This is a genomic window from Intrasporangium mesophilum (assembly GCF_054783095.1).
Genome location: NZ_BAAGRF010000029.1, coordinates 518,053 through 575,723, shown reverse-complemented (window position 1 = coordinate 575,723; position 57,671 = coordinate 518,053). Strand labels below are relative to the sequence as shown.

Annotated in this window: 46 protein-coding genes and 1 riboswitch (1 of these 47 running past the window's edge); of the genes, 28 read left to right on the top strand and 18 right to left on the bottom strand. The window is 70.1% G+C overall.

The window, feature by feature from the left end:
* Window positions 1-117: 117 nt before the first annotated feature.
* The 4 genes from ACYVLP_RS22455 to ACYVLP_RS22440 all read left to right on the top strand — a co-directional run bounded on the left by ACYVLP_RS22455 (window position 118) and on the right by ACYVLP_RS22440 (window position 5,224).
* On the top strand, window positions 118-1,128 hold the full coding sequence (locus ACYVLP_RS22455) for an SDR family NAD(P)-dependent oxidoreductase (RefSeq protein ID WP_460629520.1): 1,011 nt from the start codon (window positions 118-120) through the stop codon (window positions 1,126-1,128).
* Window positions 1,125-2,297, top strand: a complete 1,173-nt coding sequence (locus tag ACYVLP_RS22450; RefSeq protein WP_460629519.1) for an aminotransferase class I/II-fold pyridoxal phosphate-dependent enzyme — start codon at window positions 1,125-1,127, stop codon at window positions 2,295-2,297. The genes ACYVLP_RS22455 and ACYVLP_RS22450 overlap by 4 nt, the downstream gene beginning before the upstream one ends.
* 87 nt (window positions 2,298-2,384) lie before the next feature.
* Complete coding sequence (locus ACYVLP_RS22445; protein WP_460629518.1) at window positions 2,385-4,283, top strand: Na+/H+ antiporter; 1,899 nt, start codon at window positions 2,385-2,387, stop codon at window positions 4,281-4,283.
* A 59-nt stretch (window positions 4,284-4,342) separates the two neighbouring features.
* Window positions 4,343-5,224 (top strand): hypothetical protein, encoded by an 882-nt coding sequence (locus ACYVLP_RS22440; protein WP_460629517.1) that lies wholly within the window; start codon window positions 4,343-4,345, stop codon window positions 5,222-5,224.
* Window positions 5,225-5,299: 75 nt separating this feature from the next.
* On the opposite strand, the gene ACYVLP_RS22435 is transcribed toward ACYVLP_RS22440, so the two are convergent.
* Window positions 5,300-6,619, bottom strand: coding sequence for a bifunctional o-acetylhomoserine/o-acetylserine sulfhydrylase (locus tag ACYVLP_RS22435; RefSeq protein WP_460629516.1), 1,320 nt, complete (start codon window positions 6,617-6,619; stop codon window positions 5,300-5,302).
* Between the two features lie 90 nt (window positions 6,620-6,709).
* Window positions 6,710-6,823, bottom strand: a riboswitch (SAM riboswitch).
* Window positions 6,824-6,948: 125 nt separating this feature from the next.
* Here ACYVLP_RS22435 and ACYVLP_RS22430 point away from each other — a divergent pair.
* The gene (locus tag ACYVLP_RS22430) at window positions 6,949-8,112 is read left to right on the top strand and encodes an acyl-CoA dehydrogenase family protein (protein ID WP_460629515.1); all 1,164 of its coding nucleotides are present in this window, start codon (window positions 6,949-6,951) and stop codon (window positions 8,110-8,112) included.
* A gap of 22 nt (window positions 8,113-8,134) precedes the next feature.
* Here ACYVLP_RS22430 and ACYVLP_RS22425 read toward each other — a convergent pair whose 3' ends face one another.
* Entirely contained in the window at window positions 8,135-10,111 is a 1,977-nt protein-coding gene (locus tag ACYVLP_RS22425; protein WP_460629514.1) for a DUF6541 family protein, read from the bottom strand.
* Between the two features lie 262 nt (window positions 10,112-10,373).
* Between ACYVLP_RS22425 and ACYVLP_RS22420 the strand changes: the two genes are divergently transcribed.
* The 8 genes from ACYVLP_RS22420 (at window position 10,374) to ACYVLP_RS22385 (ending at window position 18,599) form a co-directional block, all read left to right on the top strand.
* Window positions 10,374-11,354 (top strand): glycosyltransferase family 2 protein, encoded by a 981-nt coding sequence (locus ACYVLP_RS22420; protein ID WP_460629513.1) that lies wholly within the window; start codon window positions 10,374-10,376, stop codon window positions 11,352-11,354.
* 28 nt (window positions 11,355-11,382) lie between these two features.
* Window positions 11,383-12,657 (top strand): CDP-glycerol glycerophosphotransferase family protein, encoded by a 1,275-nt coding sequence (locus ACYVLP_RS22415; RefSeq protein WP_460629512.1) that lies wholly within the window; start codon window positions 11,383-11,385, stop codon window positions 12,655-12,657.
* 132 nt (window positions 12,658-12,789) lie between these two features.
* Window positions 12,790-13,590, top strand: coding sequence for an ABC transporter permease (locus tag ACYVLP_RS22410; RefSeq protein WP_452269730.1), 801 nt, complete (start codon window positions 12,790-12,792; stop codon window positions 13,588-13,590).
* Complete coding sequence (locus tag ACYVLP_RS22405) at window positions 13,590-14,339, top strand: ABC transporter ATP-binding protein (RefSeq protein ID WP_460629511.1); 750 nt, start codon at window positions 13,590-13,592, stop codon at window positions 14,337-14,339. The genes ACYVLP_RS22410 and ACYVLP_RS22405 overlap by 1 nt, the downstream gene beginning before the upstream one ends.
* A complete protein-coding gene (locus tag ACYVLP_RS22400; protein WP_460629510.1) occupies window positions 14,336-16,291 on the top strand; it encodes a DUF5941 domain-containing protein in 1,956 nt (651 codons plus the stop codon). The genes ACYVLP_RS22405 and ACYVLP_RS22400 overlap by 4 nt, the downstream gene beginning before the upstream one ends.
* Window positions 16,288-17,106 (top strand): CDP-alcohol phosphatidyltransferase family protein, encoded by an 819-nt coding sequence (locus ACYVLP_RS22395; RefSeq protein WP_460629509.1) that lies wholly within the window; start codon window positions 16,288-16,290, stop codon window positions 17,104-17,106. The genes ACYVLP_RS22400 and ACYVLP_RS22395 overlap by 4 nt, the downstream gene beginning before the upstream one ends.
* Window positions 17,106-18,110 (top strand): glycosyltransferase, encoded by a 1,005-nt coding sequence (locus ACYVLP_RS22390; RefSeq protein ID WP_460629508.1) that lies wholly within the window; start codon window positions 17,106-17,108, stop codon window positions 18,108-18,110. The genes ACYVLP_RS22395 and ACYVLP_RS22390 overlap by 1 nt, the downstream gene beginning before the upstream one ends.
* An 87-nt stretch (window positions 18,111-18,197) precedes the next feature.
* Window positions 18,198-18,599: an adenylyltransferase/cytidyltransferase family protein gene (locus ACYVLP_RS22385; protein WP_452269725.1), complete on the top strand. Its 402-nt coding sequence runs from the start codon at window positions 18,198-18,200 to the stop codon at window positions 18,597-18,599.
* A 25-nt stretch (window positions 18,600-18,624) separates the two neighbouring features.
* Here ACYVLP_RS22385 and ACYVLP_RS22380 read toward each other — a convergent pair whose 3' ends face one another.
* The 3 genes from ACYVLP_RS22380 to ACYVLP_RS22370 all read right to left on the bottom strand — a co-directional run bounded on the left by ACYVLP_RS22380 (window position 18,625) and on the right by ACYVLP_RS22370 (window position 23,372).
* The gene (locus tag ACYVLP_RS22380; protein ID WP_460629507.1) at window positions 18,625-21,702 is read right to left on the bottom strand and encodes a SpoIID/LytB domain-containing protein; all 3,078 of its coding nucleotides are present in this window, start codon (window positions 21,700-21,702) and stop codon (window positions 18,625-18,627) included.
* A 223-nt stretch (window positions 21,703-21,925) separates the two neighbouring features.
* Window positions 21,926-22,582: a 3-oxoacid CoA-transferase subunit B gene (locus ACYVLP_RS22375; protein WP_452269723.1), complete on the bottom strand. Its 657-nt coding sequence runs from the start codon at window positions 22,580-22,582 to the stop codon at window positions 21,926-21,928.
* A 1-nt stretch (window position 22,583) separates the two neighbouring features.
* Window positions 22,584-23,372 carry a CoA transferase subunit A gene (locus tag ACYVLP_RS22370; protein ID WP_460629506.1) on the bottom strand — a complete coding sequence of 263 codons (789 nt, stop codon included), beginning with the start codon at window positions 23,370-23,372 and terminating at the stop codon, window positions 22,584-22,586.
* Between the two features lie 468 nt (window positions 23,373-23,840).
* On the opposite strand from ACYVLP_RS22370, the gene ACYVLP_RS22365 reads away from it, so the two are divergent.
* Window positions 23,841-25,838 (top strand): peptidoglycan-binding domain-containing protein, encoded by a 1,998-nt coding sequence (locus ACYVLP_RS22365; protein WP_460629505.1) that lies wholly within the window; start codon window positions 23,841-23,843, stop codon window positions 25,836-25,838.
* A 3-nt stretch (window positions 25,839-25,841) separates the two neighbouring features.
* Here ACYVLP_RS22365 and ACYVLP_RS22360 read toward each other — a convergent pair whose 3' ends face one another.
* The 4 genes from ACYVLP_RS22360 to ACYVLP_RS22345 are packed head-to-tail and all read right to left on the bottom strand — an operon-like array spanning window position 25,842 to window position 29,200.
* Entirely contained in the window at window positions 25,842-26,567 is a 726-nt protein-coding gene (locus tag ACYVLP_RS22360) for a TIGR03089 family protein (RefSeq protein ID WP_460629504.1), read from the bottom strand.
* Window positions 26,567-27,862 carry an LCP family protein gene (locus ACYVLP_RS22355; protein ID WP_460629503.1) on the bottom strand — a complete coding sequence of 432 codons (1,296 nt, stop codon included), beginning with the start codon at window positions 27,860-27,862 and terminating at the stop codon, window positions 26,567-26,569. Before ACYVLP_RS22355 ends, ACYVLP_RS22360 begins: the two co-directional genes overlap by 1 nt.
* Window positions 27,852-28,517, bottom strand: a complete 666-nt coding sequence (locus tag ACYVLP_RS22350) for a DUF2304 family protein (RefSeq protein ID WP_460629502.1) — start codon at window positions 28,515-28,517, stop codon at window positions 27,852-27,854. Before ACYVLP_RS22350 ends, ACYVLP_RS22355 begins: the two co-directional genes overlap by 11 nt.
* A complete protein-coding gene (locus ACYVLP_RS22345) occupies window positions 28,514-29,200 on the bottom strand; it encodes a glycosyltransferase family 2 protein (RefSeq protein WP_460629501.1) in 687 nt (228 codons plus the stop codon). Before ACYVLP_RS22345 ends, ACYVLP_RS22350 begins: the two co-directional genes overlap by 4 nt.
* A 152-nt stretch (window positions 29,201-29,352) precedes the next feature.
* On the opposite strand from ACYVLP_RS22345, the gene ACYVLP_RS22340 reads away from it, so the two are divergent.
* A complete protein-coding gene (locus ACYVLP_RS22340; RefSeq protein ID WP_460629587.1) occupies window positions 29,353-31,467 on the top strand; it encodes a glycosyltransferase in 2,115 nt (704 codons plus the stop codon).
* 33 nt (window positions 31,468-31,500) lie between these two features.
* A complete protein-coding gene (locus ACYVLP_RS22335) occupies window positions 31,501-32,475 on the top strand; it encodes a lysylphosphatidylglycerol synthase domain-containing protein (protein WP_460629500.1) in 975 nt (324 codons plus the stop codon).
* Between the two features lie 214 nt (window positions 32,476-32,689).
* On the opposite strand, the gene ACYVLP_RS22330 is transcribed toward ACYVLP_RS22335, so the two are convergent.
* A complete protein-coding gene (locus ACYVLP_RS22330) occupies window positions 32,690-33,157 on the bottom strand; it encodes a nitroreductase family deazaflavin-dependent oxidoreductase (protein ID WP_460629499.1) in 468 nt (155 codons plus the stop codon).
* Window positions 33,124-33,867, bottom strand: coding sequence for a DUF3105 domain-containing protein (locus tag ACYVLP_RS22325; RefSeq protein WP_460629498.1), 744 nt, complete (start codon window positions 33,865-33,867; stop codon window positions 33,124-33,126). The genes ACYVLP_RS22330 and ACYVLP_RS22325 overlap by 34 nt, the downstream gene beginning before the upstream one ends.
* A 126-nt stretch (window positions 33,868-33,993) precedes the next feature.
* Here ACYVLP_RS22325 and ACYVLP_RS22320 point away from each other — a divergent pair, with 126 nt between their 5' ends.
* The 4 genes from ACYVLP_RS22320 (at window position 33,994) to ACYVLP_RS22305 (ending at window position 41,461) form a co-directional block, all read left to right on the top strand.
* Window positions 33,994-34,938: a DNA-3-methyladenine glycosylase family protein gene (locus tag ACYVLP_RS22320; protein ID WP_460629497.1), complete on the top strand. Its 945-nt coding sequence runs from the start codon at window positions 33,994-33,996 to the stop codon at window positions 34,936-34,938.
* A 314-nt stretch (window positions 34,939-35,252) separates the two neighbouring features.
* On the top strand, window positions 35,253-37,424 hold the full coding sequence (locus tag ACYVLP_RS22315) for an FG-GAP-like repeat-containing protein (protein WP_460629496.1): 2,172 nt from the start codon (window positions 35,253-35,255) through the stop codon (window positions 37,422-37,424).
* Between the two features lie 178 nt (window positions 37,425-37,602).
* Complete coding sequence (locus ACYVLP_RS22310; protein WP_460629495.1) at window positions 37,603-39,789, top strand: FG-GAP-like repeat-containing protein; 2,187 nt, start codon at window positions 37,603-37,605, stop codon at window positions 39,787-39,789.
* A 460-nt stretch (window positions 39,790-40,249) separates the two neighbouring features.
* Entirely contained in the window at window positions 40,250-41,461 is a 1,212-nt protein-coding gene (locus ACYVLP_RS22305) for a glycosyltransferase (protein WP_460629494.1), read from the top strand.
* A gap of 221 nt (window positions 41,462-41,682) precedes the next feature.
* Here ACYVLP_RS22305 and ACYVLP_RS22300 read toward each other — a convergent pair whose 3' ends face one another.
* The 3 genes from ACYVLP_RS22300 to ACYVLP_RS22290 form a co-directional block, all read right to left on the bottom strand.
* On the bottom strand, window positions 41,683-42,162 hold the full coding sequence (locus tag ACYVLP_RS22300; protein WP_460629493.1) for a hypothetical protein: 480 nt from the start codon (window positions 42,160-42,162) through the stop codon (window positions 41,683-41,685).
* A gap of 123 nt (window positions 42,163-42,285) precedes the next feature.
* Window positions 42,286-43,236 (bottom strand): acyl-CoA thioesterase, encoded by a 951-nt coding sequence (locus ACYVLP_RS22295; RefSeq protein WP_460629492.1) that lies wholly within the window; start codon window positions 43,234-43,236, stop codon window positions 42,286-42,288.
* 165 nt (window positions 43,237-43,401) lie between these two features.
* Window positions 43,402-46,188: an FtsK/SpoIIIE domain-containing protein gene (locus tag ACYVLP_RS22290; protein WP_460629491.1), complete on the bottom strand. Its 2,787-nt coding sequence runs from the start codon at window positions 46,186-46,188 to the stop codon at window positions 43,402-43,404.
* Window positions 46,189-46,420: 232 nt separating this feature from the next.
* Here ACYVLP_RS22290 and ACYVLP_RS22285 point away from each other — a divergent pair, with 232 nt between their 5' ends.
* Window positions 46,421-46,615 carry a hypothetical protein gene (locus ACYVLP_RS22285; RefSeq protein ID WP_460629490.1) on the top strand — a complete coding sequence of 65 codons (195 nt, stop codon included), beginning with the start codon at window positions 46,421-46,423 and terminating at the stop codon, window positions 46,613-46,615.
* Between the two features lie 80 nt (window positions 46,616-46,695).
* On the opposite strand, the gene ACYVLP_RS22280 is transcribed toward ACYVLP_RS22285, so the two are convergent.
* The 4 genes from ACYVLP_RS22280 to ACYVLP_RS22265 form a co-directional block, all read right to left on the bottom strand.
* Window positions 46,696-48,414 carry an AAA family ATPase gene (locus ACYVLP_RS22280; RefSeq protein WP_460629489.1) on the bottom strand — a complete coding sequence of 573 codons (1,719 nt, stop codon included), beginning with the start codon at window positions 48,412-48,414 and terminating at the stop codon, window positions 46,696-46,698.
* Window positions 48,415-48,903: 489 nt separating this feature from the next.
* A complete protein-coding gene (locus ACYVLP_RS22275) occupies window positions 48,904-49,131 on the bottom strand; it encodes a hypothetical protein (RefSeq protein WP_460629488.1) in 228 nt (75 codons plus the stop codon).
* A 10-nt stretch (window positions 49,132-49,141) separates the two neighbouring features.
* Window positions 49,142-49,735, bottom strand: a complete 594-nt coding sequence (locus ACYVLP_RS22270) for a hypothetical protein (protein ID WP_460629487.1) — start codon at window positions 49,733-49,735, stop codon at window positions 49,142-49,144.
* 1,180 nt (window positions 49,736-50,915) lie between these two features.
* On the bottom strand, window positions 50,916-52,526 hold the full coding sequence (locus ACYVLP_RS22265) for an SIR2 family protein (RefSeq protein ID WP_460629486.1): 1,611 nt from the start codon (window positions 52,524-52,526) through the stop codon (window positions 50,916-50,918).
* Window positions 52,527-52,657: 131 nt separating this feature from the next.
* Between ACYVLP_RS22265 and ACYVLP_RS22260 the strand changes: the two genes are divergently transcribed.
* The 7 genes from ACYVLP_RS22260 to ACYVLP_RS22230 form a co-directional block, all read left to right on the top strand.
* Window positions 52,658-52,786 carry a hypothetical protein gene (locus ACYVLP_RS22260; RefSeq protein ID WP_460629485.1) on the top strand — a complete coding sequence of 43 codons (129 nt, stop codon included), beginning with the start codon at window positions 52,658-52,660 and terminating at the stop codon, window positions 52,784-52,786.
* Between the two features lie 68 nt (window positions 52,787-52,854).
* The gene (locus tag ACYVLP_RS22255) at window positions 52,855-53,067 is read left to right on the top strand and encodes a hypothetical protein (RefSeq protein ID WP_460629484.1); all 213 of its coding nucleotides are present in this window, start codon (window positions 52,855-52,857) and stop codon (window positions 53,065-53,067) included.
* A 56-nt stretch (window positions 53,068-53,123) separates the two neighbouring features.
* Window positions 53,124-53,576 carry a TadE family protein gene (locus tag ACYVLP_RS22250; protein ID WP_460629586.1) on the top strand — a complete coding sequence of 151 codons (453 nt, stop codon included), beginning with the start codon at window positions 53,124-53,126 and terminating at the stop codon, window positions 53,574-53,576.
* Window positions 53,577-53,694: 118 nt separating this feature from the next.
* Window positions 53,695-54,051 carry a pilus assembly protein gene (locus tag ACYVLP_RS22245; RefSeq protein WP_460629483.1) on the top strand — a complete coding sequence of 119 codons (357 nt, stop codon included), beginning with the start codon at window positions 53,695-53,697 and terminating at the stop codon, window positions 54,049-54,051.
* On the top strand, window positions 54,048-54,575 hold the full coding sequence (locus tag ACYVLP_RS22240; protein ID WP_460629482.1) for a pilus assembly protein TadG-related protein: 528 nt from the start codon (window positions 54,048-54,050) through the stop codon (window positions 54,573-54,575). The genes ACYVLP_RS22245 and ACYVLP_RS22240 overlap by 4 nt, the downstream gene beginning before the upstream one ends.
* Window positions 54,576-54,768: 193 nt before the next feature.
* Window positions 54,769-57,450 (top strand): response regulator, encoded by a 2,682-nt coding sequence (locus tag ACYVLP_RS22235; protein ID WP_460629481.1) that lies wholly within the window; start codon window positions 54,769-54,771, stop codon window positions 57,448-57,450.
* Window positions 57,447-57,671, top strand: partial view of a response regulator gene (locus tag ACYVLP_RS22230; RefSeq protein WP_460629480.1) — the 5' portion only. 165 nt of this gene lie beyond the right edge of the window; 225 of the gene's 390 nt are visible here — the first part of the coding sequence; its start codon is at window positions 57,447-57,449; its stop codon lies off the right edge, out of view. The genes ACYVLP_RS22235 and ACYVLP_RS22230 overlap by 4 nt, the downstream gene beginning before the upstream one ends.

Here is a 57,671-nt window from a genome sequence, read left to right as displayed (position 1 = left end):
GACCCCGGCGGGCGGCATACCCGCGGGGTCACTTGAGACGACCGAGACCGCATCTATGCACACGACGAAAAGGCAACAGTGACAAACCAATCCGCTTCCGAGCCCACCGCGCGACCGATGACCGGGTCGATCGCGGGCAAGACCGTCCTCGTCACCGGGTCCGACGGGTTCATCGGGTCCCACGTCGTCGAGCGACTCGTCGCGGACGGCGCGAGGGTGCGGGCGTTCTGCCTGTACAACAGCAACGGGTCGACCGGATGGCTCGACGAGTCGGACACGTTCAAGCAGGCGGTCCGCGACGGGCAGGCGGAGGTCGTCCTCGGCGACATCCGCGACCCGGAGCACGTCCTCGCCAGCGCCGAGGGGGCCGACGTCGTGCTGCACCTCGCCGCCCTCATCGCCATCCCGTTCTCGTACGTCGCCCCGCGCTCCTATGTCGAGACGAACGTCATCGGCACCCTCAACGTGCTCGAGGCCGTGCGGCGTCACGGCATCCCACGGATGGTCAACACGTCGACGTCCGAGGTCTACGGCACGCCCGAGTCGGTGCCGATCACGGAGACGCACCCGCTTCGCGGCCAGTCGCCGTACTCGGCAACGAAGATCTCCGCCGACAAGATGTGCGAGTCCTATGCGCTGTCGTTCGAGACGCCCGTGACGACACTCCGGCCGTTCAACACGTTCGGCCCCCGGCAGTCCACCCGCGCGGTCATCCCGACCGTGCTCTCGCAGCTGCTGGCCGGAGCGTCGGAGCTCAGGCTCGGCGACCTGACGCCGAAGCGAGACTTCACGTTCGTCACCGACACGGCCGACGGGTTCGTTCGGGCAGCCCTCGCCGACGTCGCGCCCGGCACGACGATCCAGCTCGGCACCGGGCGGACCGTCTCGGTCGCCGACGTCGTCGACCTGTGCAAGAAGGTCACCGGGAGCGACGCACACGTCGTCACCGAGAGCTCTCGCATCCGGCCCGAGGCCTCCGAGGTGCAGATCCTGCTGTCCGACCCGTCCAAGGCCAACGACGTGCTCGGCTGGGCGCCGACGGTCTCCCTCGAGGAGGGCCTCGCGGCCACCGCGGAGTGGCTCCGCCCGCGCGTCGACGCCGAGACCGCCGGGCGGTACCACCGGTGAGCGAGACTCACGCGCCCGGAGCGCGCGGGCCGGAGGGCACGATCCCGCTCGCCGTGCCGAACATCGGCGAGCTCGAGCGGCGCTACGTGCTGGAAGCCGTCGAGTCGGGGTTTGTCTCGTCCGTCGGACCCTTCGTCTCGGAGTTCGAGCGGCGCTTCGCCGAGCGGGTGGGGGCGAAGCATGCCGTCGCCTGCGCCACCGGCACCGCGGCGATCCACATCGGCCTCGTGCTGCTCGGCGTCCAGCCGGACGACGAGGTGTTCTGCTCCGACTTCACCTTCGTCGGGTCGGTCAACCCGATCGCGTACGTCGGCGCCCGTCCGGTCTTCGTCGACTCCGAGACCCGCACCTGGAACATGGACCCTGAGCTGCTCGCCCGCGAGCTCGACCGTCGGGCCGAGGCAGGCCTGCGCCTGCCCGCGGTCGTCGAGGTCGTCCACGTGCTCGGCCAGCCGGCCGAGATGGAACCGCTCATGGACGCCTGCGCCCGGCACGGCATACCCGTGCTCGAGGACGCTGCCGAGTCGCTGGGCGCCGGTTGGACGGGCGGACGGTATGCCGGGCGCCACACCGGCACGGTCGGCACCGTCGGCTGCTTCTCCTTCAACGGCAACAAGATCGCGACGACCGGCGGCGGCGGCATGATCGTCACCGACGACGACGCCCTCGCGGCGCGGGCCCGGCACCTCACCACACAGGCCAAGGTCCCTGACGTCGGGTACCTGCACGACGAGGTGGGCTACAACTACCGGCTGACCAACCTCGCCGCCGGTCTCGGGCTCGCCCAGCTGGAGCGGCTGGACGAGTTCGTCGGGGCGAAGCACCGCATCGCGGCACGCTACGACGAGGCGCTCGCCGACCTGCCTCTGGTGCTGCCACCGCGCGTCGAGGGGCTCGACGCGACCTACTGGCTCTACTCGGTCCTCGTCCCCGAGGCCGACGGGCGTGGGCGCGACGAGTTCCTGGCTCACCTCAACGGCCTCGGGGTCGGCGCGCGCGCCCTGTGGCGGCCGCTGCACGCGCAGCCACCGTTCGCCTCCATGCCGGTGATCGGGGGCGGCGTCGGTGACGGGCTCTTCGCGCGCGGCCTCTCGCTGCCCTGCGCGACCGAGCTGACGGACGCGGACCAGGACCGCGTCATCGCGGCGGTGCGGTCCTTCTTCACCTGACCCCCGGGTGCCGGGCGACCGCGGCAGTCGTGGTCGCCTGGTGGATGCGGTCGTTACGTGCTTGACACGCCTTGACAGGATGGCGACGTGGAGATCGCGATCGCGCTGCTCGCCATTGCCGCGACGGTGCTCGGGGGCGCCTGGCTGGCCGAGCGCTTCGGCCTGCCCGCGCCGCTCGTGCTCATCGTCATCGGCATCGTCGGCTCGTACCTGCCGTTCGTGCCGGAGGTGGTGCTGAGCCCGGAGGTCGTGCTGCTCGGCATCCTGCCGCCGCTGCTGTATGCCGCCGCCATCCAGACCTCGCTCGTCGACTTCCGCAACAACAAGGGCGTCATCCTCAGCCTGTCGGTGGGCCTGGTCGTCTTCACGGCGCTCGGCGTTGCGGTCTTCCTCATGTGGGCGCTCGGACCCGCCTCCGGCATGACCTTCGGGGTCGCCTTCGCGCTGGGTGCCATCGTGGCGCCGCCCGACGCCGTCGCGGCCACTGCGGTGGGCCGCCGGATCGGGCTGCCCAGGCGGCTCGTCACGATCCTCGAGGGGGAGTCTCTCGTCAACGACGCGACGGCCCTCGTGTCGCTGCGGACCGCGCTTGCCGCGACCGGGCTGGCCGCCACGGGCCTGAGCGCCGAGGTGACCTTCGGGACCGTCGTGCTGGACTTCGCGTGGGCCTCGATCGGGGGCGTGGCCATCGGCATCCTCGTGGCCGCGATCGTCGAGGCCCTGCGGCGCAAGTTCACGACCGAGCCCGCCTTCGACACGGTGCTCTCGTTCATGGTGCCGTTCGCCGCGTACGTGCCGGCCGAGGAGCTGCACTCGTCCGGAGTCATCGCCGTGGTCACGGCCGGGCTGGTCCTGGGCCACCGGTCACCGCGGTCGCAGTCGGGCGCCTCGCGGCTCAGCGAGCGGATCAACTGGCGCAGCATCCAGTTCCTCCTGGAGAACGCCGTCTTCCTGCTCATCGGACTGCAGGTCTACTACGTCATCGACGACGTGAGCTCCTCGCCGCTCGATGGCACTCAGATCGCGTTCGCCGCGCTCGGGACGCTCCTCGCTGTGCTGGTGCTGCGGCCGATGTGGATCGTGCCGTTCAGGTGGTTCAGCACGTCGGTGCTGCACCGCGAGCCCCCGGCGCCGTGGTCGCACAGCGTCGTCCTGTCGTGGGCCGGCATGCGCGGCGTGGTGACGCTCGCCGCCGCCTTGCTGCTCCCACAGAACACGCCGAACCGGGCCGTGCTCATCCTCATCGCCGTCGTCGTCACGGTCGGGACGCTGCTGATCCAGGGCACGACCCTGCCCAAGCTCGCTCATCGGCTCGGCGTCCGCGGGCCCGACCCCCGGGAGGACGCCCTCCAGGCGGCGACCGTCCTGCAGGCCGCGACCCGCGTCGGGCTGGAGCGGCTCGACGCCACCCCGGACGTCGACCCCGAGACCCGTGACGTGCTCCGCGAGCGCTCCGACGACCGGCTCAACCAGATGTGGGAGCGACTCGGCCCTCGTGGAGCCGACGCCGCCGAGACGCCGAGCGACCGGTACGTCCGTGCCAGGCTGGGAATGCTCCAGGCCGAGCGCGACGAGGTGCTTCGGCTGCGCGACGAGGGACGCGCCGACCACGTGGTGCTGCGCGTCGTGCTCGGCGCGCTCGACCTCGAGGAGACGATGCTCGACCGCATCGACAAGCAGACCGCACGTCTGGCAGAGAGTGAGATGTTGCCCGTGGAGACCATCCAAGCCCCGTGCGAGCACCTGGAGGACGGCGAGGCCTGCCTCGAGCCTCGGACACCCGAAGGCTGCGAGGAGTGCCTGCGTCAGGGGACGACGTGGGTGCACCTGCGCCTGTGCCTCGAGTGCGGGCATGTCGGGTGCTGCGACTCGTCCGAGTTCAAGCACGCGACCGCGCACTTCCATGAGACCGGACACCCGGTCATGCGCTCGATCGAGCCGGGGGAGTCGTGGCGGTGGTGCTACGTCGACCAGGTCGTCGGCTGAGCGGTTCCGCCCCCGTCACGGGCTGGCCGTGAGCGGCGGCGCCCTGCGACGATCTGGCGATGGCACAGAGCGCGGCCGGGCCGTATACCGACGAGTGCGTCGCCGCGGTCCGTGACGATCCGGGTGGCCGGCTGGACCTGCTGCGCCGCCTCTACGAGGTCCCGCGCCCCTACGACCGCGGCTACCTGCCGTACCTGCGCGCCGCGACGGCGTTCATGCGCTGGCAGCACCGGCGCGGGCTGCTCAACCCGGAGTCGGGTCCGTCGCCAGGGAGCCCCTGGTGGCGCGCCCTCAACGAGGCGCTCCTGCGCGACACGTGCGAGGCCCGGGCCCTGGCCTTCGGCCGGAGCGGCGAGCCCCGCACCCCGGGTGTCGCGGCGATGCTCGAGTTCATCCGAGCGCCCACGGCGACGTCGTGGTACCGCGCGCACAACGTGACGATCGCGACGGCATACCTGGCCAACGAGGCCACGGCCGCCCGCGAGCGCCAGGTCGAGCGCTTCTTCATCAACCTCGTCCTCGTGCGGGTCCTCTACGCGCACGCGCTCGTCGCCAACCCGCGCCTCGCGCTCGCCTGGCTAGCGCCCTGTGGGCGGCTCGTCGGCGACCCGCGGCTCAGCATGACCGGCATCTTCCTGTCGCTGTCGCGCGTGCTGCCGGACCGCTATCCGCTCGAGGGCGACCTCGAGGCGTACGTCGACGCGGAGCACAGCATCGGGCATCTGCTCGACGTCGGCATCATCGTGCCGCGGCTCGGCCCGCTGTTCGAGTGGTCGGCTCTCGCGCTCGGCCTCCCGGGTCTCGACGGGGTGCTCGCGCGCCCGGGAACCGTCCCGGCATACGCCTGGGACCCGCTGGAAGCCTCTGTCTGGCAGACCGAGCCGTCACGCCTGGCCCGGCTGGCCCGCCGTGCGGTGCCTCCGACGCGCCGTCGGACATAGCAACCCGGGGTCGCACGGCTGCGTCGAGCGCGTACGACCCCGGGTGACGTGACGTGGTGTGTCGGACGGTCCCGGCTACGCCTTGGCGGCAGTGAACCCCTGCTCCAGGTCGGCGAGGATGTCGTCGATGTGCTCGATCCCGACCGACAGGCGCACCAGGCCGGGCGTGACGCCGGCTGCGAGGCGGTCCTCGTCGGGGCCCTGCGAGTGGGTCGTCGACGCGGGGTGGATCACGAGCGACCGGACGTCGCCGATGTTCGCGACATGGCTGTGCAGCGTCAACGCCTCGACGAACCTCTTGCCCGCGTCGAGCCCGCCGACGATCTCGAACGACAGCACGGCGCCGGCGCCGCGCGGCGTGTATTTCTCCGCAAGCGTGTGGAACGGGCTGTCCGGCAAGGACGCCCAGACGACCCGCTCCACCTGCTCGTGCTCCGTGAGGTATGCCGCGACCTTGTGGGCGTTCTCGACATGACGCTCGATCCGCAGCGACAGAGTCTCGAGCCCCTGCGCGATGAGGAAGGCGTTGAACGGCGAGGCGGCCGGGCCGAGGTCCCGCAGCAGCTGCACGCGAGCCTTGAGGATGAAGGCGAGGTTGGCGCCGAGGGCGCTGCCGACGCCGAGGTCACGCGCGAAGACGAGTCCGTGGTAGCTCTCCTCGGGCGTGTTGTAGTTCGGGAACTTCTCGGGGTCGGCGCCGAAGTCGAAGCGGCCCGCGTCGACGATGACGCCCGCGATCGACGTGCCGTGCCCGCCGAGGTACTTCGTCGCCGAGTGGACCACCACGTCCGCGCCCCACTCGATCGGCCGGATGAGGTACGGCGTCGCGACCGTGTTGTCGACGACGAGCGGCACGCCGTGCTCGTGGGCGAGGGCGGCGACGGCCTCGATGTCGAGGATCTCTGACTTCGGGTTGGCGATCGTCTCGCCGAACAGCAGCTTGGTGTTGGGCCGGATCGCCGCCCGCCACGAGTCGATCGAGGTCGGGTCCTCCACGAAGCCGACCTCGATGCCGAACTTCGGCAGGGTGTGCTTGAAGAGGTTGAACGTGCCGCCGTAGAGCGACGGCGACACGACGACGTGGTCGCCGGCCTCGGCGATGTTGAGCACTGCGAGCGTCTCGGCGGCCTGGCCCGAGGCGACGAGCAGCGCTCCGACTCCACCTTCGAGGGCGGCGATCCGCTGCTCCACGACGTCGGTCGTCGGGTTCATGAGGCGGGTGTAGATGTTGCCGAACTCCTTGAGCCCGAACAGGTTTGCGGCGTGGTCTGTGTCGTTGAAGACGTAGCTGGTCGTCTGGTAGATCGGCAGGGCCCGCGCTCCCGTCGCGCTGTCGGCGGACTGTCCGGCATGGATCTGCTTGGTCTCGAAGGACCAGCTGGGGCTCGTCGTCATCGGTGTTTCCTCCATCGTTCGACAGGTCTGGTCGCCGATGACCGGGCGCACCCATGCCCCAGGCACCGACGGATCGGTGCGGAAGAGAACTCTCCGCGCTTGCCCACGGCGGATGCCGCGGACCAGGTCCTCACCCGGGGCACCCCACCGCGGTTGGAGGGTTGCCGGCCAGCGAGCCGGGGCTTGGCGCTGGCACTCATGACCTACTGCGGAGTGTAGGCACGCTTCGCGGTGGCCACGCAGGGGGCGTCCTCATGCTGGACGGCGGTCGCGTGGCGTCGATCACTAGGACGTCCTACTAAATCGAACTCGCGAGTAGGATCGCGCCCGTGAGCACGAACGCCGACTTCGACCTGTTCCGTACCAGCGAGGACCACGAGGCACTGCGGGAGGCGGTCCGCGCCGTCGCCGAGGACAAGATCGCCCCGTATGCCGCCTCCGTCGACGAGGAGGCGCGCTACCCCCAGGAGGCGCACGACGCCCTCGTCGCGTCCGATTTCTTCGCGCCCCACGTTCCGGAGGAGTACGACGGGGTCGGGGCCGATGCGCTGGCGACCTGCATCGTCATCGAGGAGGTGGCGAGGGTCTGTGCGTCCTCCTCACTCATCCCCGCCGTCAACAAGCTCGGCTCGCTGCCGCTCATCCTCGCCGGCAGCGACGAGATCAAGCGGACGTACCTCCCGCCCCTCGCGCAGGGCCGGACCACGTTCTCTTATGGCCTGTCCGAGCGGGAGGCCGGCTCCGACACCGCGGCCATGAAGTGCCGGGCCCGCGCCGACGGTGACGACTGGGTCATCAACGGCCAGAAGTCGTGGATCACCAACGCCGGTGTCTCGGAGTACTACACGGTCCTGGCCGTCACCGACCCCGACGGTCCCCGGGGCAGCAACGTCACGGCGTTCGTCCTCGAGAAGTCAGACCAGGGGTTCACGTTCGGCGAGAAGGAGCGCAAGCTCGGCATCAAGGGCAGCCCGACGCGTGAGCTGCACTTCGACAACGTCCGTATCCCCGGCGACCGCGTGGTCGGCGTCGTGGGCGACGGGCTCAAGCTGGCGCTGCGCACCCTCGACCACACCCGGGTCACCATCGGCGCGCAGGCCGTCGGCATCGCCCAAGGCGCCATCGACCAGGCCATCGCCTACGTCAAGGACCGCAAGCAGTTCGGCAAGCGGATCGCCGACTTCCAGGGCATCCAGTTCATGCTTGCCGACATGGCGATGGAGCTCGAGGCAGCCCGCCAGATGGTCTACGTCGCAGCGGCCAAGTCCGAGCGCGGCGACAAGGACCTTCCCTTCTTCGGCGCGGCCGCGAAGTGCTACGCCTCTGACGTCGCGATGAAGGTGACGACGGACGCGGTGCAGCTGCTCGGAGGCGCCGGCTACACCCGGGACTTCCCGCTCGAGCGGATGATGCGCGACGCGAAGATCACGCAGATCTACGAGGGCACGAACCAGGTCCAGCGCATCGTCATGGCCCGCCAGCTGCTCGGGTGACTGCTCCGGTGACGGCTGCTGCTCACTCGGCGCAGGAGATCCGCCGGTAGAGGGTGTAGGGCCCCGCTGAGCGGACCTTCTGCCAGGCGGGTGACCTGTCCACCGCGTCGACCCCCCGGTACTCGTCCAGCGTCACCTTGAGCACCGGGTGCGCCGCCTCGCCGCCGGTGACGGCCCAGTCCACCTGGTGCCGCTGCGCGGCCGCGCAGACCTCCGGGTCGGCGCCGACGGCGTCGAGACGCAAGGACAAAAGGGAGATGTCGCCGGGGTAGTTCGTCTTCTCGGTCGGTACGAGGAGGCGACGCCCACTGACGACGTAGAGGTACGTCGCACCGTTCCACGGGTTTGCGGCGACGACGGCATCCGGGGGCAGTGACGCCGACAGCTCCCGGAGCGCGACCAGCTCGTCGTCGGTGACCCACGACCGGTCGGCCGACGGGTGGAAGTACGGTCGCAGCACCTCCTGGTGGGCGCCGACGTAGAGGATGGTCGTGGCTCCGAGCACGGCGACGGCGCCCACCGCCGCAGCCTCGCGCCGGGTCACGACGCTCCGGACCCGCCGGGCCAGCAGCCCGGACACGAGGTCGCCCAGCCACACCAGAGCGGCGGACGACGCCACCACGGCGGGCAGGATGACGATGGTCTCGATGCGTGGGGTGTCGTTGTACCAGGGCCAGGTGAGGGCGCGCACGAGGCCGTTGTCGACCGCGATGTTGAGCCAGAGCAGGACGAGGGAGAGGACGAGCGCCGCGACGCACCAGCGCGCTCCTGGGTGGAGCTTCACCAGGACCACGCACCCGACAACCGCCAGTGCAGTGAGGACCGGGAGCACCTGCACGCCGTCCGCTGCGAACAGCAGCACGTACTCCCAGACCTGAGGCGCAGAACGGCCGGGTCCGAAGCGGCCCACCTCGAACATCGACTGGCTCCGCAGCGCCCGGGACGCGAGCAGGGCGAGCACCACGGCGAGCCCGAAGCCGGCCACCATGCCGACCGCGAGCCATGGACGATGCACCCGCAGGCTCCAGGCCGACCGGACGACCCGGCCCCCGACGACGAGGGCGGCGAACAGCCCGAAGACGATGAGCGCGTTGGGATGCGCCGTCGCGAGCGCCAGCACGGCCACCAGCACGAGGAGGGCGGCGCGCCAACGGCCCGCGACGGCATACGGCGGCGCGGACTGCACGCCCACGAGGGCCACGAACGCGGCGAGCGACGCTGGGACGAGGGCCTGCCCGAGCACGGCGGGCCAGAGCACGCCGTAGCCCATCAGGAGGTACGGGAAGGCCCCGAAGGCGACGCTGGTCAGTCCGGTCGCGAGCGCCACGCCGGGCCGCAGGCCCAGCACCGTGAACGACAGGGCGATGCACCCCAGGGGCCAGACGAGGCCGACGATGACGAGCACCACGCCCGAGGCGGACACGGGGACCGACGCGCCGGTGAGCAGCGTGACCGTGGCCGTCAGGCCGTGGAACGCCGAGGGGTAGAAGCCCGACCAGTCCGGGGTCTGGTACTTGCCGGCCTGCAGCGAGGAGATCGTCCCCTCCCGCAGCATCCACTGGATGTCCGCGAGGTGGAACACGGTGTCGGGCTGCTGAGAGAAGGCCTCGGGGGAGGACTGCACGGGCAGGACGGAGGCGAGGACGACCAGCAGTGCGAGGCCCACCCCGGCCAGCACTGCCCAGCCCGGCGCGCCGACCACCGGTCCGCGCCGGTCGGGGGGCAGGACAGCACCGACGACGGCGCACACCGCCCACAGCCCCACCGTCGCGACGACCAACGGGACCAGCCCCCACCGGGTATGCAGGAACGGCAGCAGCACGCCGGTCCCCGCGACAAGCGCCGTGCTCACGACGGGGGCGAGCGCGAGGGCCGCCAGAGGGCGCAGGCGCAGCAGCAGCAGCCCGACCGCGCCCGGTGCGAACAGCAGCAGCGCGGCGGCGAAGACGACAGGTACGGTGTCCGCCCACGTCGCCGTGCCCGGGACGAGAACCCCCACCTGCACTCCTTCGAGGGGCGCCGGTCGACCGAGCAAGCCCCATGCTCGACTGCCCGTCACAGTAACCCACGGGCGCAGCCCGGAAAGAACCCGGAAGAACCCGGAGAGCGCCCCGGAGGGCATCCACCAGACACCCGCGCGCGAGCGTCCCGGCGCCGCGCGTGCGCCGCCCCTACGTGGGCGCGTTAGGCTTGCGCCCGCTCGGCAGGGGACGGGCCCGCCGGCAGCATCGAGCCAGTGGCTCACACGACGAAGGACGACAGTGGACGTGACGACTGACGTGACCCCTCCGGTCAGCGTCATCATGCCGCTCCTCAACGAGGAGCGGCACCTGCGCGACGCCGTGGCGATGATCCTCGCCCAGGACTATGCCGGCTCGCTCGAGGTGGTGCTCGCGCTCGGTCCGTCGACGGACCGGACCGACGAGGTCGCGGCCGCCGTCGCGGCCGAGGACCCGCGAGTTCGCCTGGTGCGCAACCCGACCGGTCGCACGCCCGACGGGCTCAACGCCGCGATCGGCGCGTCGACAGGCGAGGTCGTCGTCCGGGTCGACGGGCACTCGGAGATCCCGGACGACTACGTCAGCGTCGCCGTCGCCGAGCTGCGCCGCGTGGGCGCGGACAACGTCGGCGGGATCATGGACGCTCGAGGGACGACCGACTTCGAGCGCGCCGTGGCGTGCGCGATGCGCAGCCCGATCGGTGTCGGCGCCGCCCGGTTCCACACCGGCGGCGAGGCGGGTGACGCCGACACCGTCTATCTCGGCGTGTTCGAGCGCAGCGCCCTGGAGCGTGTCGGCGGATACGACCCGCACTTCTCGAGGGCGCAGGACTGGGAGATGAACCACCGCATCCGTGAGAGCGGGGGCAAGGTGTGGTTCACCCCCGAGCTCAAGGTGACCTACCGGCCCCGTGCGTCGGTATCGGCTCTGGCGCGCCAGTACTTCCACTACGGCCGCTGGCGTCGTGTCGTGGCCCGCTACCACGAGGGCACGATCAACCCCCGCTACCTCGCCCCGCCCGCGATGGTCGGGGTGACGACCGCCGCCGTCGTCGCCGGGTTCTTCTGGGCGCCCGCCTGGGTCGTCCCGCTCGGGTATGCCGCGGGCGTGACCGCGGGCGGGCTCGCGATCACACGGGGTGAGTCGGTGCGCACCCGGGCGGCTGCGCCGCTCGTGCTGGCGACGATGCACTGGGCTTGGGGGATAGGGTTCCTCACGAGCCCCAGAAGACTGACCCGCTGACGCCGGGCGCCGCGACGACCGTCAGCCGGTGGTCGCCCAGAGGGGAACGATCGGCCCGCCGGGGACTCCCGCGGGTGTGGAGGACACGAAAGACGTGCTGAACAACGCCAGGCTGATGGTCCAGCTGGGCCGCGACGCCGTGCGACGACAGGTCGCCAAGAGGCAGCTCACCCACAAGCTCGAGCGCACCGGCCTCGTGCCGGGGGCCGACGCGCGGTTCCGCGTGGCGGTCTACTTCTCGGACGAGCCGATGAACCTCTACCAGCTCCGGCAGTGGTACGCACCGCTGGAGGAGCTGGCCCGCTCCCAGCCTGTCGTCGTCATCTCGCGGATGCCCGACACGACGATGCTGCTGCTCGACGAGTGCCCGCTGCCCGTGTTCCACGGCCCGCGCATCACCGAGATCGAGTCGTTCATGGCCAGCCACGACATCGGCCTGGTGCTCTACGTCAACCAGAACCTCCGCAACTTCCAGATGCTCCGGTTCGCCGAGCCGGCACACGTGTTCGTCAGCCACGGCGAGAGCGACAAGTCGTACATGGCCTCGAACCAGCTCAAGGCCTACGACCGCGTCTTCATCGCCGGCCCGGCAGCCGCCGAGCGCCTCGAAGGGGCCCTCGTCGACTTCGACGTCGCCCGCCGCGCCGTCGAGATCGGCCGGCCGCAGAACGACGCGACCTACGAGACCCCGACCCTGCCCAGCGACGACCGGACGACCGTGCTCTACGCGCCGACGTGGGAGGGCGACCGCCGCAGCATGGCCTACGGCTCGATCGCGACCCACGGTGAGGCGATGCTCCGGGCCCTGCTCGCTGACCGCCGCTTCCGGGTGGTCTACCGGCCGCACCCGCGCTCGGGATCGTTCCACCCGGCATACGGCGTCGCCTCCAGCCACCTGGCCCACCTCGTGTCCCAGGCCAACCATGTGGACCCCACGGCCGGGCACCTCGTCGACCGCGACACGGCGTTCGGCTGGCACCTGGCGCGTCTCGACGCGTGCATCACTGACGTCTCCGCGGTCGCGCTCGACTGGCTCGCGACGGGCAAGCCGCTCGTGCTCACGCGCCCGGCCGACCCGCGTGCGGAGGTGGAGCCGACCCGGCTCAACACGAGCGTCCCGATGGTCACTGTCGAGGACGCCCCGACCATCGTCCAGGTGCTCGACAAGGCCATCGCCGAGCCGGACGCAGCCCGAGCGGACATCGTCCGGCACTACTTCGGCGACACGTCACCAGGAGCCGCGACGGCCCGCTTCGTCAAGGCGTCGACCGAGCTGGTCGAGGCCCGCCTCGCCCTACGCTGAACGTTCCGTGACGCACGCGTGAACGTCGCATGTGGTCAGCACCCCTAGACTTCGGCGGGGTCACATGACCAGGAAGCACGGCCGCACGCCGGCACGAACAGCACGAACTGAAGGAGAAGGTGGTCCGCGCGCATGATCGGCGTCGCCCAAGTCCGCGGCCTCTCGGCCAACCGTCAGGTGCTTCGCACCCTCGTGGAGCGCGACCTTCGGGTCCGCTACGCCGGCAGCTGGCTCGGGTGGGTGTGGACGGTGCTCGACCCGCTGCTCATGGCGCTGGTCTACCTCGTCGTCTTCACCGTGATCTTCACCGCCAGGCGGAGCGGCAACCAGCCCTACTTCCTGCACCTGCTCACCGGCCTGTTCCTGTGGCAGTGGTTCGCCCAGAACATGTCGGAGACGTCGCGAGCCCTGCTCGCCGAGTCCCGGCTCGTCCGGTCGGCCAACCTGCCACGTGAGCTGTGGGTCGTGCGCGTCGTCAGCGCCAAGGGCGTGGAGTTCATCCTGACGCTGCCGATCATCGTCGCGTTCACGATCTACTACGTCGCGACCGGCCAGACGCATCTGCACTGGACGCTCATATTCATCCCTGTCTCGATCGCCCTGACCTTCCTGCTGTCGGTCGGCATCGGCATGGTCCTGGCCCCGATCACCGTGATGGTGACCGACATGGCCCGGGTGGTCCGCATCGCGTTGCGCCTGGGCTTCTACGCGACGCCGGTGCTCTACAGCGCCGACATGGCACCTCCGGTGCTCAGGTCGCTGCTCGCGCTCAATCCCATGAGCGGGATCCTGGAGCTGTTCCGCGCCGGGTTCTTCAGGGGCGAGCTGAACAAGCTTTCCGTCCTGTCATCGCTCGTGCTCACGGTCGTGTTCCTGCTCGTCGGCGCGGTGATCTTCAAGCGGATGGAGCCCGCCGTGCTCAAGGAGATCTGATGGCCAAGCCCGTGATCGAGGTCCGTGACCTCGGAATCGAGTTCTTCCGCTCGCGGCGTCGCCGGATGTCGCTGCGCGAGATGATCTTCAAGGGCCAGACCGGCGCGACCACCGACACCTTCTGGGCCCTCAAGAACATCTCGTTCGACGTCCAGCGCGGCGAGGCCGTCGGACTGGTCGGCGGCAACGGCAGCGGCAAGAGCACGCTCCTGCGGATGATCGCGGGCGTCATGCTGCCCGACCACGGCTACGCCACCGTGCGAGGCAAGGTCGCGCCCCTGATCGAGCTGACCGGCGGCTTCCTTGGCGAGCTCACCGGCCGCGAGAACGTCTACCTCGCCGCAGGCCTGCACGGTCTGACCAAGGCCCAGATCGACGAGCGCTACGACGAGATCATCGACTTCGCCGGCCCGCAGGTGCAGGCCGGCATGGACATGCCGTTCCGCCACTTCTCCTCGGGAATGCAGGTGCGCATCGCGTTCGCACTCATCACGACGCTCGACCAGCCGGTCGTGCTCGTCGACGAGGTGCTTGCGGTCGGCGACCGGGCGTTCCGCGAGAAGTGCTACCTCCGCATGGAGGACATGCTCTCGGGCGGGAAGACGCTCTTCCTCGTGTCACACAGCGAGCACGACCTCAACCGGTTCGCCGAGCGCGGCCTCTACCTCAAGTCGGGCGAGCTCGTCGCCGACGGCCCCGTCGGTGAGGTCATCGAGCAGTACAACGCCGACGCGGACGCCGCTCCGTGAGACTCGACGAGCGCCCTCTGGTCGGTGACGCCCGCGCTCGGGCTGTCGCCGGCCGTTCCGCGGGCGCGGACCTGCTCGTCGTCGGCGGAGACGTGGCCAGTGACCTGATCGAGTCGCTCGAGCCGTTCGGGCTCGTGCGCCGGGCCACCGACGCCGACCTGCACCACGTGCGCGCGACCCTGTCGGCCGCGGCGGACGTGGCGGGGGCGTCGGATGACGTGCCCTTCATCCTCGTCAGCAACGACGTCCGGGTCAGCCCGGTCGGTCTGCTCGACATCCTCGACGCGCCTCGCGACGTGACCGCCGCCGCCGTGGTCCACGGCCCGGTGGGCGACCTGCGCGGCGAGGTGATCGACCCGACGATGGTCCGCGGCGGGTTCTGGCCCGTCCGCGTCGACCGATACACCCGTACGGTCGAGTCCGTCGGCACCGCCGGACACATCGTCAGCGCGCCGACGGCGTATGCCGTGGGCGTCCTTCGCGTCGCCGCCCGCGACCGTGCCCGGGTCGCCGAGGCCCTGCGCGCCGCCTCCCAGAGCAGCTCTGCGCGCCGCCCCGGCGTGTCGCCGTTCGACCTCGCCCTGCTGGCCGTCGTCCGGTCCGGGAGCGTCTCGGTCCAGGCCGTGCCGCTCGACCACGTGACGGTCGAGCGCGGCCACCAGATGTCGATCGGAGCCCGCGGCTCGGCGTGGCAGCAACGGCTCAGGGCGGCGTCCCGTGGCAACGACGGGGTGTTCTCGACGCTCGCGATCCGGCCCCTCTCACGCCGCCTCACGGCATACGGCCTCGGCAGGGGCTGGACGCCGAACGTCGTGACGGTCGTCAGCCTGGCGCTCGGGCTCGCCGCGTGCGCGCTCGCGGCGGTCGACTCCCGGTGGACGTGGCTGCTCGCTGCCGTCCTGCTCGTCCTGTCGCTCGTCGTCGACTGTGTCGACGGCGAGATCGCCCGCTTCACCCGCCGTTACAGCCCGCTCGGCGGGTGGCTCGACGCCGTCAGCGACCGCGTCAAGGAGTTCACGCTGGTCGCCGCGGTCGCGTGGGTCTCCGCGCGGCGCGGTGAGGACCTCTGGTGGCTGGCGATCCTCGTCCTCGCGGTCCTGGCGATCCGGCACGTCGAGGACTTCTCGTACACCCGCCGCCAGCGGGCAGCCACGGCCGAGCCGGTCCTCGCGCTCGACCTCGACTCGTTCAAGGACGGCGGGCCCGACGGCAGCCGCACCGTCCTCGCGCCGGAGCCCAGCGGCCGCGACCGTCTCGTTCGCGACGTCAAGCAGGTGCTCCACCTTCCCATCGCGGAGCGCTACCTCATCATGGCCATCGGGCTGCTGCTCTACAGCCCCGCATTCCTGCTCTGGGCGCTGGGGATCGCGTCGGTCCTGGCCCTGGCCTGGACCCAGACCGGCCGGCTCCTGAAGGCCCGCGACGGTAGTGACGGCTTCCGTGCCGACCGTCCGGACCCGACCCTCGCCCAGCTGTGCGACCTCGTGGTGCTGCCGCGGCCATCGGGCCGCGGCCGGTTCGCGTGGCAGGTGCCGGGGCTGCTGGTTGCGGTCGAGGCGGCGGCCCTGCTGCTCGCTGCGGGCACGAGCACGGGCGCCCGCGCCGCGGCCTATGCCTGGCTCGTCGCCGTGTGCTGGCACGCCTACGACAACGTCTACCGTCTCCGCGAGACCGGGCGCGGCACACCGGTCGCGCTGGTCCGGGCCACGCTCGGGGTCGAGGGGCGCGTCGTGCTGCTCGCGCTCATCGGCGGCTTCAGTGACAACCCGGCGCCGTTCCTGCTCGCCGGTGCCGTCGTGCTCCTGGTGGCCTACGTCGTCGAGTCCGCGCTGGCATGGCGCGCCGGTGCCGCGTCCGCACACCAGGGCGGGCAGCAGGGCGGGCGGCAGGGCGGGCAGCAGGGCGGGCAGCAGGGCGGGCAGCAGGGCGGCCAGCAGGGCGGCCAGCCGTGAGCTCCGCCCTGAACCACGACCCGACGGACGACCATCCCACCCTCGAGGAGCTGCGGGCCGTCGCCCAGCCGCCCGAGCACATCGCCCGCTACAACGCCGAGCACTGGGCCGGCGCCCTCTACATCAGGCATCTGTCGGTCTATGTGACCCGATGGCTGCTGCCGACCCACATCACGCCGAACGGCGTGACCTGGCTCATGATCGTCGTCGGCCTGCTGGGTGCGTTCGCGATCCCCTTCGGCGGCCTCGTGGGCCCGCTCGTCGCAGTCATCGCCATGCAGCTGCAGATCCTGCTCGACTGCTCCGACGGGGAGGTGGCCCGCTGGCGGCAGCGCTTCTCGCCGGCCGGCATCTACCTCGACCGGATCGGCCACTACGTCACCGAGGCCGCGATCCCGATCGCTCTCGGTCTACGTGCCGACGGATGGAGCTTGTCCGATCCCGGCGACGTCGGTGGGTGGACCGTCCTGGGCCTGCTCGTCGCCGTCGGGGTTCTGCTCAACAAGGCCTTCACGGACCTCGTCCACGTCGCCCGCGCCAAGACCGGGCGACCGCCCCTCGAGGACGTCGCCACGACAGCGCGGCCCAAGGCCACCGGCGTCGCGGCACTGCGGCGGGCCTTCGACTATGTGCCGGTCTTCCGCGCCTTCGTGGCGGTGGAGGCATCCCTGCTCGCCCTCGTCGCGGCCGTCGTCGACAGCGTGCGGGGCGACCTCGCCGGCACCCAGGTGCTCGTCGTGGTCATGGTGCCGCTCATCGTCATCACGGCCGGGGGCCATCTGGTCGGGGTGCTGACCAGCTCGAGGCTCGACTGATGACGGGGAGCGCCCCCGACGACTCTGCCTCAGCGCCGCCACGGGCGACGGTCCCGGTGCTCCAGTGGGCCCAGGAGCACGGCGAGGTCGGCGGGGTGCGCACGAGCCACCACCAGCTGACGACCGTCCTTCGGGGCGATGGCGTCGAGGTGGACTACGTCGACACCGGCTCGGCCAAGAGGGCGGCGGCGATGGTGCCCAGGATGGCGCACCGGTCGCTGCACCTGCTGCACCTCACCCGCCTGTGGCGGGCGATCGTGCTCGCCCCGGTCTTCGCCCTCCTGCGCGGCCGCACGGTCCTCGTGCTGCACTCCGGCTCGACCGGGGGACAGGTGGCTCGGATGGCGGGGTGGCGGCGGACCGCGCTGGTCACGGCCCTGCGGGCCTATGACGAGATCTGGGCCGTCAACGACGACATCGGCGCGATCCTGCCCGGCCCGCTTCGCGAGCGGGTCACCGTCGTGACGCCGTTCGACCCCACCGCGGCGGCGGTGCCCAGCCCCTTCGAGCGCGAGCCGCACGCCCTCGCGCTGTCGACGAACGCCGGGCTTGCCCACTACAACGCCGAGCTGGGTGTCGACGTGGTCCGGCTCCTGCGCCAGTCCTGGCCCGACGCGACGCTCACGGTCCTGGCCTACGGCAACGACACGGAGGCGGTCGAGTCGCTGCGGCGCCAGGCCGCCGCGGAGCCCTGGCTGACGGTCGCCTTCGACTCGTCTCCCGACGCCGTGTCCGCCGTGCTGTCCCGCGTCGGCACCTTCCTGCGCCCGACGACGTGGGACGGCGACTCGGTCATCGTGCGGGAGGCTCAGGCGGCGGGCGCTACGGTCGTCGCCAGTGACACGGCCCCACGGCCGGCGGGTGTCGTGGTGGCCCCGCTGACCGCGGACAGCCTCGCTGAGGCTGTGCTGCACGGCGGCGCCGTCAGCGACGGCAGCGGCCTGGCGCAGACGACCCTCGCCCAGGCGGCACGGGCCTCGCTGGAAGCCATGGTTCGTGGCTGAGCGGGTGGTGCGGGTACCCTCGCACTTCGACTCCGTCGGCGCCGCGCGACCCGGCACCACCGACGTCGCCACCGCTAAAGGAGCATCGTGAGCAGCCGGACCGTCATCACCTTCGGGACCTTCGACGTGTTCCACGTCGGACACGTCCGCGTGCTCGAGCGAGCTGCGGCGCTCGGTGACCGTCTGGTCGTGGGCGTCTCCGCTGACGCGCTCAACATCGCCAAGAAGGGCCGTCCGCCCGTCTTCACCCAGGACGAGCGGCTCGAGATCATCGCCGCGCTCCGCGTCGTCGACGAGGTCTTCGTCGAGGAGTCTCTCGAGCAGAAGCGCGACTACATCCTCAAGTACGGCGCCGACGTCCTCGTCATGGGCGACGACTGGGCGGGCAAGTTCGACTGGGTCAGCGATGTCTGCGAGGTCGTCTACCTGCCCCGCACCCCGTCGGTGTCGACGACGGGCCTGATCGAGCACATCGCCAGCCTGGGCTGAGCGCCGGCTCGGCCGGAGCGCGCGGCTACTGGCCCCAGGCGGCGGTCGAGGCGTAGGTCCCCGCCCGCAGCGGAGTGGTGAGCCGGGCCGACTGGACCACCCGGTAGACGAGCAGGGCCCCGTCGGCGGCCCGACGCGCCAGCAGGTCGTCGCGACCGTCCCCGGTGAGGTCGCCGACGCCACGCAGGGCGCTCATCGCCGTCCAGCCGGACGTCCCGAGGACGCGCGCCGCACGGAACCTCCCCGCTCCGTCACCCGGGTAGAGCACCAGCGCGCCGTCGCTGGAACGCACCGCCATGAGGTCGCGGCGGCCATCTCCGTCGAAGTCGCCCGCGGTGACCTGGCGGAAGCCGCCCCACCCGGAGCCGATCGTCGTGCTCGACACGATCCGCCCTGAGCCGTCTCCACGGCGCAGGACGAGGGTGCCGGAGGAGAGCCTCGTGAGGATGTCGGTGTAGCCGTCGCCGGTCCAGTCACCCACCGGCACGATGAGGTTCACCGATCCCCAGCCCGTGGCCAGGACGACGCGTCCGGCGCTGAGGCCGCTCGCACCGAGGCCCCGATAGAGCCATGCCGTGCCGTCGCTCCCGATGGCCACGACGTCCCCGAGCGTGTCGTTGTCGAAGGCCCCGACCGCTGCGGCGGCTCGCATCCCGGAGAACCCGGACCCGAGGATCTGTCGCTGGGTGAAGCCGAGCCGTCCGGTGTATGAGAGGGCCTGGAGCGAGGCACCGGTCGGCACGAGCACGTCGGACCGTGAGTCGCCGGTCACGTCGCGGGGAGAGTATGCCGCCGATCGTGGCGGCCGCGACGTGATCGTCCACCACGTGCTTCGGAGACCGGTGCGGGTCCGGAACGCAGCACCCGTCACCGTGACCGAGCCCCCCGACCCGGTCAGGGTGACCGAGGTGGCTCGTCCGCCCCAGGTCCCCGTGCCGCCTCCACCGGCACGAGGCCCCACGGCGACGGAGCGGAGCGACCCGATGGCCGGGTACGCCCGCTCGAGGGTGGCCGCCTGGATGGACGACGACCAGGCGTGTGGGTTGCTGGCCGAGGCGACCGCCCCGTCGTAGGGGTCGTTCTTCGCGGGGAGGTATGCCGTCCCCCCGCTGACCGTGCGGCCGCCGTTGGAGGCGGAGTACTGCGCCAGCGCCGGCTTTCCCCCGTAGGTCAGGACGATGCCTGCGGTAGCCTGCGTCGCCGCCGTGGCGCGGGTGTCCTCGTGCCGCACCGTCAAGGCGCCGGCCCCGGTGTAGTCCGCCACTCCGCGGTACTGCTGGCAGTCCGCGTCGCAGATGTCGTAGACGCGCGTGCCCGCACCGGCGCGCGCGTTGGCGGCGAATGTGCGCGCGGCCACCGCCTGAGCCGACAGTGCCGCGGCAGACCAGCTGGCCGGCATCTCTACGGGCACCACGGCGCGGACGTAGGCCTCGAAGGGGACGAGGTTGACGGCATACAGGCGGCTGCCCGAGACGGACACGCGCACGGACCCGGTGTACTCGCGCTGGGTGCCGTCCGGCAGCCAGAGGCGGACGGTGCCAGGGCGGCTGACTGTCAGCGGCTTGGCGGAGCCTCGCCAGGTCGTGACGTAGGTCCACCCGGCGCCCGAGCTCGCCTGTAGCGAAAGGGTGCTCCCCTCGCGGACGACGCGCCAGCGGTATGCGGCGGACAGGTACGAGCGACGTGTTCCGTCCGTGATGGTCAGGCCGGTCTGCGAGACGAGGGGCACGGCGTTGGAACCGACTGCCGACAGCCAGACCCGCAGGGTCGGCTCGCCCTGGGCGGTCCGGGTGGTGCCGGGGTAGTAGAACGCGAGGATCTGCGGCCAGGTGAGTCCGTCGCGGGCGGCGCCGTAGGCACCCCACTGCGACATGCCGATGCCGTGGCCGTATCCCCGGCCCGACAGGGTCAGGACCGACGAGGCGGGGCGCAGGTAGGTCTCGCTCGCCGTGCGGGCCGGCTGCGCGGACCACTGGCCGGCGCGCCACGTCGTCCCAGCAGCGCTGCGGATCGCCGGCACCTGCTGTGCGTATGCCGTGTTGCCGGGGCACTCCGTCTCGCTGAGGTCGCGGTGCCCCATGGTTCGTGGCTTGGTGACGCGCACGCCGGCGGCATACCGCGTGCTGCCGGCTGAGGTCAGGGTCGTCGTGGTGGACGGGTCGAACAGCGAGCGGTCGGCCTCCCAGGCGACGGCCTGGGTCACCGCGGACTGTGTGGCGGACGAGAAAGGCACCGACGTGAAGTCGCCGATGACCGCTACTCCGGTGGTCTCGGTGTTGAAGCCGCCGGTCTGGGCGCCCACGACGAAACCGGTGGTGCTTCCGGAGCGCCCCTGCCAGATCCGGCCGAAACGGTCCACGAGCAGCTGGTAGCCGATGTCGCACCAGCCGAGGCTGCGCACGTGATAGGCATACATCGCCCGGATCAGGCTCGGCACCTGGTCGGCGCTGTAGGAGTTCGAGTTGACCGTGTGATGCACGACGACGGCCTTGAAACCACTGAGGCGCTCGGGTACGCAGGTGCGGATGCTCTCGTCGGCGCCCCACTCGGCCCGCGTGTGGATGACCGGACGGGTCACCGCTGCAACCGCCGACCCGGCAGGAGCTCCGATGGAGGAGTCGGCCGCGGACGTGCCGCCGTCGACGAGGCTGGCCCGCATGCCTCGGGGCACGGTGCCGTCGGGCGTGCTGACCCGGACGTCGATCGCGTCCGACCCGAGGGCGGCGACGGTGTCCGTGCCGGGCCGCGCGTGGGTAGCGTCAGCGGAGCCGGGGTCGGGCCCGTCGCCGTCCACACCGAGCTCGGTCCAGCCCGACCAGCCGGCGGTGCCGTGGGTGCGCACTTCTACGTGCGTCCCGGCCGGGGGAGTGCTGTCGAACGTGACGCCCGCGAGGTCGAAGCGGGTGTTGCGGACCTCGGTGGCCCCGACGACCTGCTCGCCGACGACCTGCTCGGCGACGCCGCTGCGCGCCGGCCCGGGGGCCGCGGAATTCGTTGTCGTGGAAGGGATTCCGACCTCGTGCACAACCGGCGCGACCGGTTGGGGGCGGGCCCCGGACGGCACCGTGGGGGCGACGACGAACGTGGCGGTCAGGACGGTCACGGCCAGGATGGTGGGGACGCAGCGCACGGGATCTCTCCTCGGTCGGCTGCATCCACCGTCCCAAAGGTCCCATTGGTCACATAGGCCTCAGGTTTATCGTTAGCATCTCGTGACCTTTTAATCCATGTGCAGGTGGTAATGGCCGAATGCCTGCCATGTCAGCGATGCCTGAATGCGAGAGTGCGGCCATGCCAGGCATGGCCGCACTCTCGACGGAGGCGGGTCAGGCGTGCACGGGAGCCGGCTGGAGGTCCACGGTGATGTCCGGCTCGGTCTTCTCGCGCACCTCGTCCTCGGTCACTCCCGGGGCCAGCTCGCGCAGCACGAGCCCGTCGGCGGTCACGTCGAGCACGGCGAGGTCGGTGATGATCCGCTGGACCACACCCTTGCCGGTGAAGGGCAGCGAGCACTCCTTGACGATCTTGTACGAGCCGTCCTTGGCCGTGTGCTCCATGAGGACGATGACTCGCTTGGCACCGTGGACGAGGTCCATCGCCCCGCCCATGCCCTTGACCATCTTTCCGGGGATCATCCAGTTGGCGATGTCTCCCTGCTGGCTGACCTGCATCGCGCCGAGGATGGCCGCGTCCACCTTGCCACCGCGGATCATCCCGAAGGACGTTGCGGAGTCGAAGAAGGCTGCGCCCTTGCGCAGGGTCACGGTCTCCTTGCCGGCGTTGATGAGGTCGGGGTCCTCGTCGCCGTCCAGGGGGTAGGCGCCGACGCCGAGGATGCCGTTCTCGGACTGCAGCACGATCTCGACGTCGTCAGGGACGTAGTTCGGCACGAGGGTCGGCAGGCCGATGCCGAGGTTGACGTAGGCACCGTCGGCCAGCTCGGCCGCGGCCCGGGCCGCCATCTGCTCGCGGGTCAGTGCCATCTCAGGACTCCTGGTTCTCGGTGCGGGGGCGGACCGTGCGCCGCTCGATGCGCTTCTCGGCGGCCTGCTCGGGCGTGAGCGGCAGCACCCGCTGCACGAAGATGCCCGGCAGGTGGATCGAGTCGGGGTCGAGCTCGCCTGGCTCGACCAGCTCCTCGACCTCTGCGACCGTGACCCGGCCCGCCATCGCGCACAGGGGGTTGAAGTTGCGCGCCGACTGGTTGAAGACGAGGTTGCCGTGCCGGTCGCCCCTGGCAGCGCGGACCAGGCCGAAGTCGGTCGTGATCGCCTTCTCGAGGACGAACGTCTTCGTCTCACCCATCCACTCGAAGTCCTGGGTCTGCTTCGGCGGAGAGGCGACCGCGATGTTGCCCGCGTCGTCGTAGCGCCACGGCAGCCCGCCCTCGGCGATCTGCGTGCCGACTCCCGTCATCGTGAAGAAGGCCGCCACGCCCGAGCCCCCAGCGCGGAGGCGCTCGGCGAGCGTGCCCTGCGGGGTCAGCTCGACCTCGAGCTCGCCGTGCAGGTACTGCCGCTCGAACTCCTTGTTCTCGCCGACGTAGGACGAGATCATCCGGCGGATCCGCTTGTCGCGGAGCAGGATGCCAAGGCCCCAGTCGTCGACGCCGCAGTTGTTCGAGACGGCCTCGAGATCGGTCAGTCCGGCGTCGTGGATCGCACCGATGAGGACGGAGGGTATGCCGCAGAGGCCGAAACCGCCGACCGCGAGCGACATGCCGTCGCGGATCCCGGCGATGGCCTCCTGGGGTGAGGAGACGACTTTGTCCATGGGTCGGACTCTATCCGCGCCGACACGAGCCGGCGGAGTGGGGTGGGCCCACAGGATCGAGACGAAGTGTGGGCTCCGGCCACGGGGCCTCGGACCGTTCCGGCGTGGGCCGGCCACGGGTCGGCGGCCAGGCGCTGGCCCCCAGGGAAGCCGCCGCGCCCTCTGATTCTGCTCCGGAATCCGGAGCAGAATCAGAGGGCCCTGGGCCGGTGGGTGCGGCGCTGGACCCGAAAGGCGGAGGGAGACCCGGTTCTCGCGTCCCGGGCAGCGCAGTTGTGTTGAGTCACATGGATGTCATTTGGCGCCAAGGGAAATCACAGTTCTGTAATTCTCCCGACCAACTTGTGAGTGGTGTGACTGGAGTGCATAAATGGTGCGGGTGATGTTCCGGCGCAGAGCGTCGGCGCAGCGGCGCGCAGCGTCGGATCCCGTGTTGTTGCTCGTGTCTGTCCGCGGAAAGAGGTCCCCATGGCGCCCGGTCGACGACCTCTCGGGTGGGCCCTGGCCGTCCCCGCCCTCGCCGTGCCTGGCGTCATGGCGGCGGCATCGCCCGCGGCCGCGGTTCAGGCGCCTCCGACCAAGCCCCTTCCTGTGGGGCTGGATGTCTACGTGCCGTACCAGGGCCAGACCATCTGCGACCCGCGGCCACGGCCGGGCGTCTACGCGTTCGCGAAGCTGATGACGACTCACTACGGCATGGGGTCCACTGCCCTCATCGGGCGCGCCTGCAGCACCGGCCCCTCCGAGCACTACGACGGCCGGGCCTGGGACTGGATGCTCAACGTGGACAACCCGCAGCAGGAGGCCGTCGCCCAGTCGGTACTCGCCTGGCTGACGGCGCCGGACAAGAACGGCGTGCCCGGCGCCATGGCGCGCCGCTTCGGCATCATGTACATCATCCACGACCGCAAGATGTGGCGCTCGTACGCAACCGACCGTGGCTGGGCGCCCTACGACGGCACGAGCCCGCACACCGACCACATCCACTTCAGCTTCAACTACGACGGTGCCGCTGGTCGCACGTCCTGGTGGACAGGCGTGCCTACGACCTCGTATCTGACCACCCTTCCGCCGGCGGGCACCACGCTGCCCTCAGCGCCGCCCGGGCCCACGCCCTCGGCCCCGGTGCCGACGACCCCGGTCGTGCTGTCCTACGGGATGCGCTCGGAGGCCGTGCGCCGGCTCCAGGTGCTCCTCGGCAACCTCCCGACGACGGGCTACTACGGCGACCTCACCAAGGCACGGGTCGTCGCGTACCAGAAGTTCGTCGGACTCCCGCAGACCGGTGTCGCCGATCTGCGGACGCAGGAGATCCTCGCCGCCCGCGGCTGGAAGAGCGTGACGCAGGCCTACCCGACCCTGCGCTTCGGGATGACCTCCCCGGCGGTGAAGACGCTGCAGACCAAGCTCGGCTCGCTGCCCGTGACCGGCTACTACGGCTCGATGACCCAGGCCCGCGTCACGGCATACCAGCGGTTCGTCGGCCTGCCCCAGACGGGCGTGGCCGACCCGGTCACCCAGGCGCGGCTGTGGGTCCGCGGCTGGAGCGGGACTCCGGCCGGGACGACGACCTATCCGACCCTGCGCTTCGGCATGACCTCCGACGCGGTCAAGACGCTGCAGACCAAGCTCGGCTCGCTGCCCGTGACCGGCTACTACGGCTCGATGACCCAGGCGCGGGTGACGGCATACCAGCGGTTCGTCGGCCTGCCCCAGACCGGCGTCGCGGACTCGAGGATGCAGGAGCTGCTCTACACCCGCGGCTGGGCGGCGCTGGCGCCCTCGCAGGCACAGGCACAGGCACAGGCACAGGCACAGGCACAGCGCACGGCGCCGAACCCGACCGGCACCGTGGCGCCGATCGACCCTGCACCACTCCCGAAGGACCCCGACATGACCCTCCACACGGCCTCGTCCCGACCCGACAGCACGCACGCCGACGCTGCGTCCTCCGCCCCCGTGGCGGCCGGTGCGGAGGCCGTCGGCGTGGTGCGCGCCGCGGTGGCACGGGGCTCGGTCGCCAGCGTCGACGTGCGGACCGACTACACGGCATACAAGTCCCTGACGATCGGGCCGGGCGCCCGAGGCGCCGCCGTGCGCGTGCTGCAGCGGGCGCTGGGTGGGCTCGCGGTCGACGGGGTCTACGGCGACCTCACCCGCGACAAGGTGGCCTCCCTTCAGCGGACCCTCGCGCAGCCGCCGACGGGTGTCGTCACTCCCGACCTCTGGGACGTGCTGGAAGCCCGCGACTTCCCCTTCCTCGACAGCCGGACCACCGTGCTGCGCCTGGGCGACAACGGGCCAGCCGTGCTCGCGGTCCAGCGGCTGCTCGGCGTCCGCGAGACGGGGGTTTTCGACGGCGCGACCCGGGATGCGGTCCGCGCCGCCCAGGCGCGCGCCGGGCTGGCGAGCACGGGCGTCGTCGCCTCGCGCACGTGGTCGCTGTTCGACCGGCTGTCCGCCTGAGCGCTACCGCACGTCGACCGTGACACCCTCGGCGCTGAGCCGCGCGCCGAGGTCGGCGCCGGCGGCCCCGCGGATCAGCACGACCGACCCGTCGGCCGCCCAGGCGGCCAGGGCCTGCCGCAGCACCGCCTCGAGCGAGCCGGCTATGGCGACGCGCGGGGACGCGCCCCAGCCGTCGTCGGTCCGGATGACGTCGCCGTATGCCGTGTCGCCGGCCTCGCTGGCCAGCGCGACGTCCCCGGGCTCGGGATCGGCCATCGGGGAGAAGGCGTCGCCGTGCGTGGCCAGCTCGCGGGCCTCGTCGATGGCGCCGCGTGCTTCGGCCGCCTCGGGGTGGCTGCGGGCGAGAGCAGGCAGCGACACGAGCACCGCGTCGCCACCGTGCCCGGCCGCGGTTGCGGGGGCATCGGTCACCAGCACGTCGGCCGTCCTCGAGTCGTCACCGACGACGACGGTCGCTCCGACCGCCCAGGTGGCCAGCGCCCAGTAGAGCGACCGCCAGTGCGCGGGCAGGTCGAGCCCGACGGTGGTGCCGGGCCCTGCGGCAGCGTCGTCCTGCAGGAGGTTGGCCGCCTTGGCGACCCAGTTGGCCAGCACCCGCGCCGACAGCTCGATCCGCTCGCCGGCGGTCGGGCCGGGCTCGTCGTCGTACCACGTCAGGCGGGGGCGCCCGGGGTCGGTGGCGACCATGCGGGCGAGCACGTCCGCGGGCATCACGGGAGAGGTCATCAGCTGTTGCTCGCGCCCTCGACGGTGGTGCCAGGGGGCGGCTCTGTCAGCGGCTCGTCGTCCTTGAGCGCCTTGAACAGCGCCTTGGCCCGCTCGGTGTCCCACTTCACCGCGAGGGCGCCGCCGGATGTCCGGTAGGCCAGGTCCGAGGTCGGCACCGACAGCGACAGGCCGTTGTCGTTGCTGATGTCGCGCATCGCCATGAGGACGCGGACGGCGTCCGTGAAGCCGGTGTCCTTGCCCACGGCGAGACCCGCGGCGGAGGCGTCGGCGAAGCTCTTGTAGCGCCACGGGATGAGCACGGTCGACGGGGTCGCAGCCTTCTTCATCAGGGCGCCGAGGAACTGCCGCTGCCGGGCCGCGCGACCGATGTCCCCCAGCGGGTCCTCGTAGCGGGACCGGACGTAGCCGAGGGCGTTGGCGCCATCGAGGTTCTGGCAGCCCTTCTTGAGGTCGATGCCCGCCTTCTTGTCCTTCATGTCGCGAGGCACGCAGAGCGTGACACCGTCGACGCTGTCGACGACCGAGGCAAAACCGCCCAGGCCGATCTCGACGTAGCCGTCGATGTGCACGCCGGTGACGTTCTCGACCGTCTCCGTGAGCAGCTTCGGGCCGCCGATGGAGAAGGCCGCGTTGATCTTGTTGTTGCCGTGGCCGGGGATCGGCACCCACGAGTCACGGGGGAGCGAGACCATGACCGGCTTCCCACCGCTCTCGGACACGTGGACGATCATGATCGTGTCGGTGCGGTTGCCGGCGGCGTTGCCGGTTGCGTACTTCTTGCGCTGCTCCTTGGTCAGCCCGGCCCGGCTGTCGGAACCGACGAGCAGGTAGTTGTAGCCGGCCGTGTCGACCGGGCGCTCGCCCGAGGGGACGTTGTCGACCTTGGCCACGTTGTTCCACGCGTTGAACGGCACCCAGACCATGAAGGCGATCCAGGCAAGGACCAGCAGCCCGATGACCAGGGCAATGATCCGGCCCTTGCGCCAGCGGTAGGTCGGCTCGCTGGGCGGGGCCCCGGCGCCACGCGGGCTTCCGGGTCGGCCTGGACCGCCTGGACCGCCTGGACCGCCGGATCCGCCTGAGCCGGCGTAGCCCGCCGAGCCGGAGTAACCCGCCGCCCTCGGGGCCGGCTGGGGCTGCGTCGAGCGCCGGCCGCGGTCGTCGACGCTGTCGACGTCGGCGGCACGAGCGGACGGGATAGCTCCACCGCCGGGCCGCTTCGGGCGTCGCCGCGTGTCGACGACATAGGCGTCGTCGGCGTCGGGTCGATGGCCTTTCGGGTCAGTCGGCATCGGCTGCTTTCATGCTCGGGGACGAGGACGGACTGCCTGCCAGTCTCTCAGGTCGGCCTGTGCCGAGCCTGTCGTCGCCCCCGAACGGCGTGGCTGAGGTCACGCCGCTACGTGTGGATCCGTCCGGTATGCCGCCTGCTGACTCCGCCTCACCGGACGCCTCGGTGGCCTCGTCGGTCCGGAGCGTCACCGGGGTCTCGGAGGTCACAGGAATCTCGGAGGTCACAGAGGCCTCGGGCGTCACAGAGGCGTCGGGCACGTCCCTCGCCGTGGCCCCTGGCGAATCCTCGCCGTCCTTACTCCCAGCCGGGCTCCGGCGCGCGGGCGGCGGCGTCTCGTCCAGCGCGATCCGCCGCGCGAGCCGCGTGTAGCGCACCTCCATGTCGCGGAAGCGCCGGAAGGTGGTCACGACGAACCCGAGGAAGGCCAGCACCAGACCGTAGAGCACGAGGTCGGCTCCACGGCCGATGCCGACCAGGCTGCCCAGCCGGTTGAGGATGTTCGGGTCGAGGATCGACCACACGGCGAACGCGGCGAACAGCAGCAGGCCGATGCGTCGCAGCGCTTGGGCTCGCTGGCCGTAGCTGCCGAGCAGCCGCCACGCGATGGCGAGGATCCCGACGATGAGCAGGACCTGGATTGCGAGCTGTTTCATCGCCAGATCAGCTCCGCGAGGATGTTGACGGCGTTCCACAACGACTGGCCCTTGGCCTTGGAGTAGTCGGTGTAGAGGATGTGCACGGGCTCCTCCGCGTAGGTGATGCGTTCGCCGTCGAAGCGCATCGCGCCGATCTGCGCGACGATCTCGGACGCGTGGGCCATCCGGTTCTGGGTGATCTCGAGCCGGTCGACGACCTCACGCGAGAGCACCCGCAGGCCGTTGTGGGCGTCGGTGAGGCGGGTGCCGGTCGTGACGTTCGTGTACGCCACCGCGGCGCGAAGGACGAGCTTCTTGAGGGCCGAGGCCTCGGTGCGCTCGTCGAGGAAGCGGGAGCCGAAGACGACCCGCACGTCGCCCTGCCGGATCCGGTCGACCATGACGACGACGTCGTGCACCTGGTGCTGGCCGTCGGCGTCGTAGGTGACGACGTAGCGCATGCCCGGGTCGGAGAGGGCGTAGGCGAAGCCGGTCTGCAAGGCGGCGCCCTGGCCGAGGTTCACGGGATGCCGGACGACGACCGCGCCGGACTCGGCGGCCCGTCCCGCCGAGTCGTCCCTGGACCCGTCGTCGACGCAGACGACGTTGGGGAACGTCTCGCGTGCCTCGCGCACGACGTCGGCGATGACGGAGGCCTCGTTGTACAGCGGCACGACGAGCCACACGTCCTCGTTCTTCATGCGCCAAGCGTAGAGCGGGCCGGTGCCCTCGCCGACACGCGCGGCCCCCGTCCCGCGTCGCGACCGGGCTACCGTCGCCAACTAGAGTCGGGAGCACCATGACGGACGCGGCATCGCAGACCTCGCGGTTCGACACCCCCGACGCCCAGCCCATGGGGCCGGGCGACGAGACGACGCCGGGGTCGGCCGCGCTTCGAATCGCCGTCATCGGTCCGACGCACCCGCACAAAGGCGGCGTCGCGGCCCACACGACGATGCTGGCGCACCATCTCGAGGACGCCGGGCACGACGTGATGCTCGTCTCGTGGTCTCACCTCTACCCGTCCAAGCTGCACCACGCTGATGCCACCGTCCCCGCCGGTGTGCCCGAGGTGCCGCCCTACCCCCGCACGATCCGTGCGCTGAGCTGGGCTCGTCCTGACACGTGGGTGAGGGTCGGGCGGCGGCTTCGCGACGTGGACGCGATCGTCGTCGTACACGTCATGCCGCCCGTCGTCCCGGCTCACCTGGTCCTGCTGCGCGCGGCCGGGGCGGTCCCGGGTGGCCCTGGGCCGCGCCCTCGTTCGATCGTGCTGTGCCACAACGTCCTCCCGCACGAGTCGCACCCAGGCGACGCCCAGCTCATGTCGCTGCTGTTCGCCCGGGTCGACTCGACCCTCGTGCACTCCACCGACCAGGCCCGCCTCGCGCACGACCTGGGTGCCCGCCGGGTCTCGGTGGCGGACCTGCCGCCGCACCTTCCCGGCGGCCGCCCGATCTCTCGCGACCCTCGGCCCGGTCCGACGCGCCTGCTGGCTCTCGGCCTGATCCGTGAGTACAAGGGGATCGACGTCCTGCTGCGGGCCATGCGGTCGGTTCCCGACGTCACCCTGACGATCGCGGGCGAGATCTGGGGCTCGAACCGGAGCGTCATCCGGAGCCTGGCCTCGGACCCGCTGCTCGCGGGACGGGTCGAGATCCGGGACGGCTACGTGCCTGCCGACGCCCTGGCGGCGCTGCTCGCCGACCATGACGTCCTCGCCCTGCCCTACCGGTCGTCCACGGCGTCCCAGAACGTCATCCTCGGCCACGCGCACGGGCTGCCGGTCCTGGCCTCGGACATCTCGCCCTTCTCCCAGCAGGTCGTCGACGGTGTCAACGGGCTGCTGGTGCCGCCGGAGGACGAGCGGGCCCTCGCGGGCGCGCTGCGCCGCCTCGGCGACCCGGACGTGCGTCGCCGGCTCGCCGACGGGGTCAAGACCCCAGACCTGTCCGCTCCGTGGGCCAACTACCTCGGCACCCTCGAAGCGCTGTCGGCCGACGAGAGCGCCTACGGTCCCGAACCCCTCACCGGGCCCGATGGGCCCACAGAAGCAGTCGTCGAAACACTCGAGCTCACCGGGACCCTGGAGCCGGCCGAAGCCTTCGACACGCTCGACGCCGCACCCCCGACCCGGTCCGGGCATGAGGTCGGCACGCGTGAGGCTGGTGTCGACAGCGCCACCGCCACCGACGGTGGTGAGGCCGGTTCCGTGACCGAGCGGCTGCGGTATGCCGTCCCCCGCGTCGGTGCCGCCGTGGCCGGTGCGAGTCGGCGGGCACGGCGACAGGTCGGGCGCCGGCTCGCCGCCGCGCGGCCGCTCGTGCCCCTGCGTCCCGCGGACCTGCCGGACTGGGTCCTGCCCACCGACGTGCTGGGCGACCCGGACGAGGCCGACGATGCCCGGCGCCTGGCCCGCGTGCTGGGGCTCCCTCGGTCCCTCGACGGGGTCTCGTCGTGGGCGGCCCTCGGCGCGCTCGCCGCGATCCTGCGCGTGCGCGACGACGGGCGGCGCAGCGCCGTCATCGTCGACGAGACGGGCACCCGTTCCCTGCTCTCTCGGTGGGCGCGGGCCGTCGGCTTCGCGCCGGTCGAGATCGAGTTCACCGGCCGGCATCCCAGTGTCGCCGCCCTCGACGTCGACACGGGGTCGCTGGACGTCATCGTGCGCATCCATCCGCGCGGCTGCGACGACGAGGACGTCGACCTCGTCGTCGAGCAGGCCTCGTGGGCGCTGCGGTCGGGCGGCCTGCTCGTCATCACCGTCCCGATCGGACCACCATCGGCGGAGGGCGCTCTCGGCCCGGCGGACGTGCGCGCGGTCATCGCGCGGGCCCACGACCACGGCTTCGCGCTCGTCGGAGACCTCGACGGCGACGTCAACGCGCGGATGCGCGAGGCCAGCGCCCGAGCGCGCGCCGACGATGCGGCATACGGCCTGGTGCGGCTGGCGCTGCGGCGTCGGTGAGCATTCAGGCAGGCCTGGGATGATGGGTCCGATATGAACCGCCGAAATCTCCTCAAGGTCGCCCGAGTCACCATCGCCTCCGTGATGCTCGCCGCCGTCGTCTACGCGATCGCGAAGAACTGGGCCGACGTCTCCGTGTACCTCTCCCAGATCTCGTGGCCGACGTTCCTGTGGTCCACCCTCGCGGCCGCGGTCGGCACCTGGCTGACCATGATCGGCTGGAAGGTCATCCTCAAGGATCTCGGCTCCGACCTTCACCTCGCCCCGGCGTCAGGCGTCTACTTCGTCGGCCAGCTCGGCAAGTACCTTCCCGGATCGCTGTGGTCGGTGCTCGTCCAGGCCGACATCGCGAGCCACCTCAAGGTGCCGCGCCGCCGCACGGCGGTCGCGGGCCTGCTCGCGCTCGGTTTCGCCCTGCTCACGGGCCTGCTCGTCGGGCTGCCGGCGGCGTCCTTCCTGCTCCACCGAAGCGCGTCGACCGGGTTCGACTGGTGGCTGCTGCTCGGCATACCCCTGCTCGTCGTGCTGTGCGTGCCCAGGCTGCTCAACGCCCTCATCGCGAGGCTGCTTCGTGCGATGCGCCGGCCTGGTCTCGATCAGGAGCTGTCCACGGGGGCGGTCCTGCGCGCGGTGGGGATCTTCGTCAGCGTGTGGCTCTGCTTCGGCGTCCACACGCTGCTGCTGGCCCGGGCGGTGACGAGCGGAGCCGCCCCGCACCCCGACCTGACGACGGCCTCGATGACGGGCTACGCACTGTCGGTCTCGCTGGGCATGCTGACCGTCGTGCTGCCCGCCGGCATCGGTGCCCGCGAGGGCCTTCTCACGGTCATCCTGTCGACCGCGATGCCCACCTCTGCGGCCGCGGCCGTCGCGATCACCTCACGGTTCATCGTCACGATCGTCGACGTCGTCGCCGCGCTCGGCGGCTGGCTCTACGCGCGGTCGCACCACCTGGTCAGCGCGCGGCGGGCACGAGCGGTGCCGGCCGACGAGGACGTCGCCGTCTGAACTGTCTGGGCTCGCTCCGCTCGCCCGCGTTCGGCGCGCCTTGACGTCACGCCTTCCCTCCTCGGCTCGCTCGCTGGCGCTCGCTTCGCTCGTCGGTCCAGGCGTGACGCGCGCCGAACCCTCGGCTCGCTCGCTGGCGCTCGCTTCGCTCGTCGGTCCAGGCGCGACGCGTGCCGGACTACCGGCGGACAGACCCGGCCGGCGGGACTGACGGTCAGGCCGGCTCGAGGATGAAGACCGGGATCAGCCGGTCCGTCTTGCGCTGGTATGCGGCATAGTTCGGGAACGCCTCGACGCAGCGGGCCCACCACTCGTCGCGCTCGGCGCCCTGCAGCTCGCGCGCCCGCCTCGGGCTGACCTCCCTGCCGTCCTGCAGGTCGAGGAGTGGGTTCCGGCGCAGGTTGTAGTACCACTGCGGGTGCTCCGGCGCGCCGCCCATGCTGGCGACCGCGGCATACACGCCGTCGTGCTCGACTCGCATGAGCGGAACCTTGCGGACCGCGCCCGACTTCGCGCCGACCATGGTCAGAAGCACGACGGGCAGGCCCTGGATGTCGACCGAGGCAGTCGTGCCGGTGCGCTCGATCTCCTCGACCTGGTTGCGCGTCCAGCCGCGGGGGCTGGGGCGGTACTCGCCCGAGACGGACATCAGGCGGCGTTCGGCTCGGGCGCCGAGCTCCACGGGAACTTCTTGACGAAGTTCTCGACCACGGTCGTGTTGAGGCCGCCGCACAGCTCGCGGTGACCCATCTGGTTGGAGATCTGTCCGGTGCTCTGGTCGAGGGTGGCGGCCCAGTGCGACAGGGCGTACTTCTTGCCGGCCGGGAACGCGCCGTAGGCAGGGTTCCAGGGGCTGATGATGAACTTGTTGCCCGACTCCTTCATCGCGTTGATCTGCGTCGAGAGGGCCTGGAACGCGCTCGCCTGCTCCTTCTCGACGGAGCGGTCGTACCACAGGATCGTGTAGCCGTGCTCGAGGTTGTGCACGAGCGTCTCGACGGCCGGGGCGTCGGCGGTGGTGTAGATCTTGCGCGAGTTCACTGCGGGCACGGCGAAGTGCTTGCCGCTCGAGGGCGGCACCGTGGAGTAGTCGATCTTGGTGACGTTCGGCTGGTTCGTGCCGGGGCCGACGTGCTCGCTGGAGCCGCTGGCCGGGTCGTTGGTGATGGGGTCGCAGGAGGCGGCCGCGACGTCGCCGTTGATGGCTGCGAGCGCCTCGTTCTTCTTGTTCTGCTCGCCGATGACGGCCCAGGCGATGGCGGCGCCGATGATGGCGACGATGGCCACGCAGGCCCCGATGACGACGAGAAGCCGGCGGCGCTCGGCCTTCTTCTGGGCCGCCTGCATGGCGGCGACGCGCTCGCGGCGGTCTCGGCTCGTCTCGCGGGCCATCGGTCCTCGTTCCTGTCTGGGCGTGCGGATGTCGGGTGCTGCCGCGGGCTGCGGAGGCGGTCAGTCGCAGCGACACGGGTGGTGTCGCCTTCAACGACCGTGCCGAGTGTAAGCGAGGATGTTGTGGTGACCGTAGACGAGACACCCCTCGACACACCGCAGGCCCGGGTGTGGCACAGCGGGCGGCCGATCGCGCTGCGCGCGCAGCTCGGCGTCTTCGGCCACGGGTCCCGTGACCCAGCGTGCCGGTGGGGCCCTGACGGTTCGGTCACGCGCGCGGTCCAGACGCCCGAGGGCGTCGGCACGCTGCACCTGGTATGCCGTCCGGCCGGGTCCGAGGTCGAGGCGCTGGCCTGGGGCCCAGGAGCGCAGTGGCTGCTGGACTCGGTGCCCGCGCTGCTCGGCGACGACGACGACATCGAGGGCTTCGCCCCCCACCATGCGCCGGTAGCCGAGGCGTGGCGGCGCTTCCCGCACTGGCGGATGGCCCGCTCGGGTCTCGTGTTCGACGCACTCGCCCCGGCCGTCATCGAGCAGAAGGTGACCGGTCAGGAGGCCACTGCGGGGTATCGCACGCTGGTGCGCCGTTTCGGCACCCCGGCCCCGGGGCCGTTCGCTTGGCTCTACGCGCCGCCCACCGCCGCGGAGTGGGCCGCGATCCCCTCGTGGGCGTGGCTCCAGGCCTCGGTCGACGGCGCCCGCTCGCGCACGATCGTCCGGGCAGCCGGGTATGCCGGCCGGCTGGAGGAGGGTGCGAAGGTCTCTGTCCTCGAGGCGAACCGGCGACTGCGCGCCCTTCCAGGGATCGGCGTCTGGACCGCGGCAGAGGTCGGGCAGCGCGCTCTCGGTGACGCCGATGCCGTCAGCTTCGGCGACTACCACGTCGCCAAGGACATCGGCTGGGCGCTCACGGGCTCGCCCGTCGACGACGCCGGGCTGGCCGAGCTCCTCGAGCCGTATGCCGGCCATCGATACCGCGTCCAGCACCTGCTCGAGCTGGCAGGTCACCATCGGCCGCGCCGTGCCCCGCGGATGGCGCCGCGGACGCATCTGCCCACGCGGACCCACTGACCCGCCGGCATACCCGAGGGCCGCGACCGAGCGGCATACGCGGGTCCTATGTCCCGACCGACATAGCAAGTGCACGCCCACGACCCGGCCCACGCTCGACGTCCAGGGCCGCGCCCTACTTGCTGTGTCGGTTGGACGTGCGATGACACGGCCTAGTCTGACGTCCTGATTCTGCGGATTTACGGCATTCGGACGGCATACGTCGGGTTTAATGCCGTTGTCGGCACCTCGCGCGGCGGGTCTCTCGCCAGTGCCCTAGGCTCCTCTCGGCCCAGGGGAGGGGTCGTCCATCAGACTTCGAGAAAGGGAGCCACGTGGCTCATCACAAACCGGGGGCACAGGCCCTCGCGCTCGGGCTCGCTTCGGCGCTGCTCGCGCCCATCGCCCTCGCGTCAGCGGCCGGGGCGGCGCCGGCAGCCAAGGGGATCGACCGCGACGCCCTGCGGGGCCGCACCGGGCACATCGTCGCCGGCAGCGCTCGCGCTGCCAAGGCGGCGCCGGCCAACAAGGGCGCGGTCTCGGCCAAGGCACAGTCCCGCGCCAAGGACGGCGCGGCCAGCCGCCTGAGCGCCGCCCAGGCGGCCCCGCTCAGTGGCACGTCTGGCACGTCGACCGCGGCGACCGCCTGCGCTTCGGGACAGGTGCAGGTCAACACGCTCGCCGAGCGCTCCGTCGTCCGCGCGACGTACACCGGTGCCACCAACCTCACCATCCAGCGCAAGCGTGACGGCGGGTCGTGGCGCAGCGTGGGGACGGCGAATGCCGCGTCCATCGTCGTCAACGACACGACGATCAACCAGCGCGCCTTCTACCAGTACCGCCTCATCGCCAAGACCGGCACGACGGTCTCGCTCGACTGCATCGTCGATGGCTGGTTCGGCACGTGGACGCAGGACGGCTGGGGCGAGACGGATGCCGTCGTCGCCGGCTCGGTCGGCCTGTTCCAGCAGGGCCGCTGGGACCAGGGTGACCGGACCGTCACCGGCCAGTACGTCTCGCCCGCGTTCTCCACCGACGGACGGCTCGTCGCCGCGACGAAGGTGATCGACCCCACGACCCACCGTGCGGTCCTCGAGGTGCGCCGCGCCCTCAACGGTGCGCTCGTGTTCACCGTCGACCTCGGCACGACCGAGTTCCCCGGAGACCCGGCCTTCTCGCCCGACGGCCAGACCCTCGCCTACACCCGCTATGACGCGGCGACCGGCGACGCGAAGAGCCTCGGCTTCGTCGACGTGTTCGGCTCGCACACCAAGCGCGCTCTCAACACGGCGACCCCGGTCGGCGAGCCCGCGTGGCGCCCCGACGGCGTCTCGCTCGTCGTCACCGACTTCCGTGACGGCGCGGGCCTTGCCACGGTGTCCTCGACCGGAACGACGGTGACCGCGCTCACGGGCACGACCGGTGGGTTCACGCCTGAGGTCGGCATCGACGGGACGATCTGGTTCACGACGGCCAGCGCCACCACGAGCGAGCTGAAGCGCCGGGCCACCAACGGTGCGGTCGCCACTCTCCGCTCGACCGGAAACACGACCGACTCGTACATCTCGCCGCGGGTGGCGCCGGACGGCACGCTCTACGTCGAGAAGGACAGCCCCGACCCGGCTGACCCCGCCTCGACGATCCTGTCCGTCTTCACCGTCGCCTCCACGGGCGCGGCCGATGACGTGGAGACCAACATCGGCTGGGAGACCCTCGACACGACGGTCGCCGGCTGGGACATCCGTCAGCCGCAGAGCAAGGGCACGTCCGACTTCGTGGCCGATGCGAATCACGATGTCGTGACCCGCGACGCCAACGGGGTGCTCTGGGCGTACCGCAACGTCGGCGGCGGCGACCTGACGACGCGCACCCAGATCGGCTCGGGCTGGAAGGGCTTCAACACGATCCTGGCCGCCGGCGACCTCAACGGTGACGACCAGGCCGACCTCGTCGGGCGCGACGCGGCCGGAGCCCTCTGGCTCTACCGCGGCAAGCCGACCGGCGGCTTCTACGCCCGCACGCAGCTGGGCTCCGGCTGGGGCGCCTACTACCTCGTGGCCACTGGTGACTTCAACGGCGACGACAAGGCCGACATCATCGGCCGCGACGGCAAGGGCGTCCTCTGGCTCTACCCCGGCACCGGCCGCGGCACGCTGGCCGCTCGCGTCCAGATCGGATCTGGCTGGGCCGGCATGAAGTCCATCACCGGCACCGGTGACTTCGACCTCGACGGCAAGGCAGACCTCGTCGTCCGCGACAGCGCCGGCACGCTGTTCCTCTACCCGGGCAATGGCAAGGGCGGATTCCTCGCGCGTCGCCAGATCGGCACTGGCTGGGGTGGCTTCACCGCCATCACCGCCGTCGAGGCCACGGACGGCAACCCCGTCGTGTACGCCCGCACGTCGGCCGGACAGCTGCGCAACTACATGGTGTGGGGTGACGGTGTCTTCATGCCCGGCTACCTGCTCGAGGGCAGTGGCTGGAACCCGTTCCTGATCACCTCCTGACGGGCACGGAGCGCACCGCTCCGACCCGAAAGCACATGTATGCCGCCCGGCTCAGCCGGGCGGCATACCTGTTGGTTCGTCCTTCAAGTGGAGTTGGCCACGAATGTCTTCCCTGTGCCTTATGCTCCAGGCGGCCCCCGGGAGGAGGGGGCTCACTCACCAGGAGAAAGGGAGCCACGTGGCTCAACACAGACAGGGGGCGCGGACTCTCGCGCTGGGGCTCGCTGCGGCGCTGCTCGCACCGATCGCGCTGGCGGCGTCGGCCGGAGCGGCACCGTCGGCCAAGCGGATCGACGCCGACAGCCTCAGGGGCCGCACCGGGCACGTCGTGACCGGCAAGGCCGGCGAGGCCAAGGCCGCTCCGAAGGCCACGAAGGCCAGCCCGTCGCTGAAGGCCCGCAGCAAGCCGACAATGTCGGCCTCCGGCGGGGGCACGGTGACCCGCAGCCTCGCCGGGCCGCTCGCCGGCACGACGTCGGATTCGTCCACGGCCGTCGCGGCCAGCTCCTGCACGCTCGACCAGGTGTGGGTGAACACGCTCGCCGACCGGTCGGTCGTCCACATCGCCCAGCCGGGGTCGACGAGCCTGACGCTGCAGCGCCTGCGTGACGGAGGTTCGTGGCGCACCGTCGCGACCGTCAACGCTGCCGCTGGGGTCGTCAACGACAACACCGTCAACCAGCGGGTGGGCTACCAGTACCGCCTCATCGCCAAGAGCGGCACGACCGTCGCTCTGGACTGCATCACCGACGGCTACTACGGCACGTGGACGGAGGACGGCTTCGGCTATGCCGAGGCCGTGGTCGCCGGCACCACGGGCATCTTCCAGCAGGGCGTGCTCGACCAGGGCAACCGCGTCCTCTCCTCGCGCTGGGCATCGCCGGCCTTCTCGACCGATGGCCGCCTCTACGCAGCGACGAAGATCATCGACTCGACGACAGGACGTGCAGTCCTCGAGGTGCATCGCGCGGCCAACGCCGCCCTCGTGTTCTCGGTCGACCTCGGCACCACGGAGTTCCCGGGCGACCCGGCGTTCTCGCCCGACGGCCAGACGATGGCGTACACGCGCTATGAGGCGGCCACGGGCTATGCCAAGGGTCTCGGCTTCGTCGACATTTTCGGCTCGCACACCAAGCGCGCTCTCAACACGGCGAGCCCGGTCGGCGAGCCGTCGTGGCGTCCCGACGGCGTCTCGCTCGTCGTCACCGACTTCCGTGACGGCGCGGGCCTGGCCACGGTGTCCTCGACCGGCACTGCCGTGACGCCGATCGCGGGCACGACCGGTGGGTTCACACCGGAGGTCGGCATCGACGGGACGATCTGGTTCACGACGGCCAGCGACACCAGCAGCGAGCTGAAGCGCCGGGCCACGAGCGGCGCGGTGGCAACTCTGCGCTCATCCACAACCGACTCGTACATCTGGCCGCGCGTGGCGCCGGACGGCACGCTCTACGTCGAGAAGGACACGCCTGACCCGGTCGACCCGAACGCCTACAGCATGGCCGTCTACACGGTCGCTCCGACGGGGGCGGCCGACGACACGATCACCAGCATCGGCTGGGAGGTCGAGGACACCAACATCCTCGGCTGGGACGTCCGCCAGCCCCAGAGCAAGGGCACGTCGGACTTCGTGGCCGACGCGCACCACGACCTCGTCGCACGCGACGCCAACGGCGTCCTCTGGGCCTACCGCAACTCCCTCGGCTATGACCTGAACGGGCGCACGCAGATCGGCTCGGGCTGGAAGGGCTTCAACGCCGTCGTCGCCGTCGGCGACCTCAACGGCGACGACCAGGCCGACCTCGTCGGGCGCGATGCCGCCGGGACGCTGTGGCTCTACCGCGGCAAGCCGACCGGTGGCTTCTACGCGCGCACCCAGCTGGGCACCGGGTGGAACAGCTTCTACCTCGTGGCTACCGGCGACTTCAACGGCGACGACAAGGCCGACCTCATCTCGCGCGACAGCAAGGGTGTGCTCTGGCTGTACCCCGGCACCGGTCGCGGCACCCTGTCGGCGCGCGTCCAGATCGGCTCGGGATGGGGGATCATGAACTCCATCATCGGCACCGGTGACGTCGACTACGACGCCAAGGCCGACCTCATGGCTCGCGACACGGCGGGCCGCCTGTGGCTCTACCCGGGCAACGGCAAGGGTGGGTTCCTCGCCCGCCGCCAGGTCGGCTCGGGCTGGGGCGGGTTCACCGCGATCACAACCACGGAAGTCACCTACGGCACGGCCCAGGTCTGGGCCCGCACGTCGGCCGGCGAGCTGCGCGGCTATGTGGTCACCGGTGACGGCAAGTTCCTGTCCGGCGGCTACCTGTACGAAGGCACCGGCTGGAAGCCGTTCCTGCTGACCTCCTGACGGTTACCCCTGAGACGGAGCGCTCACTCGACCGGAGGGCTGTGACCCGTCCCTAACCACCCCAGGTCGAGTGAGCGGTCTTTCCCACCAGACCCACCCACCAGACCGCACGGCCGCGGAGCCTTGCGGCTCCCGCCCGATCGCACCGTATGCCGCCCGGCTCGCTCAGCTGGGCGGCATACGTGTGCTGGGGGATAGTGCGGCAGCGAGCTCGGTCCATGGTCGGCCACGCCGACTTCGCGCGCGGCCATGCGTGAGGACGCGCTGGGTTGCGCAGCGGTGGCCATCCGGTGAAGTCGGCACGTCCGGCCGCGTCGGCGGCGATACTGCTCACAGATGTCCCGTCGCCGACGACGTGCCGCAGCTCCTCGCATGCAGCAGTCGCAGACGTCCGGCGTCGCGGAAGTCCACCCGTCGCAAGGTCCACCGTCGCAAGGTCCACCGGTCGCTGGAGGCCATCATGCGCATGCTGTTCTCGACGACTGCCGGGGCCGGTCACTTCGGTCCGCTCGCCCCCATCGCGCGCGCATGCGCTGCGGCCGGTCACGAGGTGCGGGTCGCCGCGCCGGTGTCCTTCGCCGACCATGTCGAGTCGGCGGGTCTGCTGCATGCGCCCTTCGCCGACGTGCCGCCGGAGGTCATCGGGCCGGTGTTCGGCAGCCTCGGGTCGATGACGATGGAGGACGCGAACGCGACGGTCGTGCGCGAGATCTTCGGGCGGCTCGATGCCCAGGCCGCCCTGCCTGGTGTCGGCGAGATCGTGTCAGGGTGGCGACCCGATGTGATCCTGCGCGAGCCGTGCGAGTTCGCTTCTGTCGCAGTGGCCGAGCGGGAGGGGATCCCGCACGCGGAGGTGGCGATCGGGATGGGAAGCATGATCGAGTGGGCGGGGAGGTATCTCTCGGAGCCGCTCGCGGAGCTCGACATCCTGACGGGACTCGAGCGTGGCCGCCTGGCATCGGCGATGGCCGGTGCACCGGTGCTCTCGTCCGTGCCGGCCAGCGTCGACGCGGCAGGAGAACGCGGTGCGCTGGACGAGTCGGGGCCTGCCGCGCCTGCTGTCTCCGATGCTCGGGCCACGTGGCGCTATCGCGACGTCGACGGCTCCGACCGGGAGGGCTCGCTGCCGGGCACCTGGGGCGACCCCGATGCGCCCCTGGTCTACGTGACGTTCGGCTCCGTGACGGGTGGACTCCCCGAGTTCAACGGGGTGTTCCGCTCGTCGCTCGAGGCGCTCGCCGACCTCCCGGTCCGGGTGCTGCTGACGACCGGGCGCCCGGTCGACCCTGAGTCGCTTCGTCCCTGGCCGGCCAACACGCTGGTGCAGCAGTGGTGGCCGCAGGAGGACGTCATGCCGCTCGCATCGGCGATGGTCGGGCACGGCGGATTCGGCACGACCCTTGCGGCCCTGGGTGCGGGGGTGCCGCAGGTGGTCGTCCCGCTCTTCGGCACCGACCAGGCGATCAACGCCGCCCACGTGCAGGACGCCGGGGCTGGGTTACAGCTCGACGGTGGCCTTGCCGGCGTGGGAGGCCTGGCCTCTGCTGTCGCGACCCTTCTCGAGGACGGGCGCTATCGGGCCGGCGCGGCTGCGGTCGCCGCCGAGATCGCTTCTCTGCCAAGCACTTCCGAGATCGTCGAGACCATAGCCAGCCTCGCCGCAGGCGGCTGACCAGGTTGGGTTTCGGACGCGCTCCCACGTCGAGTGGTCACTCCATTTCGGCGGCCCGGGCCGAGGGTGGCGTCAGTACGCCCACCCTACGAGTGGAGGGGCGCGTTAACAGGTCGGGGACCCTGCGGTCGAGCGCGCGGTCGAGCGCGCGGTCGAGCGCGGACGGCATACGACTGGATGGTGCGTCGTTCCGGTGCTGCGGGAGGGGCACGACGGGCCGGTCACGACCTCGTGTCGACCGCGACCCAGTTGGTCTCCCAGCTGGCCCCGCCGTCGGTCGAGAAGCTTTGCTCGAACCTCCATGACTCCTCGGTCGGCCTCTCGATGACGAAGCGAACATCCACGTCCCGGCCCGCAACGACCTCACGTGAGCGGAACTCGCCGCGCCCGGCCTCGTCGAACGAGCCGACTGCGGGTGGCGCGACCTCACCTGACCCTCGTGAGGCGAAGTGCAGGTGCCACTGGGAGGTCGGCTCGTCATAGAGCCGCAGGCTCAGCGCGTGCAGCTCGCCCGCGGGGCCAGAGGCGTCGAGCTGGACGAGGTTTGCCGCGCCTCCCCAGACCGGGCTGACGTGGGTCGTCCCCGCGAACTCGACCCACGTGCCCGACCGGCCGAGGGGCGGCCGGAGCACCGACAAGGCGGTACGCCACGTGCCGATCTCGTCGTCGAAGTCGTGGCGTCCGTCCCGCTGGTGGCTCACGCTGTCGACGGTACGTCGGGCCTGGCGGGTTGACTCGGTCCAATCGCCCACGAACCGTTTGGTCCATGCTGGCTTCGGCGGGCACCGTGGCCTGACGGCGTTGGGACTGAGTTGGCCTGTCGCTCAGGGGATGTGGCGCTCGACGTCGACGCGGTGACGCAGGTCGATGAGCTCGAGTGCGTGGTCCCTCAGCGCGAGGTCCTCGTCGTTGACGGGCTCCCAGGTGCGGGCCGGGACGGCGTGTCCCTCGTCGTCGAGGGGGACGAACACGATGAGGCAGTGCGTCGTCAGGTCCATGGAGCGGGCGGCCGGGTCGCCAGATCGGACATGGACGCTGATGTGCATGCTCGAGGTGCCGGTGAACAGCAGGCGCGCGTCGACCTCTACGAGATCGCCGATACGCAGCGGGCGGTAGAAGCGCACGCCTCCGGCGTATACGGCGACGTTGGCGGCGCTGCCTGTCCAGCGCGTGGCGAGAACGTGGGCGGCCTCGTCGATCCAGCGCATGACGATGCCGCCGTGGACCTTGCCTCCCCAGTTGACGTCCGTCGGAGCGGCGAGGAACCGCAGAACGATCCGCGGAGCCGTGCCGCCGTCGGTGTAGGTCTGGGCCGCCATCGCCTTGGCGATGTCGTTGCGCAGGGTGATCCGTGTGACGGCGGACTCCTGCCACGCGCGGTCGGCGTCGGTCTGCGGGGCGTAGGGCGGGACGGGGGTGGGGCGCCCCTGCTCGTCGACGGCCACGAAGACCATGAGGCACTCGGTGGTCGGAGTGAGCTGTCGCTCCTTGGGGTTGCCCGCGCTGACGGTGACGAGGATGTGCATGCTCGACGTGCCGGTGTGGATGATTCGTGCCGTCGCCTCGACGAGGTCGCCGACCTCTACGGGTCGGTTGAACCGCACGTTGCCCACGTAGGCCGTGACGCAGTAGGTGCCGCTCCATCCGGCGGCTGCGGCGTACCCGGCCTTGTCGATCCACTCGAGGACCCGACCCCCGCCGACGGTCCCTGAGTAGCCCGCGTCGGTCGGCGCGGCGAGGAACCGCAGGGTGACCTCTCGCGCATCGGCCCGCATGGCCCTCAGCGTGACAGATGGGCACGGCGTGCCGCCGGATGGTCCGTCAGGCGGCCCCGGCCGACCGGCCGACGACCGGCCGGCCGACGACCGGCTGGCCGATCAGTCCAGGCTTCCGCTGGCATGGTCACTCCAGCGTCCCTTGGTGCGGACAGGCCTTGGTGCTCACGGCGGCCGCCTCGTGAGCGCGACCTGGACCGGCACAGCCTCACCGTCGGTCACGAGGAAGCCACGACCACGACGGCGGTGCCCCGACGCGTCGAGGCGGATCCCGAAGAGGTCCCCGTCGGTGGGGGCGACCGCTCCGAGGATGAGTCCGTTCGCGTCGCGTGCCACCTCGGGCACGAGCCCGCGAAAGGCGGCCAAGGCTCGTGACAGGTCGGCACCGGCAACGAGAATCCCGGCGGTCCCGGCGAGATTGTGCGCGCAGTCGAGGAGCACCGGTTCGATGGGTGACCCGTCGAGCCGGTCGGCCTCGTCGACGACGAGGCACAGGTCCGGGATCGTGCTCCACAGCTCGACCAACGTCACGGCGTCCTCCGGCAGCACGGCGTGACACCCGTTCTCCGACGCCCAAGTCCGGATCGGGGAGTGGTGACGTGCGACCACGGCGACAGCCCGGCCGGCGGCGACGAGCTCTGCACCGATGACGGCCAGCGCGTTGCTGGTCCCCATCCTCGGGGCTCCTGCGACCAGGATCCGACGCTGGCCCGCGTCCGGCCTGAACCCGACGGCGCGGGCGTCGTCGCCCCCGAGCCCGACCGTCACCAGGCCGGTGGAGACGCTCAGGTCGGTGTGGGCAACGGAGTCCGGCAGGGGCTCGACCTTCCACGGCCGGGCGCCGGTCGTGCAGGACGACAGGCGGACGACCTCGTCGATCGCCATGGTCGTCGAGTCGGCCGATGGCAAGGACCCGGGCAGCGCGAGCTGCACCTCCAGGCCGGTGCGAAGGTCTATCGCTCGTCCTGGGGGTCGTGTCGCCCTCCCGACCGAGACGTCGAGCCCAGCCAGCGTGAGGTCGACCGGATCGGGCAGGTGAAGCAGAAGTCTGTCGTTCAGCAGACCTGGGAGCCGACCCGAGAGCACGGAGCGTCCGCCGCTGATCGCGAATCGGAGGCCGCAGCGGCCACCCTCGCGGACGAGGTGGTACAGCTCCTCGAGCGCGACCCCGTGGTCGAGGGTGCTGACGAAGTGCTCGAGTGCGTCCCAGCCGTCGACGAGGACCAGAGTCCGCCTCGGGGCGTTCGTGTCGCCCTGGCCCGATGCCAGCCGCTGGACGACTCGCCGCACGAGGGCGGGGTCGGACCCGTCGACCACGGCTCCCGTGTGCGGCAGGCGTGCCAGCGCGGCGCATGGCCCGGGCGACCCCTGGAGGACGTGGATGTGCAGGTCGTCGACGGCATACCGTCCGGCGAGCCTCAGGGCTATGGCGACCAAGGCTGTGGATCGGCCCGTTCGCGGGCCCCCAGCCAGACCCAGGCTGCCGTGGTCCAGGTCCCAGGCGTGCACGACCTGCCGCTGCTGGGCGGGGTCGTCGGCCAGGCCGAGCGGAACGGCCCAGCCGCCGGCTGATGGGAGACGATCAGCACCCATGAGGTCGGGAAGGGCTGGGAGCCAAGGTGACTCAGGGATCGTGACGCCAATCTTGTCTGCGGCTTCTCGCGCCGCTCGCACGACGGCGCTCAGCTCGGTCCCGGCCGGCTCGGGGTGGCTTCGACGTTCGCCGTCACGCGCGGGGCGACGCTCGCCGTCACGCGCGGGGCGACGCTCGCCGTCAAGCCCGGCGCGACGCTCGCTGGCAAGCCCCGCGCGACGCTCGCCGACGACGCGCACGCGGACCGGCGCGTCACCTTCGGTGGCGCCCGCTTCGAAACGACCACTGACATACGCGGTCTGCAGGGCGACGAGCCGGCCGTCGCCACCGCGGACCAGCGCCCGCCCGGGAGCGCGGTCGCTGATCGATGCGGCGTCTGGTGCCTCGATCACATCACTGCTGTCCGCACCGTCACGCATCCGCAGAGCGATGCGCAGCGCGACGTTCGCCCTCATGTCAGCGCTCACGGCACCGGCGGGCCGTTGCGTCGCCAGAACGAGATGAACGCCGAGCGACCGACCCACCGTCGCGATCCGGACCAGCCCCGAGACGAAGTCCGGTAGCTCGTCGGCCAGCATCTTGAACTCGTCGACGACAATGACGAGGCGGGCGAGCCGCGGGCGCGAAGGGCATACGTCTGCCGTGTCGGCGTACTCGGCGTAGTCACTGGCGCCGGCGAGGGCGAGGAGTCGTTCGCGGCGACGGAGCTCCGCGTCGAGGGATGTGAGGGCTCGTCGCGTGAGCGCCTCATCGAGGTCGGTCACGACACCGAGGACATGCGGAAGCGCGGCGCACTCACCGAAGGCTGACCCACCCTTGTAGTCGACGAGCACGAATGTGAGGTCGTCGGGACGGGAGCGAACGGCCAGACCGGCGACGAGGGCCCGGAGCAGCTCCGACTTGCCCGCTCCCGTGGTGCCGCCCACCAGGGTGTGCGGGCCGTCGCGCATGAGGTCGATCTCGTGGGGGCCGTCGCTCGTTCGGCCGACCAACGCGCTGGGCCGACCCTGGCACGAGGCCCACGAGGCGATGATCCCGTCGCACGTCGTGACATCCGGGCCGGACTCTGCGTGGAGCTCGCGGAACGAGACGACGTCGGGCAGGGCCACGGTGCCGACTCGCGGTGTGGAGTCGACGAGGGGCGCTGCAAGGCGGGCGAACCCGTGGAGCCAGCTGGTCGTTGGCAGGTCCGGGATGATGCCCTCGACGGCGTGCTCCTGGGTGCGCAACCGGGCCGTGGTGCCCGAGCCGGCGAGCTCGACGACCGCTGTAACCTGGGTCGGCAGGGCGTCGCGTTGCCGGTCGATGCACAGGACGATGATCTCGGCCGCCGGGCCGCCGACCAGCAGCTCGGCCACGCCGGGGGTTTGCGGACAGTTCGCCGGCACCGTCGAGGACCAGCACCGTCCGGTCGGGGATGTGCGTCATCGGCGCCGACTCCTCCTGCCGAACCGCGACATGGGCAGCCAGGTGGGCGATCGCCTCCGCGAACGTTCGCTCGCCGGGCGCCGGCACCTCCGCTGTCCCGCCGTCGCTTGAAGCCGCGTGCGGCAGGTAGGCCGCCCAAGTCCAGTCTTGAGCCTTGCGCCCGTGGGCAGCGAGGACACGCAGGTGAACGTCCCGTGGACTGTGCCATGCCGCGAGCTGAGCGATCATGGCGCCGACCATCGACAGCACGGCGTCGCGCTGTTCGGCCAGGCCGAGGACTCCCGCTCGCAGGAGATCGACGGCGACCGGAAGGTCATCGACGTCCGGAACCGACTTCCGGCGCGATGTCGATCGTGATCCGGGCCCTTTGTCGTGACGAGCGCCGCGCGGACAAGACGAGGAGCCCCTAACGTCTCGCACACGCGTCGGGGGCCTCGTCAGACCCCGGCCTCTTCGGCCGGCGTTCCTACGAAGAAGGCAGCGACCTGCGCAACGAAACTCTCCAGTTCCGACAGTGACTCCGGGTCTGCAATGCGTTCGATCACTTGGGCGATCCAGTCCGCCTTGCTGGATGCTGGGCCCTCGGGCCACCAGCTCTCCAATTCACCTACTGGAAGCACAAACAGGCCGACGGCGGCCCATTCCGCAAGCAGTTCCTGCGCGAACTGAAGGGGCTGACCCCGCAGTTTTCCTATCCCGTACCTCTTGGCTTCACTGAATTTTGAGGACTCTTGGAGCGCGCGCGCGATCCGCTCCTTATGCTTTCTCGTCACCTCTCCAGCGCTCAGAAATTCGTCGATAGTCGTTCTGATCTCGGCGGCCGCCGACTCTGGATTCTGGATAGGTGGCGCGTCGGCCAGGACATCCATGACAGTCTTATACCTGGGATCGCTGGTGTTCAATTCGCTGCCGAGTGCGGCTAGGACCTTCTGATGCTCCGCTGGATTGCGTAATAGATCTATGTCCGCGATCACGGCGGTCCGGGTCTTCAGAGACCCGTACGCTCGCGCCAATGTTGGAAGCTCGCCCTTACCGCCACCGTGGGTGAAGTACAGATCACCGGTGGCCGTTAGACCCTTCTCCTCCGCTCTCCGTAGCACGGCGGAGTAGAGCCTCACATCCGCGTCGGCCTCGCACACAACGGCGCCGGTGTGGAACAGTCCATCTATCGCGGCGGTCGACCGGAGCAACGGCTTTGACCAGAGAGCCGTGAGCTGGGCGGCGTCGAGCATGGCCGCGTAATTGGCGTCTTCTTGGCGGGTGAGGCGGCACACCGCTACTCGGCCATTAGCATTCAGCGCGCCCTGCACGATGTCGGCCGAGTGCGTGGCGATGATCACTTGCCTGGCCCTGTCGGATGCCGCCTTCGCTAAGGCGGCCCCCAACCGTCGCGCCTGAGGTGGATGTAGGAATGCTTCGGGTTCATCGATGAGAAGCAATGGTTGACTCCCGCAATACGCCGCAAGCACGCATCCCGCGAAGCTCTTGATCCCGTCGCCATCATCGTCCAGCCGTGGCATTGCCGACATGGCTTTGTAGTATTCCTCCGACACACGATCATTCTCGGCACTGGTTGGGGGCTCCTGCCCAACGCGGAAGCCGACTTGGGGAAGAGCGGTCCAATCGATCACCAGCTCGCGACCAAAGGCCGCCAGCATCTCCTCGTTGACCCGCTTGTGCAGAACGGGATCTGTCTGCAACACGTGCACGTACTGCTGTGGTGACGATTCCCAGATGTTGATGGCCGTCGTGTAGTTGGCCAATGTTGTCCGACTTGCTGTGTCGAGGGCATTCGATATGAGAGGCCATATCCCAGTCATGTAATCGCTCTGGGTCCACATAGCGTTGGCGTCCTGCGTAGGTATCGAGAAGTTTCGAGTGACGTAGTGGGGCACGCCACCGCCTAGGTTCCGAACGGGGAAGTTCGACTCCAACCAGGAGCGCAAATCCTCTGGCGATCCGTGGCGGTTGACTGAGGTGGTCTTTACGACCTTCATATTGGAGGGGTCGTTACCTTGCAGCATGGCTTGGATGTTGCGCAATGCCTCGCTCTTGCCGCTGCTATTGGGGCCAATTAGCAGAAGCACAGACCCGGCTTCGATCGTCACTACATCGCCGCCGCTGAAGGCAAGCCCGTTCAGACTCCACTCGAACAACTGTCCCCCTTGTGAGCGCACTCTCGGATCATCGTGAGGGACAGCATGCCATCATGGCACCGCTCCTGATGGCCGTAGGCCCGCCATTCCAATGTCAGGGACGACCCGTGGACCGGTGCTCGATGCCATCGACGCACACCGGCCCACGGTGGTCGGTTCGTGCTCGGGGAGGGTCTTCGGTGGTCCGGCGTGACCCCAGCCCCCACCCATCGGTATCGGCGGTCCTCGTGGCTACGTGTCAGGGCGTCCTGGATCGTCTTGACCAGGTAACCGCCGAAAGCTGAGAAGACCGGGATGAGCGCATCCCAAGGCCAGTGATCCGCCGCCATGGTTGCGAACATATCGGCGATCAAGGCACGCGCAACCGCAACACACCACCAAGGGCGCCGTGGCGACATTTGAATGAGTACAACATTTGCGCCGAAGATCGCCCAGCGTGACGTCGCGTCGATGCAGTTTGGTCGACGGCAAGCTCTGTGCCAATGGCTTCTAGACCCCTTGAGGATCAGCAGGCGGCGGATGCGCTTCGTCGTCGGTGTGGGCGAGTTCCGCGGCGATGAGGCGGACCATCTCGCGAACCTCGTAGCCGAGCGCGGTGATCTTGAATCGTCGATCCGAACCGGATCCTGGTGAGTCCCTCATGATCTCGCGCTGGACTTGCTGCATGTCTAGACCCTGCTCGGTCACCAGCCATAGCCGGATCAGGGAGGCAATCAACGAGTGCAGGCTAGCGCCATACCTCGCAAAATCCCCTCTCGAGCTCGCGCCACGAATGTTCGCTCATGTACAGACGAACCCGTTCCCAGGGGCCTTCGGCAACGAACCAATTGTGCTCTGTGAGCGCATCCAACAACTTGATGTGCGGGGCCTCAATCTCCGCCAAGATGCCGATCAACACCGCGTTCTGATCTAGCAGCGCGTCATCGTCGGCAAGCAGCGCCCGACCCAGCACCCTGCCCAGCGCCTCGATCTTCGCGTCGTATTCGGTGTTGGCCCCAGCAGCGAGCGCTTGGCCTATGGCCAAGTCTGCCTGCGGGCTCGCCTCCGCTGCCCTGAGCACCTCATCCGGGCTCGATCCCATTTCGTCGGCCGCGGCGAGCAACACCCGCCCCATGTTCTCTCGCCGGCGGGCGCGCCAGCGATCGCCGAACCCGTCCATCATCGCCAGGACATAGGGAGGGACAATCGCGCCCACGATCCCGCCGGAGGGACCTCCAGCGATTTGACCTACAGCTGACCCGACTGCGGCGCTCGCTGCTTCGTGGTGTGCCACGAACCAGTTATCAGACTCGCGGGGGACCTCGTCATCCTCACTCGCCATGGACGAGATCGTGCCACCTCCTCCACGTTCGACGCGCCGACGCGCCTGACCCCGTGCCACGGGCCCGATGGAGGAACAACGGAGCGTCGGCGGGCAGGCGTAGGTTCCTGCCCAGAGGCGCTGGCGAGCGGCGCGCTCAACAGGGAGGAATCGGACACATGTCCGAGGATAGCTGTTACGCAGTGCGTGGCCGATATAAGAGGGACCAGGACCGCCTCGAGGGGGGCGCACCAGTCGAGGCGGAGATTCCTACGAGGCTCGGCATCGCCTTCGGGCTCCGCTGACTATGGGGTTCAGTGGGGCACCGTCGGCGAGTGGGTCGGGGGGCTCGGCACGGTCGCCGTGCTCATCGCGACGATCAAGCTCGCCTCGCAAGCACGCAAGGAGGCAGACGAGCTCCGCCGCGAGGTGCAGCGCGACGCTCGCCGGGCGCAAGCGAGCCGTGTGTATTCGCAACTCTGAAGCCGCCGGTCGGGGCGATGATCATCGGTGCTGATAGCAAGGTCGTCCCGATCGCACGAATGTCACGCATTCGGCTCGGCTGCTCAACCAGAGTGAGTTCCCGATCACGGACGCGGTGATCCGCATCGAGGTGGACCCGCCCTCGGTCGTACCGCGAGGCCAGCGAGACGGCGTCTCCACCAGCCCTGCGCGGGCGGTCATGCCCGACGACGAGGCTGTGCACAGCCTGTCGATTGACGTCGTGGCCGGGCCCACCGGCGCAGCACCGCACTCGGCGGAGTGTCGGTGACCTTCACCGACGCGGCCGTCGTGCGTTGGCACCGAGCCCGCGACAGCGATTGACCGAGGTCCCGCCTGACGCAGGACTCCCAGGAGACATTTGCCGGCCGGTGTGAGGAGCTCGGCGGAGAGCCACTGCTGCACGAGCGCGCCGTCGGTCTCGACGAGATAGACCACCTGGGCGAACCACCCGGTCTGGCGCCGCTCCCAGGCGATGACAAGCCCGGGATGGGCTGCCCGTCGACGCCCGTGACCCAGCAGTGCGCCCGGCCGGCGGAGGCAGCGGGACGGGGTGGTGCTCTAGTCCGCTGCCGCCTGCCATACCACCAGCATCGAACACCTGTGCGATCCAGCCGGGGGCAGCCGCAACAATTGGGCAGGACGCCCACGACCCGCAGCGGACCCGTCGTAGCCCGACGAGTTGTGTTGCTATTTCAAGTCAAGAGTCATCGTCCACCCAGGTGAAGTCAGGAGCCGCGATCGCCGCCTCAGGCGGCTCCTCAGCCTGAGGCAAGGCCTCCATGCGGGCATGGACCTCATCGAGGAGTTCCCGCACGGGCGGCGCAGACTCGGCATCAGGCATCAAGTTCGCTATCTCGGAATAGATATTCGCCGCATCAGAAAGTAGTTTCTCCCCCCGCCTCTGATCCTCGTCGCTCACCGTTTCGAAGAGCTGGCCCTTGACCAGCCGCTGCGCCAGATCGGCCACAAACACAATGTCCTCGTCGGCCTCTGACTTCGAGAATCGAGTCTCATCGCGCAAGCGCGTCAGAATTGTCGACGCCTTCTCCGGGCTCGGCCCATGAGCCCAAACGCCCGGCCAAAAAACTTCCCGCTCAAGTAACTCTACTCGCCATTTTCGCAGATCGGTATCGCCGGGCTGCAACAGCAGGTCAATTACGTAGTCCGTGGTTTCTGTCGAGGGCTGCATCAGCGAAAGAACAGCGAGGAGGTCGTCGAAACTTGCCAGTTCGATAAGGGGTGCAATCTCATGCAATTGTGCGTGCCATGCCTCTTTAAGCGGCCCAGGCACCTCTCCCGAAAGCAGTCTGCGCAAAGGCCCCCCGGACAAGCTGATGAGCCCCCGGTGACGAACAGATAGCCCCTTCAGAATGTCTGGAGAACCCCATCGGCCCTGCATGCGCTTCGCGCGATCTATCAACGCTGATGACACAAAAGTCTTCCGCGTCGTGCCTGGGATCAAACCGTCAGGCGAGGCCGCTTCTGCAAGGTTGAGCAGGAATTCACCCATCAGCCCGGTCCTGTCAGCGTCGGACAAGCTCCGTCCGTCTGGATTTAGGACGATTGTCCGCAGGCCAACCGCGGCGTTCAATTCATCGAGTGCTGGATTTGGATCTATTCGGAGAATGTATGATGGCCTGCGATCGCTTTCCGGAATGTCGCGCATCATCTGCATCAACTTGAACCAAATGATGCGGATGTTGACGTCACGGAAGCTGTACCCCATGAACAGCACAGATTTGCCGAGAATGTCCGACCGGAACTTCAGGTCCATAGGCGATTCGAAATCGAGCCGTTTGTAGTAAGCCGACTCCGTGAGTACCAGCGTGTGCTCGTGAGCCAAGTCACCGTGGTACTTCACGACCTGCGTCTTATCAGTCGCCGCAAGTGCCACGTCTTTTGGCAGCACTACAGGCGTGACCGGCACACCTAGTTGACGGTAGGTGGACTCGATCAGATCGTCATAGTTCGTCGTGTAAATCTGAGAGGAGCCCAAGTTGACCAACTCGATGTGGGGCCCCGATAACAGCGGGTTGCGGTGGACCCCCAGGCTCCGCTCCAATTGGTGCCTTATGGGCCCGATACGACGGTCGCACTTCAGATAGAGATACTCGGCGATTTGGAGAAAGTCGCCACCCGTCGCCTTCGCCAGAGCGTCATACGACAAAGACCCCTCGGTCTTGTCGCAGAGGTCGCGCAGCATCGACTCCCACGACGGGAGATCTAGCGCCGCAGAGAAGCCCGCACCAACGAACGGTATAAGGCGTCGCTGGCGCGCTAGGGCCACAAGGTCATCTGGAATGTCCACGGTTCCCCCTCGCCGAAAGAGCCATTGTGGCACACCGCGCCACCGAGCAGGTGTTTTGAGAAGTAGCGGGATTGCCCGCCTGAGTGCCGCCCGCGACCGTGACGTTGAATCCGCTGGGAGACGGCGGAGTCATGCGCTTCTTGGTTGCAGGGGATGGGGACACCCCGTCGCTTGTGGTCCCGATCGTCTTCCTGACCCTGCCGGTCACCGTCATGTTCGCGATCTATCCGGGAGTTCGGTTCATCCGCTTCACGATGTGAGGCTCCGCCAGCGCGCCCCAACACCATCATCCAGTCGATCCAGAGTCACACCAAGTCAGGGGTAGTCAATGAATCGAATCATCAGCTCACACCTACGTGCCCGTCGTTCGCTGGCCTGGGCGGTCGCTCGGCTCGGGGGGCGGGACGATCGTGGAGACGTGCCGGGATGGGTCCTCATCACGATCATGACCGCTGGCCTCGTCCCTGCGCTGTGGGCGATCGCCGGCCCGCAGCTGGGTCAGCTGTTCACCGACGCGATCTCCAGCGTCAAGGGGCCGTGACCCGACAAGCAGGGCGAGGAAGGACGACCTCTTCGCGGTCGTCGCCCCGGCTTGCCATCGGGCAAGGAGTCGCCCGATGGGCCCGACCAGGCTTCCCGAGCAGGCTCGCCGCGAACCATCGCGAAAGCGGCTCTGCCGTTGCCGAGTTCGTCATGGTTGTTGGTCTTCTGTTGTTCGTGGCACTTGCCATCTTCCAGCTCGGGCTCGCCCTCTACGTCCGGAACACCCTGGTCTCGGCCGCGTCAGAAGGTGCCCGGCTGGCCGCGCGCGCGGATGCATCTCCCGCCGACGGCGTCAGCCGGACGAAGGCACTCATCACGTCGTCGCTCGGCGAGGCGTACGCCCGACAGGTCACTGCAGGCCGTGCGCTCGAGCAGTCCGGCGTGCGCGTGGTCGAGGTCACCGTGCGAGCTCCGCTCCCCGTCGTCGGACCGCTTGGACCGTCGGGTGCGCTCGCCGTGACCGGCCGGGCGTTCGCCGAGGATCAGATCGCAGGTGCGGCGCCGTGACCAGGGTCATGGCGCACCGCCGGCGGCCCATCCGCTGTCGGTCTGGCACGCTCGGCCGAGCTGACGATGGGAGGGCGATCCTGGAGTTCATCTTTCTCGGGGTGCTGCTGCGCTCCCGATGACGTACCTCGTCCTGACGGCGGCACGGGTCCAGGCCGCGTCGTTTGCGGCCTCACTGGCCGGACGTGAAGCGGGCCGCGCCTTCGTGACCGCGGCCTCCGATGATGACGGGCAGGCCCGGGCACAGGCAGCAGCCGCGCTGGCGTTCGCGGACTTCGACTTCGGGTCTGTGGGCCGCATTCGTGTGTCGTGCGACAGCACTCCATGCCTGCGGCCCGAGGGCGTCGTGACCACCACGGCCACCATCACGGTGCGGCTCCCGCCGGTGCCAGACGTCGTGGCCGAGCATGTCCCGAGCTCGGTGACGGTCTCGTCGACGAGCGTGTCCACCGTCGACAGGTTCGTGGCGCGATGAGCTGCTCTCACCGTCGGTACATCCACAGGTATGCCGCTGCGCTTGAGCACGTGCGCCGGCGCGCTGGGACGTGGCGACGCACATGGCCCGCCGACACTGGCCAGATCAGCATCCTCATCCTGGGGCTGTTCGCGCTGGCGGCCGTGCTCGTCCTCGGGACGGTCGACGTCACCGCGGCGCAGCTGGCCCGAATGCACCTGCTGGACGCGGCCGACTCGATGGCGCTGGATGCTGCTGATGCGCTGGACGAGCCCGATGCCTACGCTCACGGGCTGCCCCAGAAGCTGACCCTCACCGACACCTCGGTGCGCGCCGCCGCAGCGGCGCACCTGTCCCAGACGCCACTGCCGCCCGGCATCACGGGCTGGTCGCTCGTCCCGCCGACGGGAGCAGCAGACCCCGCCACGGCCGTGGTCACCGTTGAGGGCACGGCGACCCTGCCGATGACCGGTTGGATCCTGGAGTCCCTCGGCGGCAGCGTCACGATCACGGTCACCTCCCGGGCCAAGGCGCCGCTGCTCTGACGATTGCGCACAGCGCGCTGCTGCGCTGACGATCGCGCACGAGGCGCGGCTCCGGCCAAGGCGCTTTCGAGCACAGGCTCATGCGGCTGGGGACCCTCCTGTGGGGATTCGGTGTTTCGGGACCACCGTCCATACGACCGGAGCAGACTTCGAGGGACGCATCCATCGTTCACACAGGTGATGGGGGACTCGCATGGTCGGGTTCGAGGAGGTCCGTGACGACAGCGTCGCCGTGATGAGCAGGGCGGCGCTCGCAACCCGCCTTGCACAGGTCAAGGAGCAGTTCCGGGCCACGAGCGACATCCTCAAGGTGTTGACGAGCTCCTCCTCCGAGCCCAGTCGCGTCTTCGACGCGGTCGTGGACAACGCCCGCCGTCTGCTCGACGCCGCAGTCGCGCAGATCTACCTCGTCAAGGGTGAGACGTACGTCCTCGCCCGGCAGAGCGGGATGTCCGAGGAGCTGCTGCAGTTCGTCCAGGCACATCCCCTCAGGCGCGACCGTGGGACCCTCGTTGGACGGGTCTCCATCGACCGCACCATCCAACACATCCCCGACGTGCTCACCGACCCTGAGTACGGCCGGTCCGACTTCCAGCGGGTGGGCGGGTACCGATCGATGATGGGCGCCCCGATGATCGTGGGCGACGAGGTCGTCGGGACCATCTCGGTCTGGCGCAACCAGGTCGCTCCCTTCGACGATGTGGACGAGCGGCTCCTCGCCACCTTCGCCGAGCAGGCCGCCCTGGCCCTCCGTCACGTCGACCTCTTCGCGGCGCTCGAGAACCGGTCCGCCGAGCTCGCCCGCAAGGTCGACCAGCTCGAGGCACTCGCCGAGGTCGGCGCCGCGATCACCTCGACCCTCGTTCCTGACGAGGTGCTGACCACGATCGTGACGCACGCCGTCGAGCTGTCCGGCACGGACGGCGGGTCCCTCATGGAGTACGACGAGGCGAGCGGACTCTTCCGGGTGCGGACGGTCTACGGCACCAGCCAGGACGTAGTCACGGCGCTGCATGCCGCGGAGATCCACATCGACCGCACGTGGGTCGGCAGGGCGGCGCGAACCCGGCAGGTCCTCCAGATCCCGGACCTGGACCAGTTCGAGCTCGACGCACACCTGCAGGTCCTGCACGGGTCGGGCTGGAAGTCGCTGGTCGCCATCCCGCTCACCCGGCCCGACCGCGTAGTTGGCGCGCTGGTCGTCCGCCGCAAGCGCACCGGCTCGTTCAGCGGCGAGACCTGCGACCTGCTCGCCGCCTTCGGCAGCCAGTCCGCGGTCGCGCTGACGAACGCGCGCCTCTACCAGCAGCTGGAGCAGCAGAGCGTCGAGCTGGCCGAGGCAAGCAAGCACAAGTCCGAGTTCCTCGCGAGCATGTCGCACGAGCTGCGCACCCCGCTCAATGCGGTCATCGGCTTCTCCGAGGTGCTCCTCGAGCGGATGTTCGGCGACCTCAACGAGCGCCAGGAGGACTACCTCAAGGACATCCACGCCGCGGGCCATCACCTGCTCGCACTCCTCGGCGACATCCTCGACCTGTCCAAGATCGAGGCCGGCCGCATGGAGCTGGACGTCACGACGTTCCCGATCCTGGACATCCTCGGCCAGGCACTGTCGCTCGTGCGCGAGCGGGCGACGGTCCATGGGATCCAGCTCACGCTCGACACCGCCGACGGACTCGGCTCGGTCAGGGCTGACGAGCTCCGGCTCAAGCAGGTGATCGTCAACCTGCTCAGCAACGCGGTGAAGTTCACGCCAGACGGCGGCTCGGTCACTGTTCGCGCGGTGCGAAACGCGGGCGACATCACCGTCACGGTCACCGACACGGGCATCGGCATCGAGCGCGAGGACCAGAGCCGGATCTTCGACTCGTTCCAGCAGGGCGGCCGTTCTGCGTCGACGGCGGAGGGCACGGGCCTCGGTCTGACGCTGAGCAAGCGCATCGTCGAGCTGCACGGGGGGACGCTCTGGGTCCGCAGCATCCCAGGCGAGGGGAGCACCTTCGGCCTCACGATCCCGCAGGCCATTCACGAGCCCTCGTCGCAGGACGCGTCGTGGATGGCCGACGACCCGTCGCACACGGGCCCCACCGTCGTCGTCATCGAGGACGACCCGCGATCGGCCGAGCTCGTCGAGCTGCACCTGCGCGCAGCGGGACTCCACGCCGTCAGCGTCGGCACCGGCGAGGCCGGCCTCGAAGCCGTGAGGCGGCTGGGACCAGCCGCAGTCGTGCTGGACATTCACCTGCCCGGCATGACGGGGTGGGAAGTGCTCGACGTGCTCAAGGCCGACGCGACCACCGCGGCGGTGCCCGTGGTCGTCGTCAGCGTCGAACCGGAGCGAGGTCGCGGATTCGCCTTGGGCGCATCGGAATACCTCGTCAAGCCCGTTCGCGGCGAGCACCTGCTCGCAGCCGTGAGCCGGGCGCTGACACAGTCCAGGGCGCCGGCACTCAGCGCCAGCGTGCCGGAGGGCAGAAGTGTCGTCGTGGTCGACGACGATCCTCTGGCGCTCAAGCTCGTGCGGAGCACGCTCGAACCCCTCGGGTGGACGGTTCACACGTGCTCAGGCGGGCTCGACGCAGCCGACCTCGTTCGCGCGATCGCCCCCTCCGTCGTGATCATGGACCTGCTCATGCCCGACGTCGACGGCTTCGCCGTCATCGACGAGCTCCGGTCTGACGCGACGACGACCGGCCCGCCCATCGTCGTGCTCACCGCGAAGTCGCTCACGCCCGACGACCGATCTCGCCTGGAAGGACGGATCTCGTTCGTCGTCGAGAAGGCCGGGATCGACCTCGCGAGCCTCGCCCGCCGGCTCGCCGAGGTGTCCGCCGCGGTTGAGTCGGACAGGCCCGCCGAGGGCGGTGACCCATGACCGACCGGCCCCTCGTCCTGGTCGTCGAGGACAACCCGCGCAACCTCAAGCTCGCCCGCGACGTCCTGGAGTACGCAGGCTTCACCGTCGCGGTCGCCAGCTCAGGGGAGGACGGCGTGGCTCTTGCCTCATCCGTCATGCCCGACCTGATCCTGATGGACATCCAGCTGCCCGGTATCGACGGGTATGCCGCTCTGGCTCAGATCCGCGGCAACCGCGCC

What these genes read in the sequence shown, in the direction of transcription:
- ACYVLP_RS22455 (WP_460629520.1), top strand. Translation starts at nt 118, where the DNA reads ATGACCGGGTCGATCGCGGGCAAGACCGTCCTCGTCACCGGGTCCGAC.
- ACYVLP_RS22440 (WP_460629517.1), top strand. Translation starts at nt 4,343, where the DNA reads ATGGCACAGAGCGCGGCCGGGCCGTATACCGACGAGTGCGTCGCCGCG.
- ACYVLP_RS22435 (WP_460629516.1), bottom strand. Translation starts at nt 6,619, where the DNA reads ATGACGACGAGCCCCAGCTGGTCCTTCGAGACCAAGCAGATCCATGCC.
- ACYVLP_RS22410 (WP_452269730.1), top strand. Translation starts at nt 12,790, where the DNA reads ATGATCGGCGTCGCCCAAGTCCGCGGCCTCTCGGCCAACCGTCAGGTG.
- ACYVLP_RS22405 (WP_460629511.1), top strand. Translation starts at nt 13,590, where the DNA reads ATGGCCAAGCCCGTGATCGAGGTCCGTGACCTCGGAATCGAGTTCTTC.
- ACYVLP_RS22390 (WP_460629508.1), top strand. Translation starts at nt 17,106, where the DNA reads ATGACGGGGAGCGCCCCCGACGACTCTGCCTCAGCGCCGCCACGGGCG.
- ACYVLP_RS22375 (WP_452269723.1), bottom strand. Translation starts at nt 22,582, where the DNA reads ATGGCACTGACCCGCGAGCAGATGGCGGCCCGGGCCGCGGCCGAGCTG.
- ACYVLP_RS22370 (WP_460629506.1), bottom strand. Translation starts at nt 23,372, where the DNA reads ATGGACAAAGTCGTCTCCTCACCCCAGGAGGCCATCGCCGGGATCCGC.
- ACYVLP_RS22365 (WP_460629505.1), top strand. Translation starts at nt 23,841, where the DNA reads ATGGCGCCCGGTCGACGACCTCTCGGGTGGGCCCTGGCCGTCCCCGCC.
- ACYVLP_RS22360 (WP_460629504.1), bottom strand. Translation starts at nt 26,567, where the DNA reads ATGACCTCTCCCGTGATGCCCGCGGACGTGCTCGCCCGCATGGTCGCC.
- ACYVLP_RS22355 (WP_460629503.1), bottom strand. Translation starts at nt 27,862, where the DNA reads ATGCCGACTGACCCGAAAGGCCATCGACCCGACGCCGACGACGCCTAT.
- ACYVLP_RS22350 (WP_460629502.1), bottom strand. Translation starts at nt 28,517, where the DNA reads ATGAAACAGCTCGCAATCCAGGTCCTGCTCATCGTCGGGATCCTCGCC.
- ACYVLP_RS22345 (WP_460629501.1), bottom strand. Translation starts at nt 29,200, where the DNA reads ATGAAGAACGAGGACGTGTGGCTCGTCGTGCCGCTGTACAACGAGGCC.
- ACYVLP_RS22340 (WP_460629587.1), top strand. Translation starts at nt 29,353, where the DNA reads ATGGGGCCGGGCGACGAGACGACGCCGGGGTCGGCCGCGCTTCGAATC.
- ACYVLP_RS22335 (WP_460629500.1), top strand. Translation starts at nt 31,501, where the DNA reads ATGAACCGCCGAAATCTCCTCAAGGTCGCCCGAGTCACCATCGCCTCC.
- ACYVLP_RS22325 (WP_460629498.1), bottom strand. Translation starts at nt 33,867, where the DNA reads ATGGCCCGCGAGACGAGCCGAGACCGCCGCGAGCGCGTCGCCGCCATG.
- ACYVLP_RS22305 (WP_460629494.1), top strand. Translation starts at nt 40,250, where the DNA reads ATGCGCATGCTGTTCTCGACGACTGCCGGGGCCGGTCACTTCGGTCCG.
- ACYVLP_RS22295 (WP_460629492.1), bottom strand. Translation starts at nt 43,236, where the DNA reads ATGCGGGCCGATGCGCGAGAGGTCACCCTGCGGTTCCTCGCCGCGCCG.
- ACYVLP_RS22270 (WP_460629487.1), bottom strand. Translation starts at nt 49,735, where the DNA reads ATGGCGAGTGAGGATGACGAGGTCCCCCGCGAGTCTGATAACTGGTTC.
- ACYVLP_RS22260 (WP_460629485.1), top strand. Translation starts at nt 52,658, where the DNA reads ATGCGCTTCTTGGTTGCAGGGGATGGGGACACCCCGTCGCTTGTGGTC.
- ACYVLP_RS22255 (WP_460629484.1), top strand. Translation starts at nt 52,855, where the DNA reads ATGAATCGAATCATCAGCTCACACCTACGTGCCCGTCGTTCGCTGGCC.
- ACYVLP_RS22245 (WP_460629483.1), top strand. Translation starts at nt 53,695, where the DNA reads ATGACGTACCTCGTCCTGACGGCGGCACGGGTCCAGGCCGCGTCGTTT.
- ACYVLP_RS22240 (WP_460629482.1), top strand. Translation starts at nt 54,048, where the DNA reads ATGAGCTGCTCTCACCGTCGGTACATCCACAGGTATGCCGCTGCGCTT.
- ACYVLP_RS22235 (WP_460629481.1), top strand. Translation starts at nt 54,769, where the DNA reads ATGGTCGGGTTCGAGGAGGTCCGTGACGACAGCGTCGCCGTGATGAGC.